This window comes from Paenibacillus curdlanolyticus YK9, assembly GCF_000179615.1.
In the GTDB taxonomy this organism is placed as follows: domain Bacteria; phylum Bacillota; class Bacilli; order Paenibacillales; family Paenibacillaceae; genus Paenibacillus_T; species Paenibacillus_T curdlanolyticus.
Genome location: NZ_AEDD01000001.1, coordinates 226824 through 284268 on the forward strand (window position 1 = coordinate 226824; position 57445 = coordinate 284268).

Genomic DNA, 57445 nt, shown 5'->3' on the forward strand with positions numbered 1-57445 from the left:
TTTTTGATATTAATAAGCAGAAGGTACAGGCAGGAGGGAGCGGCTGCGGCTGCTCGGCGGTCGTAACGTATGGCCATTTGCTGAACAAGCTGAAGAAAGGCGAGCTAAAGCGCATTTTGGTGGCGGCTACTGGCGCGCTGCTCTCTCCGCTATCCTTTCAGCAGGGCGAATCGATTCCATGCATTGCGCATGCGGTGGCAATTGCCGCGAAAGGGGTGTAGGCGGGATGCAGTTTTTATGGGCATTCTTGGTGGGCGGCGCGATTTGCGTTATCGGTCAACTTATGTTTGACGTCATCAAACTAACGCCGGCGCATACGATGGCAACGTTAGTCGTGCTTGGCGCAGTATTTGACGGCATTGGGCTATATGACCCACTGGTCGACTTTGCTGGCGCCGGGGCGACCGTGCCGATTACAAGCTTCGGCAATGCGCTCGTGCATGGCGCATTAACCTCGCTTCATGAGGACGGATGGATAGGGGTTATTACGGGGATATTCAAGCTGACAAGCGCGGGCATCTCGGCCGCGATCATTTTCTCGTTTCTTGCTGCTGTTGCGATTCGCCCAAAAGGTTAACGTGAGAATTGGAGGGTTCCCTGTGGAATCCTCCAATTTTTTTTGGCACATCATCTTCTGTACGCTTCACCCTATATTTAGTAAAATAGAAGAAGATTACCGAAAATTCTACAAGATTCTCATCATACCGGGAGGGACTCATTCATGGAAACTCGTCAGGCAGACCTACAATTATGCACAGCAATTCGTACTAATTTAGAAAACTGTATCCTGGGCAAACAAGAGGAAATCGACCTGCTTTTAACGGCTGTGCTGGCCGGTGGACACGTGTTATTAGAAGATGTTCCGGGCACGGGCAAAACGCAACTTGTGAAAGCGCTTGCCCGTTCGATTGGCGGACAATTCCGTCGTATACAATGCAATCCGGATTTATTGCCGACCGATATTACAGGCGTTTCGATCTATCATCCAAAGCAGGAGGCGTTCTTGTTCCGAGCGGGACCCATTATGTGCCACCTGCTCCTTGCCGATGAGATCAACCGGGCTACGACGAAGACGCAATCCGCGCTGCTGGAGGCGATGGAAGAGGGCCATGTGACCGTTGACGGTGAGACGTATGAGCTGCCGCGCCCGTTTTTGCTGATTGCGACACAGAATCCGATCGAGTTCGAAGGGACCTATGTACTGCCTGAAGCGCAGTTAGACCGTTTCATGATGAAGCTGTCATTAGGCTATCCTGCCGAGGCGGATGAGCTTCGCATGATCGTCTCTCGCGATGGCGGCCATCCTTCTGATCGATTGGAGCAGGTTGCAAGCATTGAAGATCTGCTTCGGCTGCAGCAGCTTGTTACCGAAGTGCATGTCGATGATAGCGTAGCCGATTATGCCGTCAAAATCGTTCGTGCGACCCGTGAGCATCAAGCCTCGCTGCTAGGCGCAAGCCCTCGTGCAGCCGTTGCGCTTATGCGGGCTGCGAGAGCGTCTGCGCTGCTGCGAGAGCGTGCGTTTGTAACGCCGGATGATGTGAAGCGGCTGGCGCGCTCCGTGCTCCCACACCGGATTATCGTGCATGCGGAAGCTCGCATGAATGGGCTTCGAGCGGAGGATATCGTGGAAGCTGCCGTCCAGCAGACGAAGGTGCCGGTCCGGCTGGAGCGATAAGGATGCAGCGGGACAACCGTTCGTTCATCCGCTGGCGTTGGCATATCGTAGCATTGCTTTATTTCGCAAGCCTCTGTTATTTGTTGTTTCAAGGCGGCAGGACCGCGGTTATGCTGCTAGTCATTTTAACTGCACTTATTTCATATTTGGCGCTTGGCAAATGGTCCGGCATTCGCAATGTGCAAGGGGATCGCAGGATCTCGCATGCTGGCGGAGCAGATGGGCAAGCGGTCAGCGGGACGAGCACCGAAGTTTCGTTGACCGTTCATGTGCCAGGGTATTACCCCTTGCCTTATGTGCTGGTTCGCGACCGTTTGTTCCGACATGACGGGCAATCGATCCCGTTCGAAACCTCGTTCGTGCCCAACTGGAAACGGTCCGGCGAAGTCCGTTATACAACTCCGCCGCTGAGGCGGGGCGTCTACCGATTCGGACCGACCGAATGCTCGACGCGTGATGTATTCGGCTTGTTCGAGCATAGCGGCAGCTTTGAGGCAGGGATATCGTTTAGCGTTATCCCGCAGACGGTTCCGCTGCGCGGCTGGCAGCAGATCAGGCGCGGACTGCGCGGGCCGCATTCGCATGCTTCTGCGCCTCGGGCGGCTAAGGAGACGACGCAGATTAATGGCGTTCGCGAGTATTTGTACGGAGACAAGCTGTCGCGGGTACACTGGAATGCAACGGCAAAGACCGGCGAGTGGAAATCCAAAGCATTCGAGCGTGAATCGCTGCCCCGAACGATTGTTGTGCTCGATCGCAGCGCCGATGCGTACGGCATAAGACAAGAGCGCTTCGAATTAGCCGTGTCTGTGGCCGCTTCGCTCATTGAGCTGGGGATGCGCCGTGAAACGGCGATGGGGCTTGTGTCGGCAGGCGAGCACGCAACTGTTTTGCCGCCTCGTTCAGGCACGGAGCAGCGAACTGCGATGATGCGGCATTTGACTGTCGTCGAGCCGGATGCTGCCCAATCCTTGTATGCTTCGCTGCAGCGGCTGGAGTCCGTGTGGGAGCCGGGAACGCTTGTAGTCATCGTGTCTGGCGCTCATGGCGATTCGATAATGAAAGCGATGAGCTGGCTGTCGCGCAAAGGCGTGTCGTTATCCTATGTCGGCGTCGAGGAACTCGAGCTTAGGGGCGGCCGTCAAATCAAAACAGCGTGGCTGCAGGCGCTCAGGGCCAAAGGCTGGTCGGCCTATAGCGTGCGGCAGCTGCATGAGCTGCCTGCTGCGCTGGAAGGAGGCGCAGTTTGATGGCCGTGCAAACGTGGAGAAAAGCGGTAGCCGCAAGCCTGCAGGAGGGCTGGTACCGCCGAGTCGTATCGGTGCTTACTGCGCTGATGGCTTGGCAGCTTGCGCATATTTTTGAAGGCTACTGGTGGGAAGAGACGTTTCAATGCGTGAGCTGGGTGTTGTTTACATCGGTCGCTTTGGAGTGGGTTCTGCCTTGGAGACCGATTTATCGCGTTGTAACGCAAGGAGCTGTACTTGTCTTCATTTCGGCTAGAGTAGCGCAGTATACCTATATTAGCGGCAGTTTCAATTCGTTGGACGGCATCCAAGCGTGGATTTCTGATAATGCCTCGCAGCTGCATCCGATCGTAGGTTTGGCTGCCCTCGTATGGGGCGCAGCCGTTGCGCTTCAGTATTGCGCCATTACGCGCCGTCGGATTATGGCGGTATTGTCCATGACGCTGTTGACGCTTATGATTGCGGATTCGTTTACGCCGGTTTTCCTGTGGGATCAGACGGCATGGGCTGTATTCGCAGGCTTGGGATGGCTGATCGCTGAGCATTACAGCCGTTTTCAGCGTGAGCATCCGCGCAGCTGGTCGGAGCTGCTGGAATATCCAATCAGCTTTTTCTTGCCCATCGTTTCCATTCTTACGGCTATCATGCTGGTGGGCGTGCTCGCGCCTAACCTTGTGCCGAGCGTAGCGCCGATTTTGAAGGATCCTTATACGATTTGGGTTGAAGCCCACGGCGGCAAGGTGAGCGGCTCCTTTACCGAAACGCGAATGGATACGCCGGAAGGCAAGGAATCATCGGGAGACCACAGCTCTGGGTATAGCCGAAACGATTCGGAGCTGGGCGGCGGGTTTAAGTTTGACTATTCGCCTGTCATGTATGTGAGCACGACGCAACGAAGCTATTGGCGGGGAGAAACGCGCGCTTATTATACAGGTGCCGGTTGGATGGACGACGAGAATGACCCTTCAGCTGAAGTCACCCATATTCAAAGCGGGGAGCAGCTCCCCTTGGACCAGAATCGGGATCAAATAAAGACCGTTGAGGTCAAACAAGCGGTTACGATGATTCGAGAGGATCAATATCCGGTATTATTCGCGGCAGTGCCGGTCGAGTCTGTGCTGTGGATCAATGATGAGAACAGAAGCCAGGCGATCCCGTCGAGTTTACGGTGGGATCCGATGGACTGGGAGCTTCGCTGGGGGAGGCCTAACGCCGATCAAACGCCAGCATACCCGAGAACGTACGCCGTCGTTTCGGAGCTGCCGGTGCTCAATGAAACGTCGCTTCGCCAAGCCAAGGCCGGATGGTCCGGCGGAGAGTTTGCTCCTCAGCTCGAGCCATACGTTCAGCTTCCAGACACGACGCCGAAGCGCGTCAAACAGCTGGCGGAGGAAATTACGGCAGCCGCAGGCAATGACTATGACAAAGCGAAGCTTATCCAGACATTCCTGCAGGAAAATTACACGTATACGAACGAACCGAATATTTCGCTAAGGCAAAGTCAGGACTTTGTGGACTCCTTCTTGTTTGAAGTGAAGGAAGGATATTGCGACTATTTCTCGACGGCAATGGCTGTGCTCGGCCGCTCTGTGGGGCTGCCTGTCCGTTGGGTTAAAGGCTACGCGCCAGGCATCCTCCCGGTTGACCCAACCCTCTATATAAACCGCGGCGAGGGCTTTAATCCTGACGACATCAATCCAAACGGGGAAGGGACATACACCGTCCGCAACGCGGATGCCCATTCTTGGGTGGAAATTTATTTTGACGGGTATGGCTGGATTCCGTTCGAGCCAACGCCAGGATTCGATTTCCCGTATCCGATTGAGGAGCAGCAGGCGGTAGCGCTGCCGGACATCGATCTGACGGGTTCGGCTGGGACGAGTGCTGTCAGCAGTGGGGGCTGGGGCTTATCAGCTGGCACGATCGTTTGGTTAGCGGCAGCATTGGTTGCCATTGTCGCAGTTTATTTGATGACAATGCGCCGCCAACAGCTTGTGAAACTTTATCAGCAGCTGCGTTATCGGTCTGTCCTTCCTAATGACCGGATTGTCATCGAAGCGAACCGACTGCTTCGCCATGCCAGACGAAAAGGGTATGCTCGCGAGGAATGGGAGACGCTGCGCGAGTCGGCCGAACGATGGGGCGCCGAGCGGAATTATTTGCGAACGGACCTCAAGGAAGTGGCGAATCAATTCGAGCAGGTCAAGTATGGCGCAGCTGAATATGGTGCAGCAGATGCTGAACGATTTGCCAAGCTTGTCAAATCCATTCGAGATCGGATGTAATCGCGTGAAAAATTAGCCGTACGGCGCAAAATTGGCGCTGTACGGTATTTTTTTGCAACATTTTCGGCTATTATGGTATAGTTTCGTTGTAAAGCAGGTCACGTCAGGGGAGTCGAAATTATGTTTGAACGGCTATTGCCGAATTTGCGCCTTAATTCCGTATACGATCTCGATATCGAAGCGCTTGCTCGCCAGGGCATCAAGGGCATCATTACCGACCTGGATAACACATTGGTCGGCGCCAAGGAACCGCTGGCTACGCCAAGGCTGGTCGAGTGGCTGAACAAGCTGCGGGAACGCGGCTTTAAGGTCGTCATCGTTTCTAATAATAATGAGACGCGCGTGTCTCGGTTCGCTAATCCGCTTGGCATCCCGTATATCCATGCAGCGCGCAAGCCAGCCAATCGTGCGTTCCATCGTGCGTTCGAATTGCTGGCGCTCTCTCCTGAGCAAGTCGTCATTATGGGCGATCAAATGCTTACGGACGTACTGGGCGGCAATCGTTTGGGCGTATACACGATTCTTGTACCGCCGATTTCACCTCGCGATGAGGGGATCATGACGCGTGTCAATCGCTTCATTGAACGGATTGCGCTGACCCGCTTGCGCAAAAATGGTTTATGGCATGAGGAGGAAACGAAGTGACAGTAACAGAACAACCGGGCATCGACGCATCATGTGCGGGCTGCGGCGTGAAGCTGCAGACGACGGACAAGGAGCTTTCCGGCTACATTCCGGCGTCAGCGGCAGAGCGCGTGCCTGCGATTTGCCAACGCTGCTTCCGCATCAAAAATTATAACGACGCTTCCACAGTCACGATCGATCAGGACGACTTCCTGCGTTTGCTGGGCGGTATCGCTTCAACAGACAGCCTCGTCGTTCACATCGTCGATCTGTTTGATTTTGAGGGCAGCGTCATTTCGGGTTTGCAGCGATTTGTCGGCAGCAATCCCGTGCTGCTTGTCGTGAACAAAATCGATTTGCTGCCCAAAGCGGTCAATTACAACCGTATCCGCAACTGGGTGCAGCAGCAAGCGAAAGAGCAGGGGCTCAAAACCGTCGATGTCGTTCTTTGCAGCGCGAAGCGCAATATTGGCTTTGACCGGGTAGTCGAAGCGATCGAGCATTTCCGCGGACGTCGGGACGTCTATGTGGTCGGCGCAACGAATGTCGGCAAATCGACGCTCATTAATCGCATTATTCAAGATTACAGCGATTTGGATGCCGAGCTGACGACTTCGCGTTACCCGGGAACGACGCTCGATGCGGTTCATATCCCATTGGATGACGGCAAGTCGATCATTGATACGCCAGGCATTGTATACAGCCATCGGATGACGGAGCTCGTACCGCGCAGCGTGCTGCAGGCGATATTGCCGGACAAGCCGATTAAACCGCTCGTTTACCAGCTGAACGAAGGGCAAACGATGTTTGTTGGCGCCTTGGCTCGGTTTGATTTTGTATCAGGCGACCGCCAATCGTTCACCTTGTACATCTCCAATGGCCTTGAGGTGCATCGGACGAAGCTGGAACGTGCGGAAGAATTGTATGCCAACCATAAAGGCGTGCTGCTGTCGCCGCCATCCGTGGAGGAGCTGGATGAGCTGCCGGCATGGACGCGCCATTCGCTGCGTATTCCGCGTGGCGGAGACTACGATGTATTCGTCTCTGGCCTTGGCTGGATGCAGGTGAATGGAACGAGCGGAGCGCTTGTAGACGTTTATGTGCCCAAAGGGGTCAAGGTGCTCGTTCGCGACTCGTTAATGTAGCGCGAAGCGCGTCTGACGGACGCGAGCATGAAGGAGTGAATACAATGACATCTGCTGCAGACAGCAAGTCGGATACAAGCTATCGCATCGATAGCCATACGGTACTATTTGGTGTAATTGGCGATCCGATTCGGCATTCCAAATCGCCGGTTATGCTCAATCGGGCTTTCCGCGAAGCGGGCGTCAACGGCGTCTATACGGCATTTCATATTACGCCGGACAAGCTTGGCGATTTTATTGCCGGCGTTCGTGCTATGGGAATACGGGGCGTTAACGTCACGATTCCGCATAAGCTCGATGTGATGAAGCATCTGGACCGGATTGATGAATCGGCCTTGGCAATTGGCGCGGTCAACACGATTGTGAACGACAACGGCGTGCTTACAGGCTTTAATACGGATGGGATTGGCTATGTCCGATCACTGAAGGAAGAGGCGGAGCCGACGCTTGACGGCAAAAATATCGTCGTGCTCGGAGCTGGCGGCGCGGCAAGGGGAATTGTCTATGCCCTGACGAATGAGTCGCCTGCTGCCATCACGATTGTCAATCGTACGGAGCAGCGTGCGGTAGAGCTGGCAGCCTCCATGCGCGAGCGCGCGGATGTAAGAGGCGTGTCGACCGACAGCCTCCAGTCCGTCTGCGTCGATGCGGACATTATTATTAATACGACCTCGACGGGGATGTTCCCCCATGTGGAAGAATCGCCGGTCGAAGCTTCTTGGCTGCGCCCCGGCGCGGTCGCGAGCGATATTATTTATAACCCGATGAAAACGAAATTTCTCGCTGATGCAGAGCGGCAAGGCTGCCGAATTCATGGCGGACTAGGCATGTTCATTTATCAGGGCGCTTACGCGTTCGAATATTGGACGGGCCAGCCTGCGCCTGCAGCGGCGATGCGAGAAGCGGTACTGGACGCATTCCGGTAACTTAAGAAGCAGATAGCAGAAAGAAGGAACAGACACATGCTGACAGGCAAACAAAAGAGACACTTGCGCTCGCTGGCGCATCACTTGACCCCGATTTTTCAGGTTGGCAAGGGTGGCACGAACGAGCATATCATGAAGCATATTGAAGAGGCGATCGAGACGCGCGAGCTGATCAAGGTCTCGGTATTGAACAACTGCGGCGATGACCCGAAGGAAATCGGCCAGGAGCTGGCACAAGGCTCGGGCTGCGAACTCGTGCAAGTCATTGGCAAGACGATCGTTTTGTACAAAGAGTCGCGTGACCATAAAACGATCGAGCTGCCGAAGTCCAAATAATGCCTAGCGGATACAATCAAGCATCGCAAGGCGGCGGGCGCAAGCAGCAAATCGGGATAATGGGCGGAACGTTTGATCCGGTTCATGTCGGCCATTTGCTGGCAGCTGAGACAGCGCTGGACCAATGCGGGCTTGATCAGGTATGGTTCATTCCGACGAATGTGCCGCCTCTGAAGGCTGGCGATCAAGGCACGGATGCAGAAACGCGATTGCGCCTTGTTCGGCTTGCCATTAAGAGTCAGCCAAGGTTTCAAGCGCTGCCGATTGAGCTGGAGCGCGGTGGCGTCAGCTACTCCATCGATACGGTCGAAGCTTTGCATGCGGCATATCCTGAGCATGATTTTCATTACATCATTGGCTCTGATCGCATCCATGACCTGCCGCAATGGCATCGCATCGATGAATTGACCGCTTTGGTCCGGTTTATCGGCGTTGAACGGCCGAATGAACCCGTTGATTTGGCTGTGCTGCCGGAAGCGATTCGCACACGGGTCACGATGGCAGCGATGCCGCCGATGGGCATCTCGTCTACCGATATCAGGCAACGGCTATTGACGGGACAATCGGCCCGATATCTAGTACCCGATACGGTTTATCATGAGATTATAGTGGAGGGATTGTATGGATCGCGAAGCCATTATTGAATCGGTAAAAGCGCAGATGCCAGAACGGAGATGGCTGCATGTTCAGGGCGTTATGGCCACGTCGATCATTCTAGCCGAGCGGTTCGGCGCCGATCCGGTGCGGGCGGAGCTTGCTGCCATTTTGCATGATGTAGCCAAATATTGGCCGACGGAGCGAATGCAGCGTATTATCGTAGACGAGCAGCTTCCGCAAGAACTGCTGGCTTACGATAAGGAGTTGTGGCATGCACCGGTTGGCGCGTTCATAGCGGAGCGGGATTACGGCATTACCGATGCCGAAGTGCTGGAAGCAATTCGTTACCATACATCGGGCCGCGAGGAGATGTCGCTGCTTGAGAAAATCGTCTGCCTCGCCGATTATATGGAGCCGGGCCGAGACTTTCCGGGCGTGAATCGAATTCGCGAAGAAGCAGAGCATAGCGTAGAGAAGGCGCTTCTCGCGGGCTTTGATTCGACCATTTCCTTCTTGCTGGAAAAAGAAAAACGGATTTTCCCGCTGACAGTTGCAGCGCGAAATGCGATCATAAAACAATTACGGGAGGCTGAAGAATGACAGTTAATTCAGATCAATTGCTAGAAGCTACAGTAGCAGCCGCAGAGGAAAAGAAAGCGGGACGCATCGTTGCGCTTAACTTGAAAGAAATTTCATTAGTTGCCGACTATTTTGTTATCTGCCAAGGTAACTCGGATGTGCAAGTACAAGCGATCGCGACGGAAATCCGCAAGCAAGCGGAATTGATCGGCGTTCGCGTACGCGGCATCGAAGGCATGGACTCCGCGCGTTGGGTACTGATCGACCTCGGCGACATCGTCGTCCATGTATTCCATCGCGATGAGCGTGATTACTATAATCTTGAGCGGCTTTGGTCGGATGCGAAAGTCGTGGAGTTCGCATGAGCCATATCGCAGGCACGATTGTAAATCTAAGGGTGGCACGCGAAGTGTCGCCCTATGGTTTTTTTGTGACGGATGGCGAGCAAGACGTCCTTCTGCACTATAGCGAGATCATCGGGAAGAAGCCTAACCCGGGCGATGATGTAGAAGTATTCCTTTATTTCGATACGGATGACCGCTTGTCAGCGACGATGCGCAAGCCTCTTATTACATTGGGCCAAATGGCGCGCCTGCGCGTAGCGGATATCCACTCTAAGCTAGGCTGCTTCCTGGAAATCGGACTCGGCCGGCAGCTGCTGCTGCCATTGTCAGAGCTGCCGGAAAATCGCGATTTCCGCCCGCTCGTCGGCGACGAGGTGCATGTTGTGCTTCGGCATGATAAGCAGGGTCGCTTGATTGCCAAGCTGGCAGGCGAAGAGGACCTCATCGCGCAAGTGTTCCGCGCGCCAGACGACTGGCGCAACCGCTGGATCGAGGGCTGGGTAACAAAGACGCTGCAGATGGGCTCATTTGTCGTGCTTGACGGCGGGGTGCTTGGCTTCGGCGCGTTCGGCATGATTCCGGCTGCGGAGCGGATTCGTCCCCTGCGTCTTGGCGAGCGTGTTCGCGCGCGCGTAACGTTCGTCCGCGAGGATGGGCGCGTTAATTTGTCCCTCGTGGAGCGTAAAGAGGTGGGGCGCGTCGAGGATGCGGATCGTATTCTAGCGTTCCTGCGCGAGCGTCCAGGCGGCGCAATGCCTTATTCGGATGAAACGCCTGCAGAGCTGGTGAAGCAGAAGTTCGGCATTAGCAAATCCGCATTCAAGCGTGCGCTGGGCAAGCTGATGCGAGAAGGCATTGTGCTTCAAGAGGGCAACTGGACGAAGCTGAAGGAAGCCCAAAGCACATCGGAAGAGGGGAAATAAGAGCCTATGACCGCTTACCGGCAATTTGCGTCTGTCTATGATCGTCTCATGGAGCATATGCCCTATGCGGATTGGCTGCGCTTCGCGAGAACGATATGGGAGCAGCAGGATTTGATGCCACGTACCGTCGTTGATCTTGGTTGCGGCACAGGCAATCTGTCGATTCCGCTTGCAAAGTCTGGTTTTGACGTATTTGCGATTGACCTGTCGGCGGACATGCTCTCGATCGGCCGGGGCAAATGGGAGGAGTCGCCGCGCCGCGCTGCGCGTTCGGACGGCGGCTCGATTCGATGGCTTCAGCAGGATATGCGGGAATGGGAGCTGCCCGAGCCCGTTGATACGATCATTTCGTTCTGCGATTGCTTGAACTACTTGACGGAGCCCGCCGATGTGGAAGATGCGTTCCGTGCATCCTTCCAAGGGCTTCGCACGGGCGGGAAATTTTTATTTGACGTGCTTCCCGCTGCGCAGCTCCGCCGATATGCGGCGGCGCAGCCGTTTACGCTGGATGAGCGGGATGTTGCTTACATCTGGACGTGCGAATATGACGAAGCCATTCAAGAGATCGAGCATTCGCTCACGATTTTCGCGCGGGACGGAAGCGACAAGGCAGGCCGTTTTGTTCGCATCGAGGAAACGCATGTTGAACGTGCGTACGACGATCAGTGGCTTATACGCGCACTGGGTCGAGCTGGGTTCTCCAAGGTGGAGCGTTATGCGGATTTTGAAGCGCGGCCGTTGATTGGTGAAGCGCCGCAGACAGCAGAGCGACTGTTCTATGTTGCAACCAAGTGACCAAAGCGAGCATCCAGGTCTTATTCTCCTAGTCTAACGTAACGAAAAAAAGCCCAGACATCCGGTCGGCACGCCTTCTAACGAAGATTGCCGCCCGAATGCTTGGGCTTTTTTTGGTGCGCTTGCCGCTGCTTACAAAATTTGTTCCAGAAGTTCTGGATAATTGTCGATTTTCGATTTGAATTGCTCTTCGAGTCTCGGCAAATGACGTTTCATGCAGCTGCAATAATAATCTTTGCGACATACGGGGCACGGAATGTTCAGCAGGCGAGCAACATCGATCAGCTGCCATTCTGGGTCCTTCTTAAGGAAGAAGCGAGTAATCGATTTATCATCGAGCGTAACGATCAGCTGATAAATCTTCTCTTTTTTGTTGTAATCCCCGGAGTCCTTGATATCGACAATGACCGGATTAAATGACATTTCACATACCACCTGTCTATATTGTTGTACAAGGTCTACACGCTAGAATAGCTTGATATACGTACCTCTGTCAATGATTCAGGAGCAAATGAAGGATTTTTTTTCGTTTTCGTATTAGTTTGCCGCGAAATCCGCATCTTTATTCCTAGGGTCAGCAATAAGTTGCTGTAGGAGGTTCATTCTTGACATCTGAGGGGGCTTCTCCTATAATCGTTCTATAAAAGGCAAGGAAGAGGAGCAGTAATCACGAACGGACGCTTCAGAGAGCCGGCGGTAGGTGCAAGCCGGTGCGCACGCGTGACGAATCTCGCCTTGGAGCCGCATGATTATGCCGTTTCGCCCGCGTTAAGGGTACAGAGTGAGCGAGGACGAAGAACGTCCGCGCTAACTAGGGTGGTACCACGGGAATAACAACCTCTCGTCCCTAGCGATAATACGCTGGGGCGGGAGGTTTTTTGATTTTTTGCATGGACAGTTATGAGGGGAGCACGTGTACATGAGCCAAGATATTCAAACGAACAACCAACAAGGATATAACCCGCTCGTTATCGAGCCGAAGTGGCAGCGCTATTGGGATGCCAACAAAACGTTTGCTACGACGGAAGAGGCAGGGAAGCCAAAGTTTTATGCGCTGGATATGTTCCCTTATCCGTCTGGAGCGGGGCTGCATGTCGGCCATCCAGAAGGCTATACGGCTACAGATATCGTGTCCCGCTACAAGCGAATGCGCGGCTTTAACGTCCTCCACCCGATGGGCTGGGACGCATTCGGCCTTCCGGCTGAGCAGCATGCGCTCGACACTGGCGAGCATCCTCGCGAGATTACGGTGAAGAACATTAACAACTTCCGCCGTCAAATCAAATCGCTTGGCTTCTCCTATGACTGGGATCGCGAGTTCAGCACGACAGATCCGGATTACTACAAATGGACGCAGTGGATTTTCATCCAGCTGTATAATAAAGGGCTTGCTTATGTTGCAGAAGTGCCAGTTAACTGGTGCGAAGCGCTCGGCACGGTGCTTGCCAATGAAGAAGTGATCGACGGCAAGAGCGAGCGCGGCGGCCATCCGGTCGTTCGCAAGCCGATGCGTCAATGGGTATTGAAAATTACGGAATACGCGGAGCGTTTGCTCGAGGATTTGGAAGAGCTCGATTGGACGGAAAGCATTAAAGAAATGCAGCGCAACTGGATTGGCAAGTCCAAAGGAGCAGAGGTTACATTCGCGATTGATGGACACGAAGAGGAACTCGTCGTGTTCACGACGCGTCCTGACACGCTCTTCGGGGCAACGTACTGCGTGTTGGCGCCTGAGCATGAATTCGTAGCGCGCATTACGACAGCAGAGCAGCAAGACGCGGTCAAAGCTTATCAGGAAGCTGCGGGACGCAAGAGCGATCTGGAGCGTACGGATTTGGCCAAAGAAAAAACGGGCGTATTTACAGGCGCTTACGCAATCAATCCGGTAAGCGGCGCTAAAGTGCCGGTGTGGATCGCTGATTATGTATTGGCGGGTTACGGTACAGGCGCGATTATGGCCGTACCGGGCCATGACAGCCGTGACTGGGAGTTCGCAAAGCAGTTCGAGCTGCCTATCGTGGAAGTTATTACGGGCGGAGACGTGCAAGCGGAAGCTTATACGGGAGACGGCGTTCACGTGAATTCGAGCTTCCTCGATGGATTGACGAATGAGCCCGCTATCGCGGCAATGATTGAGCATTTGGAGTCGAAGGGCAAAGGGAAAGGTAAAACGACTTACCGCCTGCGCGATTGGCTGTTCAGCCGTCAACGTTATTGGGGCGAGCCGATTCCGATTCTTCATCTCGAAGATGGCACGATGAAGCCGGTACCGGAATCCGAGCTGCCGCTGCTGCTGCCTGATGTGGATGCCATTAAGCCATCCGGCACGGGCGAGTCGCCGCTAGCGAATGTTACGGAGTGGGTCAATACAATCGATCCGGAGACAGGCATGAAAGCGCGCCGTGAAACGAACACGATGCCGCAATGGGCAGGCAGCTGCTGGTATTACCTGCGGTTCATCGATCCGCACAACGACCAAGAAATCTGCTCCAAAGAAAAGCAGAAAGAATGGCTGCCGGTTGATCTGTACATCGGTGGTGCGGAGCATGCGGTGCTTCACTTGCTATACGCTCGCTTCTGGCATAAAGTGCTCTACGATATCGGCGTGGTCGATACGAAAGAGCCGTTCCACAAGCTCGTCAACCAAGGCATGATTCTTGGCACGAATAATGAGAAAATGTCCAAATCACGCGGCAATGTTATTAATCCGGACGAGATTGTGAACGAGTTTGGCGGAGACACGCTTCGGATGTACGAAATGTTCATGGGGCCGCTCGAGGCAACGAAGCCTTGGAACGCGAATGGCGTGGAAGGCACCTACCGGTTCTTGAGCCGTGTATGGCGCTTGTTCATCGGAGATGATGGCGCGCTTAATGCGAAGGTGACAGACGGGGATGGCAGCGAAGCATTCAAACGGACGTGGCACCGGACGATTAAGAAAGTAACCGACGATTTCGAAAATCTGCGGTTTAATACGGCAATCAGCCAACTGATGATTTTCGTTAATGACGCTTATAAGGCTGAAGAGCTTCCGCGCAAGGCGATGGAAAACTTCGTACAGATGCTGTCGCCGCTCGCGCCGCATATCGCGGAAGAGCTGTGGGAGAAGCTGGGGCATGACACTTCGGTCACGTACGTGCCATGGCCTGCATTCGACGAAGCGTGGACGGTCGATCAAGAGGTTGAGATCGTCGTACAGGTAAACGGCAAAATCGCGGATCGCGTATCCATTGCTGCTGATATGGAAGTGGCGGAGATGGAAGCACTCGCGAAAGGACTGGAGAAAGTGAAACAAGCGATCGAAGGAAAAACGGTTCGCAAAGTTATCGCTGTCAAAGGCAAACTCGTCAATATCGTTGCGAACTAATCCGACCGCCCGTCGGTTGATTGTTCCAATACCAGTAATAGAATAAGCCCAACTCAGAAGAGGTGAGCGGACAGTCGCGCTAAAGCATAGCGCGTTACTGACCGTTCACCTCTTCGCCGTAAAAAGAGGTTTGAACTTTATCGACATCTTCTCGATATTTCTCATGCGTCGTGCGAATTAAGCGATTGAACATGCCGTCGCAGTCAAGCTCAAGCAATTCGAGTGCACGGGCTGTAATGCCGCCTGGCACCGCTACGCGTGCTTGAATGTGCTCGGGGGTCATGCCGCCTTCTGTAAGCAGCTTGCCGGTGCCGAGGATCATGGCGCTGGCGATGGCAATCGCTTCTGCGCGATTAATGCCGGTTTCCTCGACTGCGGCATCGACGAAGCGTTGAACGAAGAATGCGAAGAAGGCCGGCCCGCAGCTGGAGAGATCAGATACAATGCGCGTATAACGCTCGTCGATCCGAATCGGCTCGCTAATGTGGCGGAGCAGATGCTCCAGCCGCTGGCGGTCAGCGGCAGTTGCGCGATCGCCGTACATGCATAACGCTGCTCCGCCGCCAACATGATTCGTGATGCTTGGAATGACCTTCGCGGCTTTGCAAGGCAGCCAATCTTCCAGCTGGCAGAGCATGACCGGGCTAGTAATCGACACCACAAGCTGTTCGGGACGCAGGCTGCCTCGAATGTCGTCGAGTACGGCGCGGAATTCATGAGGCTTAATGCATAGGAAGACGATGTCCTTCCCTTTGGCCGCATCGGCATTGTTCGTCTCGGCGCGCAGACCCGGGTGCTGTTCCGCCAGGCACTCGACTTTGGCGAAGGTGCGGTTGCTTGCGGCAATCTGAGATGGCTCTAGCGCGCCTGAAGCGATGAATGCGCCGATGAGCAGGCTGCCCATGCTGCCAGTACCGATAAACCCGACATTCATCGGAAACCCTCCCCAATGTAAGATGAGATATGAAGGTAAATCTGATTTGTAATAGCAAGCTATACTCGATCGCGGGAATGCTCTTACTACCGTATGCGTAGGAGCGCGGCCATCATGCACATTATTTTTCATAGGGGGAACGCGATGTTCACGCGAAGGCGAAAACTTCTTGTACTGTTTATTGCAAGCGCTGGTCTTGTGCTTGTCGGACTAGGGCTGTGGAAGATGGATGCCGGACAAGCCAATTCTTTGCTGCCTATTGATGAAGGCTTGTATGCAGCAATTCAAGATGCACAGGAAGGAAAGACAGTCGTGGGCGAACCAAGTTCTCGCCCTCCCTTGGCTGCTGATGCAAATGCAGATGCAAGAAGCCCGAGTGACGAACCGGCGCTAAGCAAAGTTGAAAAACCAATCAAGTCCGAAGTCCCGCCAGCGAACGACGGACGAATCGATATTAACCGAGCGAATGCCGAGGAGTTGGATGCCCTGCCGGGCATTGGGCCTGCCAAAGCGGCAGCTATCGTAGCTGATCGGGAACGCAATGGCGCATTCCGTTCGGTCGAGGAACTGGACCGCGTCAAAGGAATCGGGCTGAAGATGGTTGAGAAGCTGCGCGAGCATGTTGTCGTACTCCCTTAAATATGCGACAATATTCGGTAGTTACAGGGAAAGGGAGAATCGACGATGACGACCGAAACTAACGATGTTTCCCGCAAAGACTGGGACACTTATTTCATGGATATCGCCTATATGGTAGCAACGCGTTCGCGCTGTAATAGAAGACATGTTGGAGCGGTTCTTGTCCAAGGGAAAAAGTTGCTGGGCACAGCCTATAATGGCGCTCCAATGGGCGTAGAGGACTGCCTGGAGGCGGGTTGCATGATCGTAGAAGAATACGAGCTGTCCGCTGTAGAGGGGACGGAGCGGATGATCAAGAAGGAACGGTGCATTCGAACGATCCATGCCGAACAAAACCTGCTGCTGTTCACTGACCGCATTGATCGTGAAGGCTCCACCGTCTATGTGACCGATCAGCCTTGCTGGACATGCGCGAATATGCTCGCGAATAGCGGCGTGAGAGAGATCGTGTTTCATCGCCCGTATCCGAAGGATAGCGACAAGGTAGCTTTGCTCATGCAGCGCAAAGGCATTGTGTTCCGCCGGATCGATCCGTATGAAGCGCCGGCCCAAACGTCGCGCGCTGTCGTTTTGTAACCGAGTTCTTAAGAAATGAAAATGGATGAACGATGAGGAAGAACCTCTTATTCACACGTCAGAGCAGGCGTGTATAAGAGGTTCTTTTTTTGTATGCATAAAGGGGGCTGTATTGTTGCTGATGTTAACGAACAGGCCGATCATATGGATCGCGGTTTGCTGGATCGCAGGAATTGCATGTATCGGCCAGCCTGAAGGATATGCCGCCGTTGGCATTGGGCTAATGTTGCTGTTTGCTGCTGCGCGGTTATCCGAGCGAACGACAACGAAGCTCGTTCTCATCTGTCTTGCAGCTTATTTAATTGGCGGCGCTTGGACGTACGTTACGGAGAGGAGGCACGAGACAGAGCTTCTTGACCTTGCCGCAGCCGCAGATGGGACGTATCCTCCTGTTACATACGAAGTGTTGGCAAGAGGTGTAGTAGCATCACCAGTGGAAATCGATGGGGATAGCGTGCGTTTCCGACTGTTGGCAACCAGCATTGAAGTAACTGGCGAAGCAGCTTCGCGCGAAATCAAGGAGCAGCTGCTCGTTCAGCTGAAGCTTCTGGAGCCGTCGGAGCTTTCTCAGATACAACGATGGCGAAGGGGCGATGATGCTGAGGTGCAAGGTCAATTGGAGCTGCCTGCGGGACCAGCCAATGAAGGTGGTTTTGACTACCGGCGTTATTTGAACGGCATCCATCATATCTCTTGGATGTTACGGACCAAAGGAAGCGAACAAATCGCGGTTGAACCAAGCATGCGAGTGACCGTGCTCTCTCTTCTCGGAAGAATGGATGTGACGCGGGAGTGGTTAGGTGGCTTGATGGATGCGCTGTACGAGAACAAGCAATCGGGGTATATGAAAGGATTAGTGCTTGGCATTAACGATGATTTGGACCCGGACATGTTCAGGCAATACTCGGAGCTGGGCTTGACGCATGTGCTTGCGATTTCGGGTATGCATGTCGCGGTGTTTTTGGCGATCGTCCATGGTTTTTTGCGGTTGCTTCGGCTTACGCGCGAAAGGTCGCTGCTCATTCTAGCGTGGGTAACGCCAATGTACGTACTGCTATCCGGAGCATCGCCCTCGATTGTTCGCGCGGGCATTATGGCTATTATCGGACTTCTGGCTGCGCGAGCCAATCGCCTCAAGGATGGCCTGCACCTGCTGGCAGTCTCTGCGATTATTATGCTTGCTTGGAACCCCGCCTACATAAAGGATATCGGCTTCCAGTTGTCTTTTATTGTGACGGCTGGACTGATCGTCGGCGTTGCGCCAGTTCGAGCATTGATGCCTAAGTGGCGGCGGGGCAAAATGCTGCTAGATGCGATCGCCGTAACGATAGTCGCGCAAATCGTATCGTTTCCTGTGTCGATTTACTACTTTAATCAATGGAATCCGTTGTCGCTGCCTGCTAATTTTGTACTTGTGCCGTTTATCAGCTTCATTGTTATGCCGCTTGGCGCAGCTTCGCTAACAGCGCTATCCATTTGGCCCGTCGCTGGGCATTGGCTAGCGAATGTTGCTGAGGCGTTGAACGCATTGACCTTTTCATTAGTGGAATATACTGCAGCGCAGCGCGAATGGCAGACGATATGGGCGAAGCCGCCGATCTGGTGGGTCGCGTTATGGTACGCAATGTTTGCTATTGGTATAGCAGCGGCGAGAAGCCTATCGATTAGCCGATGGAGAACCGAACCCGAGGAAGCTGGTGATGCATTCGGCGTTGCCTATCAAGCAACTGTACCACTTGCTGCTGGGCTAGATTCCGCAGTGCGAGCGCTGCGAAGGCGGTATAGGCTATTGATTTTGAGCGCATTGATTGGGACCGTGCTGCTGCTATCGTTCGCATGGCTGCCCGATCGGTTTCAACGTATGGCTTCTATAAGCGTGTTGGACGTAGGACAGGGTGACGCAATTCTGATCCGAACGGGCGAAGGGAAGCATATTCTTATCGATGGAGGCGGCACAGTTGATCTGCGCAAACCGGAAGAGCAATGGCGAGCGCGCAATGATCCGTTCGAGGTTGGTCGCAAAATACTTGTGCCGCTGCTTAAGCAGCGCGGCATCGATTCGCTGGATGTGGTCATTATGACGCATTTGGATAAAGATCATATCGGAGGGCTTCAAGCGGTTTTTGATTCGATACCGGTGAAGGCTATCATTTGGAACGGGACATCTAACGCAACGCCGGATGCGAAAAAGCTGCTGCAGACCGCACTAGCGTTGCATATTCCGATGTATCCGGCTAATGCGAACATGAGTTGGAGAATGGAAGAGGGAGCTCGTCTTGACGTATTATGGCCAGAGCCGCCTCTGGTCCTATCCGATGTTGGGAACGCAGCCGCAAAGAGCCTGCAGGCGATGCCCAATCGAATGGTTCCAGTTGAAACGCTAGCCGAGCTCCCGAATGTCGAGGATCAGAATGAACGCAGCGTAACGCTGCTGCTGACCTTATACGGCAGGACGTTTCTATTGCCGGGTGATGCAGGGAGGACATCCGAACTCGCCATGCTGGAGCATCTGCGTACATCCTGCGAATCCATTATTCCTGGTGGTAGTGAGCGTGTATATCCGCCCACAAGTACGACTACGGGCGATGATAGCTTTAACCACTGCATAGATGTATTAAAGGTAGGCCATCATGGGAGCAAGAACTCTTCCGCTTCTGAATGGCTCGCGTATTGGCGTCCGGCGTTCGCTGTTGTATCGGCTGGCAAGGATAATCTGTATGGCCATCCGCATTCGGACACGCTTGCGCGTCTAGCCGTTGCGTCCACGGGCGTGTGGCGAACCGATCGCGATGGCGAGCTTCGATTTGCTGTAACCCCACAAGGAGAGATGTTCGTAAGCTGGAGCCGCAAGAAGTGGAAGAAATACTTGTAAGATGCTGTAAGGGCGCCTATGTACGGCGTCTTTTTTTTCTGCTATCCTATAGGTTGGGTTAGTAGAAGAAGTATGTTTGTTTCGTTCATGCAATAGTTATTAATCGAATGAGAATCGTTGGTATACATTACCGTAAAATAAATCAGAACATCTGCAACCTTTGTACTGGCAAATCCGTCAGAGAGGTTGCATGAGAGGGGGAAACTCCATTGGTGGAGCCTAGTCTCATACGAGCGGCTCAATCGGGCGATCGCGAAGCGCTGATCACGCTGCTGCGCGAGATTGAAACTCATGTGTACCGGACAGCCTATTATATATTGAATAATGAGCAGGATGCGATGGATGCTGCCCAGGAAGCACTCATTCGCATTTATACCAAAATTCAATCCTATGAAGAGAAAGCGCAATTCAAAACGTGGATTCAGCGCATAGTGACCAACATTTGTATAGATAAGTTTCGTCGCAATAAGCCGACGGTTTCCATCGAGGAGCATGATCTCGTGTTCCGAGAGAAGGGCAGCGTAGAGGACGATGTATTGTCCACCTACGTGGCGCAGGATATTCGAGAAGCGATCGAGAAGCTTCCCGAGCATCATCGGGCCGTCGTCGTACTGCGCTACTTGCAAGATTTTTCGTATAACGAAATTGCAGACTCGCTCGATTTGCCGTTGAATACGGTCAAATCTTATCTTTTCCGGGCAAGGCAGCAGCTTCAAACGCTACTTCATGATTATCAGAAAGGAGGTGTCCGAGGATGACTTGTCAAGAGGTGATGGATTTCATGCAGCGGCAGCTAGATGGTGACCTGAATGAAAATGAAGCGGAAATACTCACTGCCCACACACGGCATTGCTCGGATTGCGCCGACATGTTCGATCGTTTGAAGCGGCTGTCTACCGAGCTGGAAAGCTTGCCGAAGGTAGTGCCTGCTTTTAGTATCGTCGATTCGATTATGCCGCAGCTTGATCAGATCGAGATTGCGTCAGCTGAACCTAAGCAGCCAGAAGCAGAAGGCGACACGGAGGTTTCTCAGCCTGCATCCCGAAGAGCGCCTCGCCGTCGCGAGGGCGGCTGGTTTAAACGCGTTTCGTGGCCTGCGGTTAGCGGAGTTGTTGCCGCTGGTATCGTAGCTGGCTTATTCCTTGTTATGTATAATCCGATTCAGCCGAATATGGAGTCGAAGAGCGATACGGCTAGTACGGAATCGACTGCTGCGTCGGATGTAGCCCCTAAGACGGCAGTGGATGAAACCTTGACGATTTCACAAGATGATGTGCAGAAAACAACAAATGATACGGAAGTTCGAACGGAATCTCCAAGCAGCTTCGGAGGCAGCGGCGATGCTACTGGAGATCGTCCTCTCGTCGGAGCGCCTAAAGTTTCCGAATCCGAGCAACGGATAGGAACTGCTGGCACCAGCGGGCAGAACAAGATCGAGAAAGTAACGCCGTATGCGGATGATCCCGCTGATCAGGATGAATATACGCCAAGCTACAAAGAGATTGCACCGCTTGCACCGGCCGATGAAAGCACGAGCGACTCGAAGAGCGTTTCTGCCATTGTCAAAAACCAATACGGTCAGGCGATGAGCATTATGAGCGACGGCGCTGCTTCGACATCAGCTGTGTCCAACGTAACGAATTCGCCAGATGGCTTGTATTCCGCTGCAATTATGGAGGGCGCGATATACATTTATACCATCCAAGAGGGTACGGTCATGTATGAAGGCGTCAAGCACGCAGGTGAAACGAGCAACGTTTCATGGTCCGATGACAGCAAGGTTCTCTTCTTCGAAGTTAAGGATGCAGATGGCCAAACGACGCACTATAAAGTGGATACGGCGACATGGTCGGCATCAAAAGTCTAAACAATCGGCACACATGCTGATGGTCTTGCGTATAGTATATGGAAGGCGTCAGCGACGAGACCTTGACGTCGTATGACCATCTCCGCGGCGGGTACCATGGACCCGCACGGAGGATGTTTATATAGATGTTCAGGGACAGAGGGATGGAGACTCGTACTCCATCCCTTTGTTGATGAACGAATGCAGGGGGAAGCGGCAGATGGAAGCGAAGGAAGCGATTAAGCAAATAAATAGCGGCAGCGTGCGTCCGGTCTACGTTGCTTACGGCAGCGACCGTTATCGAATTGAGCAATTCGCGAATTTGATGGCGGACAAGCTGTTCAAGCCAGATGAGCGAGAGCTGGGAATTGTGAAGTTCGACACGTCGGAAACCGCAATCGAGGAAGCGGCGGCTGAAGCCGAAACGATGCCGTTCTTCGTTGAACGCAAGCTCATCATGATTCGGGATGCTTCGGTGTTGGCGGCAGCAGGGGCGAATGCGAAGGAAGGCAAGATCGAGCATCGCGTCGAACGGATGCTGGAGTATATCGACAGTCCGTCTGATACGACGGTCATCTTGTTTCTTGTGTATGCCGAGAAGCTTGATGAGCGACGGAAGCTGGTGAAGAAGCTCAAGGACCAGAATGCATTGATTGCGTTTAATGAGCTGGATGGGCCCGAACTGCGGCGATGGGTCGTTCGAAGGGCATCGGAGCAGAACCGTGTCATGACGGAGGATGCAGCCGATTTATTAATTGCTCGCACGGGCAATCGCCTGCAACAGCTATCCCAGGAGACGGACAAGCTATGCTTGCATGCAGGGGTGGACGGCACGATTGATACGCAGAGCGTAGAGCTGCTGACCGCCTCGACGGTTGAAGAGGACGTGTTTGCGCTCATCGATGCAATCGCCAGCGTGCAGACGAGCAAGGCGCTCAAGCTGTATCGCGACCTGCTTCAACGCCGGGAGGAGCCGATTAAGATTGCTGCGCTTTTAGCGGTTCAACTAAGGCTTATGCTGCAGGTGAAGGAGTTGTCAGGCCAGCAGTATTCCCCGCAACAGATGGCCTCTCAGCTAGGCGTGCATCCTTTTCGGGTGAAGCTGGCTTCGGAGAAGGCCTCCAAGTTTTCGATCGCGGGGCTGAGCAAGCAGCTAGGAGAGTTGGCAGAGCTGGATTATCGGATGAAGACGGGTCAAATTGATAAAACGCTCGGGGTAGAGCTTTTCTTACTTTCGTTCGGCAACGTTCAGCAGCTGCAGCAGCCCAGCCGATAAGGGTTAAACTCTCCTATTCGTACAACGTACAAAAGCCATCGATTTATGCCCTTGTAAGAAGGTGTAATCGATGGCTTTTTTAGATTGCGCCATGAAAAAACGGCTCCCTGTTCCGAAGAACAGTGAGCCGTCATTCATTAAGCTTGTGCCGAAAGGGCATTCAGCTTTTTAGCGAGACGGGATTTTTTGCGGGCAGCCGCATTTTTATGGATCAGGCCTTTCGTAGCCGCTTTGTCAAGCTTCTTCGAAGCAGCGACGAGAGCTACTTTAGCAACTTCTACGTCCGTGCCGGCGATCGCTTGATCTGCGGATTTAACGGCCGTGCGAAGAGCGGATTTTTGCGAAGCGTTTAAAGCGCGACGTTTCTCGCTTGTTTTCACGCGTTTAATAGCAGATTTAATGTTTGGCATCACATTCACCTCCTGTAAAAAGGGAAAAAACCCAATACTGCAACACAACTTAAAATATCTTACCACGGGCAGGTCCAAAAAGCAATAGTTCAAGGATCTGTTATCCTGATAACATCTAATGAATTGTATCACAAGTCGTAACTGTAATCGAGTGAAATTAGTAATTTCGCATAGAAAACACCTGCACTTCGCACACTATAGTCAAATAAGGAAGGGGCAGGTACGACATATGGATCATCTCGATTTGCGGCAATATGCCGTTCACACCGATCTGGCGTTGGAGGCAAAGGAGCTTGCCGAGACTGCGAATGGCGGGCCGATACCCGGCGTATTGTCTGAGTTGTTGGATGAGGATGGCATTAAGGTGTCTCGTGTTCATGTCCAGACGGAACAAGGCTCGCGAGCGATTGGCAAAATGCCAGGGCGGTACGTGACGCTTGAGATACCCGGTCTTCGCAATCAAGATACGGGACTGCAGGATAAGGTGGCAACGCGGTTTGCGCAGGAATTTGAGTCGTTCCTGGAACGCGCGGGTGTCGGCAAATCGGCTCGCATCTTGATCGCAGGATTGGGCAACTGGAACGTAACGCCCGATGCGCTTGGCCCGCTAGTCGTTGAGAACGTGATGGTTACCCGCCACTTTTTTGAGCTGATGCCTGATCAAGTGGCGCCCGGCTATCGCGCAGTCAGCGCAGTAGCGCCCGGCGTGCTGGGCATTACGGGTATCGAATCGAGTGAAATTATACAGGGCATTGTAGAGAAAACGCGTCCGGATGCAGTCATCGCGATTGATGCATTGGCCTCGAAAGCGCTGGAGCGGGTCAATACGACGATCCAGATCGCGGACACCGGCATTCATCCGGGTTCAGGCATTGGGAATAAGCGCAAGGGGCTGACCAAAGAGATTCTAGGCGTTCCCGTTATCGCAATCGGCGTACCGACGGTCGTGTTTGCTTCTAATATCGTGAATGATTGTATGCGATTGCTAGAGGATCATCTCGCTGCTCACGCGGCGAACAGCGGAACGCAGATTATGGGCCTGATGCATAAAATGGATGAGAACGAGCGTCTCCAGCTGGTTCGCGAGGTGCTGCAGCCGCTTGGCCACGATCTCATCGTGACGCCGAAGGAGATCGATCAGTTTATTGAAGACATCGCAAACATCATTGCCAGCGGGCTGAATGCTTCGCTGCATGATGCGGTGGATACGTCGAACGTAGCGGCGTATACGCACTAAAGTTGATAAATTTGTACGAATGAATTCGTTGTGAAGAAGAGGCGCGACTCGGTCGCGTCTCTTCAGGCTGTCGAGAAAGTCTCGGCAGCCTTTCTTATGTGCATGTAATTTAACACGACACCGCGTTAATATAGTATAATAGTGGTAATAACTATGAACGGATGGTGTCGCATGCTGCGTTCTAATCGAGATAAACAACAAAACTATGAGTTAGTCTCCATTGAAGATTTAGTTCCCGCTGATCATATGCTCCGCAAGATCGATAAGTATATCGACTTTTCTTTCATCGATGAGAAAGTACGCCACCTTTACTGCCAAGATAACGGGCGTCCAGCCATCGACCCCCTCGTGCTGTTCAAGATGATTTTTCTGGGTTACTTCTATGGCATTCGTTCGGAACGTCAATTGGAACGCGAAGTTCAAACCAACCTCGCCTACCGTTGGTTTCTTGGGCTTGGACTAACTGATCGAGTCCCTGATCACACGACGATTAGCTGGAACCGGCGAACCCGGTTCAAAGATACGTCTGTGTTCCAAGATATTTTTGATGAGATTGTACTTCAGGCTGTGTCACATCGAATGATTGGCGGACGTGTCCTGATCTCCGATTCAACTCATGTAAAGGCTAATGCGAATAAACATAAATACACGAAAGAGCAAGTGCAACAGAACACGCGGGATTACGTGGATGAACTGAATGCGGCGGTAGAAGCAGACCGTAAATCGCAAGGAAAAAAGCACTAAAACCACGGGAGGAGGTGACGGAAGACAAGGAAGTGAAGGTTAGCACGACTGATCCGGACAGCGGATATATGTACCGAGAAGGTAAGCCGGAAGGCTTCTTCTACTTGGATCATCGCACAGTTGATGTGAAGTACAACCTAGTTACCGATGTTTTCGTCACCGCCGGCAATGTCCATGATTCCGTACCGTATCTTTCTCGTTTAGACCGTCAACGTCAGCGTTTTGGGTTTACAGTAGAGGCAGTTGCATTGGATTCCGGCTATTTGACGACTCCGATTTGCAAAGGATTAGAGAAACGTAAAATCTTTGGTGTCATTGCACATCGACGATTCCATCCCACACAAGGCTTACATCCAAAATGGAAGTTTATCTATGATGCAGAACGTAATTTGTATGTTTGTCCGCAGCAGCAAGAACTGTCATACCGAACAACCGATCGACATGGCTACCGGCATTATGCGTCGGATCCAAAACAATGTGAAACATGTCCGATGCTGGAGCAGTGTACACGTTCCGCTACCAAACGCAAAGTGATCACCAGACATATTTGGGAAGACAGTAAAGAACAAGTGCGATTAAACCGCCTCAGTAAGTCGGGCAAAAGGCTCTACAAAAAGAGAAAAGAAACGATTGAGCGAAGCTTCGCGGATGCTAAACAGCTCCACGGGTTTCGCTATTGCCGTTTGCGGGGGTTAAAAAACGTGATGGAACAAGCGTTGATGACCGCTGCGGTGCAGAACATGAAAAAGATTGCCCTCCACCTCGAAAGGAGGGCGTAAGGCGTTAAACCACCCTTTTTGCCTTTAAATACAGCCTCGATAAAACAAAGAGAAACCCAGCGTTTTGAAAAAACGTGGGTTTCTCTACAATCTGAAGAGGCGCGACTCGGTCGCGTCTCTTCTTTTTGCTTACTCCTAGTTCTAGCATGTCTCTTATTCTCATAAGTTAGTAACAGACTAAGAGCGGTTGATAGGGAGGATGGGCAACGATGAAACGAATGATCGTAACGTTCAATTGGAGTAGGGGAAGCCGGAAATGGAGGCAACTGCTCGTGACGGGCCGCACATTCGCGCTGCTGTCGATCAGTTCAATGGCGTTTTTTTTGGCTATCGGGATTGGCGACATGCTGCATCAACGGACGGCTGCGTCGCCTGTGTCGACGATGAAAGGGTTCGCTGCGAATGTTTCCGGAACGTTTTTCTCGGACATGCTAGAGATGGAAGTGCCTGCTTACTCGTCGGATCGCCAAGGAGATCGGGCATTGTCAGGAAAGCAGGTTAGCGCGTTTTTGATGAGACTGGTAACGGACGTCAATCCGAATGATCCGAAAAGCTTGCTGGCTCGCGAATTTCCGGGCATGGCGACGGACGAGCCTTATTTGATACGAGGGTCGGGCGATGCCGCGGCCGTTCAGCCTGATGATCAGGCTCCGATTGTTGGCGACCCTGATGCGAATGCTTCGCAGGGCAGCGGACATGCTGGTGAAGGGGATAACGTCAATGGCGGCTCTGGTGTTGGCAGCGGAGAGCTGGGGACGCCGCCAGAACATGGTTCTGGAGCGGGAGCTGGCGCTGGCGGAGATACGGGAACAGGCAATGGAGGAACGAAGGAAGAGCCAGCGAAACCAACGGCAACAGGTGATCCGCTTGTGTTCATTTATCATTCACATAGCCGGGAGTCATGGTTCCCAGTCGTAGGCGGCGGAGGCAATGATCCGACCTCAACGAAGCAGAATGTTTCTTTGCTGGGCAAGCGATTAGCGGAGAAGCTGGAGGGGCTCGGCATTGGCGCGGAAACCTCGAAGGTCGATTACCCGACAGCCATCAAAAATTATAAATGGGTGCTCTCCTACAAATATTCGCGTAAAACGGTGCAGGATGCGCTGGCATCCAATGACCATTTGAAATTTATATTCGATATTCATCGCGACTCGCAAAAACGGAAGTATACGACGACTACGATAAACGGAAAAGACTACGCTCAAGTGTTCTTCATCATTGGTCAGGAAAATCCAAATTGGCGCAAAAATGAAAAGCTGGCATCTGAAATCCATGAAGCGCTGGATGCGCAATATCCGGGCATTTCGCGTGGCGTGTGGGGCAAGACGTCCAAGGATGGCAACGGGGAATACAATCAATCGTTATCGCCGGGCAGCGTGCTGATTGAAATTGGCGGCGTTGACAACACGCTGGAGGAGTCATACCGAACGGCGGATGCGCTGGCCAAGGTAATTGCGCAAATCTATTGGGGCGATGCGAAGAAAGCGAGCGCGCCTAAGGAAAGCTAATTTAAAAGCGAATGAGGCGCGTCGCCGCTCACAGGAAGAGCGCGGCAGCGGCGGCGGATACGATAGAGAGGCAGGGAACGAGCATGAAACGGGATGGCTGGAAATGGGCGTTGGTAGGCGGAGCAATCGCATTGTTAATCGTGTATGGGCTCGATTCGGCGGACCGCGGCATCACTAACGTTTACGGACCGGTGGGCGATAAGGCGGAGCCGCCTGCCGTGAACGGAACGACGCAGTCGTTTTCACCGGTGAACACTAGCGAGAGCAACACGTCCACTAACGTCGTTGAGGCCAATCCGAATCATCAGCTCGATGGCGGACAGCGTCAACCGGATCAGCAGCAGCAACAGCAAGCTGGTACTGGACGAAATGACGCGGTTGATCGGCAATCCGGCTCATCAGAGCGCCTGCCGGGCGTGACCTACGATTCAGATGAACCGGCCGTAAACAAGCTGGCTGACGGGGCAGCGGGCGTGCTGCAGTCGGTTTCAAGCGGCGGGATACGGTTGTTCGTCTCGGTTTTCGACGGCATTATTGATTAGAAGAAAATAGGAGAAGCGGATTGATGAAGCGGCTGCGGAGCACATCCGTTGCCGCTTCGTCCCATTACTGCTATAATTGAAAGGATAGTTAGCACTTAGACAGTGTGGGGGTTACGCATGGCGGACGTTCGCGAAAGACAGAAGAAAATTAGGAATTTTTCCATTATCGCACATATCGACCACGGGAAATCGACGTTGGCGGACCGTATATTGGAATTTACGGGAGCGCTCTCCTCGCGTGAAATGCAGGAGCAGGTGCTCGACCAGATGGATTTGGAAAGAGAGCGCGGCATTACAATAAAGCTGCAGGCTGTTCGTTTGGGCTACAAGGCCGATGATGGCGAAGAGTACATTTTGAACCTGATCGATACGCCAGGGCATGTCGACTTCACGTATGAGGTATCGCGAAGCATGGCAGCCTGCGAGGGCGCGCTGCTTGTCGTCGATGCCGCACAGGGCATTGAAGCGCAGACGCTTGCCAACGTTTATTTGGCGCTTGACAGCAATTTGGAAATATTGCCGGTCATCAATAAGATCGACTTGCCGAGCGCGGAGCCTGAGCGGGTGAAGCAAGAAATCGAGGATGTTATCGGCCTCGACGCCAGCGATGCGGTTTTGGCTTCAGCCAAGGCGGGCATCGGCATCAAGGAGATTTTGGAGCAAGTGGTGCAGAAGGTGCCGGCGCCTACTGGCAATCCAGATGATCCGCTGAAGGCGCTGATCTTCGATTCCCATTATGACCCATACAAGGGCGTAATCGTTTACGTTCGCGTCATTGACGGCAGCATCAAGGCGGGCAAGAAAATTCGCTTCATGGCGACCGGTGCCGAATTCGAAGTTATCGAGGTTGGCGCGTTCAAGCCGCGCATGTCCATCGTGGACGAGCTGGCTGTTGGAGACGTAGGCTTCGTCGTAGCGGGCATCAAGAACGTGAAGGATACGCGTGTCGGCGATACAGTCACGGAAGCGAAGCGTCCAGCACCAGAGGCGTTGCCGGGTTACCGGAAGATTAACCCGATGGTATTCTGCGGCTTGTATCCGATCGAGACGCAGGATTACAACGATCTGCGCGAAGCGCTAGAGAAGCTGGAGCTTAACGATGCTTCCTTGCGTTACGAGCCAGAGACATCAACAGCGCTTGGCTTTGGCTTCCGCTGCGGCTTCCTCGGACTGCTGCATATGGAGATCATTCAAGAACGCATTGAGCGCGAATTCAATATTCCGCTCATTACGACAGCGCCAAGCGTAGTTTATCATGTCACGCAAACGAACGGAGAAGTGCTCCAAATCGACAACCCATCGAACTACCCGGAAGTCGGGAAGATCGATTTTGTTGAGGAGCCGTATGTAAAGGCATCCGTCATCGTGCCTAACGATTATGTTGGCGCTATTATGGAGCTTTGCCAGGGCAAGCGCGGCGAGTATGTGAACATGGAATACTTGGACACGAACCGCGTAACGCTGACGTACGAAATTCCGCTTTCAGAGATTGTCTACGACTTCTTTGACCAGTTGAAATCGCGTACGAAAGGCTACGCTTCGTTCGATTACGAGCTGGCAGGCTATCGCCAGTCAAACCTCGTGAAGATGGATATTATGCTGAACAACGAGCAAGTTGACGCATTGTCCATCATCGTTCACCGCGATCGTGCTTACCACCGCGGCCGGGCGATTTGCGAGAAGATGAAAGAGCTGATCCCTCGCCAAATGTTCGAGGTACCGATCCAGGCGTCGATCGGAACGAAGGTCATTGCACGTGAAACGGTAAAAGCGATGCGCAAGAACGTATTGGCAAAATGCTACGGCGGCGACATCAGCCGGAAACGGAAGCTGCTGGAGAAGCAAAAAGAAGGCAAAAAGCGGATGAAGCAGGTCGGCAGCGTCGAGGTGCCGCAGGAAGCATTCATGGCGGTCCTGAAAATCGACGAGGGTTGATCCGCCGTCATTCGAGCTGACAGGGAGAGCGTAGCTCTTCCTGTTTTTCATATCTTATCGACTGAATCGGCTGCGCGCAGTCGGTGCAGTCAAGCAAGGAGGGCGTACTGCCCATGCTTACACACGCGCCAAGAGCGCTTTACATTCATATCCCGTTTTGTACAAATAAGTGCCACTACTGCGACTTCAATTCCTTCGTCCTCAAAGGGCAGCCGGTAGACGCTTATCTAGACGCGCTTGAGCATGAAATGCGTCTAACGGTAGAGGCGATGCCTCCTGTAGTGATTGACACCGTATTCGTCGGCGGCGGTACGCCGACCGTGCTGACGCCTCCTCAGATGGAGCGGTTTCTTGCGTCGGTTCGCCGCCATTTTCCGCTTGCTGCTGATGTGGAATTTACGATGGAAGCCAATCCTGGCACGACGGATTCGGACAAGCTTGCTGCGATGTACGCTGGCGGCGTTAACCGCATCAGCTTTGGCGTGCAATCGTTCAATAACGATTTGCTGGCCGGCATCGGCCGCATTCATAATATCGACGACGTCTATCGGAGCATCGATAATGCGAAGAAGGCTGGATTCACGAACCTGTCGATCGACCTCATGTTCGGATTGCCGAAGCAGACGGTTGAGCTGCTGACAGATAGCGTGGACAAGGCATTGCAGCTGGGCTTGACCCACTACTCGCTCTATAGCTTGAAGGTAGAAGAGAATACGCTGTTCCATAAGCTGTATGAGCGAAACGAGCTGCCGCTTCCAACCGAGGAAGAGGAACTCGCAATGTTCATGGTCGTCATGAATAAGCTGAAGGAAGCGGGCTACCGGCACTACGAGATCAGCAATTTTGCGATTCCAGGCCTGGAGAGCCGCCACAACTCGACGTATTGGCGCAATGAGCCTTACTACGGTTTAGGCGCAGGTGCGCATGGCTATGCGCGAGGCGAGCGGCATCTGAACATAAAAGGCGTTCAGCCTTTCATTGATGCAGCGCTTGCTCGATTGCCGCGTCTGGAGACGACTCCGATCTCTGAAGCGGAAGCGATGGAAGACTTCATGATGGTTGGCTTGCGTCTGCTTGAAGGCGTACGCGGAGCAGCGTTCGAAGCCCAATTCCCTTCGCATACGATGGAAGGCGTGTTCGGCGGCATTCTTGAGCGGCTTGTTCGGGAAGGCTTGCTGGAAACGACGCCGGAACGAGGGTATCGTCTGACCGAGCGAGGCATTCCGCTTGGCAACGAGGTGTTCGGCGCGTTCGTTGGCGTACTTCCGGCGACTGCGGAATAGCGATTTATGATCTTGAAAACACCCGTTTCGCATATTGCGACGCGGGTGTTTTGCTTATTGAATTGTTCGATTGGCGTATATAAAATTGGCTATTGAGCAATCATTCGTTTTGATGTATATTTATACATATTCTTTTAAAATCGGCGTTTTGCTTAAGGACGGCAGCCTTGGCGACGAGTGGAGGGGACGAGCGTAATGATGCAAGCAATATGTACCTGCAGACCAGCAACGGAAGACGATGTCGAGGTTTTGTTTCATTTAATAAGCGGTTACGCAGAGAAAGGAATTATGCTCCCTCGAAGCAGAGAAGCGCTCAAGCGGCTGATCGGAACTTTCGTTGTAGCAGAGGTGGAAGGCGTCATTGTTGGCTGCGGCTCTTTGTGCCAGTTAGGCAAGGATCTCGTTGAAATTCGTTCCTTGGGCATCACGGATGGCTACAAGGGATTCGGTATAGGAAGCAAGCTTGTAGATAAGCTGATCGAGCAAGCGCGGGAGCAGAACCTGACGAAGGTCATGGCGCTAACCTACGAGGATCGTTTTTTTGTGAAGAACGGATTTAATGTGGTCGACAAAGAGATTTTCCCGGAAAAAGTATGGACCGACTGCGTAAATTGCCCGAAGCAAAAAAATTGCGATGAAATAGCTGTGCTTAAAGTACTGAACTGACTTGACAATCGTCAAGTTGGTTTGGTATTTTTGTATTGACGATTAGCACTCAACGACAATGAGTGCTAACGGTCGAAGGGACAGCCGATATGCAGCATGAGCAGGAGATCAAGAGGAGGGGTTCGGATGTTAACGGATCGACAACGTATGATATTAAACGCCATTGTAGACGATTATATTCGTTCGGCCGAGCCCGTCGGTTCTCGCAGCATTTCGAAGCGGGGAGACGTCGGCTTCAGCCCGGCAACGATTCGTAATGAGATGTCTGACCTTGAGGAACTTGGTTTTCTAGAGCAGCCGCACACGTCGGCGGGGCGTATCCCTTCGATCAAAGGGTACAGATATTATGTGGATCACCTCGTTAGGCTAGGCGAGTCGAACGTGAAGGAAATTACGAATTTCCGTTCGTTTTTCGCTGAGCGCATGACGGAGATAGAGCAGGTCACGCAGCAAGCGGCGAACATTCTTGCGAATATGACGAATTACACGTCGATCGCGCTTGGGCCTGAGTCCCTTAATCATTCATTAAAGCATTTTCAACTCGTTCCACTGAACGCCGATACAGCCGTCGCGATTGTCGTGACGAATACGGGCCATGTAGAGAACAAGATGGTATCTCTGCCGGAAGGCATCAGCATGTCGGATCTCGAGAAGACGGTCCATATCTTGAACGCGAAGCTGGCAGGCGTGCCAATGGTGCGACTGACCTCCAAGCTGTATACCGAGGTAGGGCAAGAGCTGAGCCGTTACGTTGACCATTACGAGAGCGTGCTGAATATGCTGGAGCGGGCGTTGCCTGCTGGCGAAGAAGCAGAACAGCGCGTGTATTTGGGCGGAACGACGAATATGCTGACACAGCCGGAATTCAAGGACGTCGATAAAGTAAAGACGCTGCTTGACCTGCTGGATGAGACGCCGACGCTGTCGCGCATGCTGTCCTCCGCGCCTTCAGGCATACAAGTGCGGATTGGTACGGAGAACGAGCACGAGGCGATTAACGATTGCAGCGTTATAACGGCAACCTATGCGATTGACGGACAATCGCTTGGCACGATTGGCATTCTTGGTCCAACAAGGATGGATTATGCCAAAGTGATCGGTCTGCTCGATATTGTTTCCAAAGACATGGCGATGCTGCTGTCTCGTTGGTACCGTTGACGAAACAGCTCCCGAGCGCGCCGTGATCGTGCATATCGCCTTGCTTTTAGCGGGCACGTTAAGGAGGTGAGCAAAGATGAGTGCGAAAGATCATATAACGGAGGATCAACCAACCGTGACGAATGTAGAAGAACAAGAGCAGCAAGCACATAACGAAGAGCAGAATGCTGCGGATCAGCCGCAAGAGGAAACGACGCCGCAATCCGCAAGCGAAGCGCGCATCGCCGAGCTCGAGCAGCAGATTGAGGAACAACAACAGCGATACTTACGTGCACAGGCGGATTTCGACAACTTCCGCCGCCGTACTATAAAGGAAAGAGAAGAGCTCGCACAATATGCGACGTCGAAGCTGCTGACGGAACTGCTTCCGGTCGTAGACAATTTTGACCGAGCTATTAACGCCGCGAAGCAAAACAACGATTTTGATGCGTTGTCCAAAGGCGTTGATATGATTTCCAGACAGTTCAATCAGGTGCTTGAACAGGAAGGGTTGCAGCCGATGAACGTCATTGGCGAGCCATTCAATCCGGAGTTCCACCAGGCTGTTATGCAAGAATCTTCGGCCGAGCATGAGGAAGGCACGATTTTGGAAGAACTGCAAAAAGGCTACATGCTGAAAGAAAAAGTGCTGCGTCCAGCAATGGTGAAAGTAAGCAGCTAATTCGTCAAGCTTATACAGAATGACCAAATAAATTAGTTTGTATCTATAGAGGAGGCTATTACGATGAGTAAAGTAATCGGTATTGACCTTGGAACAACAAACTCTTGCGTAGCAGTAATGGAGGGTGGCGAAGCTGTCGTTATCCCTAACCCGGAAGGCAACCGCACAACCCCTTCGGTTGTAGGCTTCAAGAAAGACGGCGAGCGTATCGTCGGCGAAACGGCTAAACGCCAAGCGATCACGAACCCTGATCGTACGATCATGTCGATCAAACGCCACATGGGCACAAACCACAAAGAAGTAATCGAAGGCAAAGAATATACGGCACAAGAAATTTCGGCGATCATCCTGCAGAAGCTGAAATCCGATGCGGAAGCATACCTGGGCCAATCCGTTACACAAGCGGTCATTACGGTTCCAGCTTACTTCAATGACAGCCAGCGTCAAGCAACGAAGGATGCGGGCAAAATCGCAGGTCTCGAAGTACTGCGTATCGTCAACGAACCAACGGCTGCAGCGCTTGCTTACGGTTTGGAGAAGAAAGAAGATCAAACAATCCTCGTCTATGACCTTGGCGGCGGTACGTTCGACGTATCGATCCTTGAGCTCGGCGACGGCTTCTTCGAAGTAAAAGCAACGAGCGGCGACAACCGTCTCGGCGGCGATGACTTCGACCAAGTGATTATCGATTACCTCGTGAGCGAGTTCCGCAAAGAACACGGCACGGATCTGTCGAAAGACAAAGCAGCTATCCAACGTCTGAAAGATGCTGCTGAAAAAGCGAAAAAAGAGCTGTCGGGCGTTCTGACGTCCACGATTTCCCTGCCGTTCATCACGATGGTAGACGGCGTTCCTCAGCACTTGGAGCTCAGCCTGACGCGCGCGAAGTTCGAAGAACTCGCTGCACAGCTGGTTGAGCGTACGTTGGCTCCTACGCGCCAAGCGCTTAGCGATTCCGGTCTGTCCGCTTCGGATATCGATAAAGTTGTACTCGTGGGCGGTTCCACGCGTATTCCAGCTGTACAAGAAGCGGTTAAGAAGCTGATCGGCAAAGAGCCTCACAAAGGCGTTAACCCGGATGAGGTTGTTGCACTTGGTGCAGCGGTTCAAGCGGGCGTCTTGACGGGCGATGTAACAGACGTTGTCCTGCTCGACGTAACGCCATTGTCGCTCGGTATCGAGACAGCAGGCGGCGTATTCACGAAAATGATCGATCGCAATACGACGATTCCTACGAGCAAATCGCAAGTATACTCGACATATGCAGACAATCAGCCTAGCGTTGAGATTCACGTACTGCAAGGTGAGCGTCAAATGGCTGCTGGCAACAAAACGCTCGGCCGCTTCAACCTGAACGATATCCCGCTTGCGCCGCGCGGCGTGCCGCAAATCGAAGTTACGTTCGACATCGATGCCAACGGTATCGTAAACGTGTCGGCTCTGGATAAAGGTACAGGCAAAAGCCAAAAAATTACGATCACTTCGTCGAGCGGTTTGAGCGATGAAGAAGTTGAACGCATGATGAAAGATGCTGAGCTTCATGCGGAGGAAGACCAAAAACGCCGCGATCTCGTCGAAGCGAAAAACAACGCTGACCAGCTCGTGTACCAAGTTGACAAGACGCTGAAAGAGCTTGGCGACAAAGTCGACGCTGGCGAAATCGCAAAAGCGGAAGAAGCAAAAGAAAAAGTGAAAGCAGCGCTTGAAGGCGAAAACCTCGAAGAAATTACGGCTGCTACAGAAGCGTTGACGGAAATCGTTCAACAGCTGTCGGTTAAGCTGTATGAGCAAGCTGCACAAGAAGGCCAAGGCGGCGCGCCGCAGGAAGAGGCGGGCGACGCAGGCTCGGCTAGAAAAGATAACGTCGTTGATGCGGACTATGAAGTCGTAGACGACAAAAAATAAGCTTCGACCAGCGATACCGGTGATAGGTCAAAGTCAGGCATGACCTGGCTTTGGCCTATCCTTATGTTCATGCGCGCATGACGCGTGCGGGGCACAACATGGGGGTGAGAGAAATTGGCTGAAAAACGCGATTATTATGAGGTGCTGGGCGTAGACAAAGGCGCCTCCGGCGAAGATATTAAGAAGGCGTACCGCAAGATGGCTCGCCAATACCATCCGGACGTCAATAAGGCGGCTGATGCCGAAACGAAGTTTAAAGAAGTAAAAGAAGCGTATGACGTTCTCAGCGATGACGGCAAACGTGATACGTACGACCGTCACGGACACGTTGACCCGAACCAGTTTGGCGGTATGGGCGGCGGTGATTTCGGCGGCGGCTTCGGCGATATTTTCGACATGTTCTTCGGCGGTGGCGGCGGCAGACGCGATCCGAACGCTCCGCAGCGCGGGAACGATTTGCAATATTCGATGACCATCGAGTTCAAGGAAGCGGTATTCGGCAAAGAAACCGAAATTACGATTCCTCGCACGGAATCTTGCGATACATGCCATGGTTCGGGAGCCAAAGCCGGCACGAAGCCGGAAAGCTGTTCCGTATGCCGCGGCACCGGTCAACAAGAGGTTGTGCAGAACACGCCGTTTGGTCGTATGGTCAATCGCCGTGCGTGCTCCAACTGCAGCGGCTCGGGCAAAGTGATCAAAGAAAAATGCACCACCTGCCATGGCGCAGGAAAAGTGAAAAAACAGCGTCGGATCAACGTTCGCATTCCAGCTGGCGTAGACGACGGCGCTCAAATCAGGCTGACGGGCGAAGGCGAAGGCGGATTGCGCGGCGGCCCATCGGGCGATCTATACATTGTCATTCGCGTGAAGCGCCATGAGTTCTTCGATCGTGAGAACGATGATATTTATTGCGAGGTGCCGTTGTCGTTCGCGCAAGCAGCGCTTGGCGACGAGATCGAAGTGCCGACCTTGTCGGAGAAGGTGAAGCTTAAAATTCCGGCAGGCACGCAGACAGGCACATATTTCCGATTGAAGGGCAAAGGGGTGCCTAAGCTTCGCGGACACGGCACAGGCGACCAGCATGTTAAGGTGACGGTTGTTACACCGACCAAGCTTAGCGACGAGCAGAAGGAATTGCTGCGTCAGTTGGGCGGCTTGGCTGGCGGCGCTGCTGTGCAAGAGCAGGAGCATCACGAGTCGATTTTTGAGCGGATGAAAAAGGCGTTCCGAGGCGAGTAGCCTCAGCTTTGCTTATAAAGACGCTTCACAGGCTAATTAGCTTGCTGAAGCGTCTTTTTTGTTGCACATCATGTAGAAGATTGTCAATGGTTGGTTATTAACCTGTGTATAGTTCATATGCTGGTAGCTTATCCTATTAGCGTTCGCAACGAACCGAACCAACCAATAGGAGGCAATAACAATGGCTAACACGAACAAGAATCAGCAGCTGAACGAACAAAACGAGTTTGAAAAAGTAAACTTCGGCAACCTGCCGATCGCAGAGAATGAAGATGTCGAGTTTTCCGAGGAATTCGCCGACGAGGCCGATCATGTTGCACAGCAGCGTGCAGCAGCGGCGGACAAGAGAGCCAAACAGCAGTGATCAAGGAACCATGCGGTGACGCAGCAGGCGTTCGCATTCGCGCTGCATACGCGAAGGAAGCGGGCGCAAGGGAAGCAGCGATGAAGCTGCACTTATTGCGCGCACAGGAAATTAGCGAGGATCACAACGGCAGGCTGTCAGCTACGGTCAACGCCGATGTTGTGGAGCGTGCGTTCTATCTCATCCAGCAGACAGGCGGCGTACTGGAGCCTGACACGGTGTAGTAGTTCTCGCCTAACGTTTAGGCCTGAATGTGCCATCAGTCAAATAGCTTTGCATCCAAAGGCGGTACCCATTCGAGTGGGGCCGTCTTTTTTCGTCTTGTCGGGTTGATTGCATCGGGTATAATAAGAACCACATATTTGAGTAGGCTAATCTGACGAATGGGGAAATCGGAAATGAACAACAATAGGCTTTGCAAAATCATTATCGTGGATGATGAAATTTTAATAAGGCAAGGGATCAAGCATTATTTGAACTGGGAGCAGGAAGGGTTTCAAATCGTCGGCGAAGCCTCCAACGGCAAAGAGGCGCTTGAGCTGATCGAACAGCAGCAGCCCCATATCGTCATGACGGACATCGTAATGCCGGTTATGGACGGCGAAGCGCTAACGCGGACAATCAAACAAAAATACCCTGAAATCGAAGTCATCGTCTTGAGCAGCTTCGGCGAATTTCATTATGTGCGATCGACCTTTCAGAGCGGAGTAGCGGATTACATTCTAAAGCCGAAGCTCAATGCGCAGGAGCTGCTGCAGGTTTTGAAGCATACCGCCGCCAAAATCACATCGCTGCAGCTAAAGCCGCCAGCCGAGCCCGTCGAGCTTTCTATCGAGCTCCTGATGGAACGGTTAATCGCGGGCTATGACATCGACATGGATGCAACGCTAATGGATAATGTGTTCCCTCATTCGCAATTTGTACTGCTTGGGACGGATCTCAAGCACCGGCAGAATGAAGCTGACGAGCTTAAGGGAACGCAGTTGGCTAATGCCGTTGATAGCTGGTGGCGCTCTGCCCCAATACATAGCCCATTCCGCAGGGTCGTTACGAATCAGCAGCAGCTCGTTTATTTGCTGAACGGGGAGCCGGATGTTCTACAGCAGGCGAAGCTGCTCGCAGCATCGATGGCCGAGGAGACAGCCGCGTCCTTGTCTATTCCGGGATGGGTATGGAGCGACCCGTTCCATTCGTTTGCCGAATTGGGCCAGACGTATCGCGAGAGCTTTATGAAGCTGCTAAGCTATCGTTTTTATTTTCCGAATCATCGATTGCTCACGCTTGATAAGCTGCCGGAGCCGACAACCGAGGGCAACAAATTTTATTTGAACCAATTTACGGAGCAGCTGAAACGCAAGCAATTTGATCTCGCTTTTCAATACCTGGAGGAGCATGTCCACAGCATGACGCTCGATTATACGACGGACGTATTCGAGTTTAAGTCGTTCCTCAGCAACATTATTTTTAACGTAACGGTGCTGCTCGGCAATATGGGGTATGAGGTGAAGGAGCTGGAGGAGCGCAAGTATGCGTACTTTAAGTCGATCGACGACGCGCGTCAGGCGGACCATGCGGCGAATCAGCTATATGCGTTTATGACGGAGGCGGATCAGTGCATCGCGGCGCGCCAGCAGCCGAGCAATGTCAATATGGGGCTCATTTTGGCTTATATCGATGAGCATTATGCTGACCCGATTACGTTGACGGAGGTCGCGAAGCATTTTCATTTTAACCCCTCTTATCTGTCCAGCTACTTTGCATCCCATAATGCGCATGGCTTCAGCGAATATTTAAACAAGGTGCGCGTCGACAAAGCGGCAGAGCTGTTAAACGACGACGTCGCATCGATATCTGAAATAAGCGGAATGGTGGGCTACTCCGACCATAGCTATTTCACTAAAGTGTTTAAAAAGTGGACAGGCTTATCGCCGAGTCAATATCGAAGGCAGCAGCCGAACCAGAAGAGGGATTAAGCGATGAGACGAGTATGGGACCGCATGCAGTATAATGGGTTGTTTGTCAAAATGTTTGTCGTCATGGTTGTCAGCTTGATTACGGTAACGCTTCTCACGTCTTGGATTACGATTCGCATGTCCGAGCGGCTGTTTATGAACACGTTCAGCATTACGAATTCGAAGATCATCAATCAGATCAAAACCAACTTCGAGTCGTTTAACTACGGCATTATTACAGTGTCCAACAATGTTCTGCAGAGCGGCTCGGTCAGAGGGTTTCTAACGAAAGAAGATAAAGACACGATCACGACGACGAGAACCTATTACAGCGCAACGCAAAAAATGAAGCAGATTTCGTCCAATCTCGATCCGTACGAGGTGGGCATAACGATTCTGGGCGTCAACGGCAATATGTATACGACCGATAGCACCAAATGGCCGATGAGCGTGAAGCAGCTTCGCGCACATCCGATTACGATTCAAATGAATGCGGATCCTAAGCGGCTCATCTACCAGTTTAGCAGCGGGACGACAAGTGCCCATCAGCCTGTCATCGTAGCGACCAAAGCGCTGTATGACCGCGTCAACAGCACGCTGTACGGTAATTTGTATATTGCGATTCGGGAGAGCGCGTTTAAGCAGTTTTATACGAACTTCACGAGCGAAGGCAATGATGTGGTCATTATGAACAAGTCCGGCGTTATCGTATCAAGCAATCTGGAAAGGCTAATTGGCAATCACAATTCGGACATGCTTGCGGATGCGTCAGAGATCGTCAAGCAGGGGTTGTCGTACAAGGATACGAGAGTGATGGGGAAGGATTATATTATCCTGTCTGAATATTTGCCGACTTATGACTTTTACGTCATCAATTTGATCGACAAAAAAACGGCATTGAACCATCTCGTAAACACGCGAGCGATCACTTTGATCTGTGCGGGAATCGTACTGGTTGCGCTGCTGATCATTTTTATTATTACACGGCGCATCACACGATCATTGTCGCTCCTCGTTCGGCAGATGTCCAAAGTCACGAAAAAAAACTTCCACAATTACATTACGGTCAACGGCAGCTATGAAGTGAGGGAGCTCGGGCAAGCCTATAACTATATGCTCGATGAGCTGAACGATTACGTGAAGCAGCTGATCGAAACGCAGAAGGAGCAGCATAATGCAGAGCTGGCTGCGCTGCAAATGCAGATTAACCCGCATTTTCTATATAACACGCTGGCATCCATCAAAATGCTCGTCCAGCAGGGCGATAAGGAAAAGGTGTCGGATACGATAAATGCGCTTATTTCGCTGCTGCAAAATACGCTAGGCAATGTCAGCGAGACGATTACGGTCGGGCAAGAGCTCGATAATTTGCGCAATTACGTGCTGATCAACCATATGCGGTATGGGGAAGGCGTGAAGGTCAATTATTTTATTGCGCCTGATTGCATGCAATATCGCATTCCGAAGCTGATCATCCAGCCGTTTATCGAAAATGCTTTTTTCCACGCCTTCAACGAGCGGAATGAAGGTTATATTTACGTGCTCATTTCTGTTGATTCTGGGGTATTAATCTGCGAGGTCGTTGATAATGGCGCGGGAATTAGCGGGCTGACCGGCACGGGCATGCTGCCGAATCCAACAAAAACGAGACAGCTGTTCTCGGGCATAGGGGTGCGCAATGTGCATGACCGAATCGTGCTCCTATACGGTGAGCCGTATGGCGTATCGATAACAAGCCAGCCTGGCCAAGGCACTCGCGTGAGAATCAAGCTGCCTGTTTTGAACAGCTGATTAGAGGCGACAGCCATAAAAAATACTATTTTCTAAAGCGTTTACAATTCGACTGGCCTATCCAACTTAAGGGACAATAATAAGACCAATCGTCGCAAATATATTCCTAACGAACGGATTTCGAGCAGTGCTATGATTGATTTTGTTAGCCGGCAAACGCTTACATCAAGAAGCACCGCAATCGTACACAAGTATCGGAATAAGAAAAGGGGTTGGACGCGAATGAAAAAAGTACTGGCTATTTTGTTGGCAAGCTCTCTCGTGTTGGCAGCATGCTCCAGCAAATCGGACAACGGTACAGAAGGCAGCAACGGCAACGACACAGCATCCAAAGAGACCAAAGAAGTAACGGTATGGGCGTGGGATCCAAACTTCAACATTGCAGCACTTAATCTGGCGAAGGAAGCATACGCAGCCAAAAACCCGGACGTCAAAATTAACATCGAAGAAAATGCGCAAGCCGATATCGTGCAGAAGCTGAATACAGGACTTAACTCCGGAACGACAAAAGGGCTGCCGAACATCGTACTGATCGAGGATTATCGCGCACAAAGCTTCTTGCAAGCGTATCCAGACGCATTCTATGACCTGTCGAGCATCATCAAAGCATCGGATTTCGCCGATTACAAAATCGGGCCAACGAGCTTCGATGGCAAACAATACGGCGTGCCATTCGACTCCGGCGTAACGGGCTTGTATGTGCGTACGGATTACTTGGAGCAAGCGGGCTATAAGGCAGCTGATCTGCAAAATATCGATTGGAACAAGCTGATCGACATCGGCAAAGCGATCAAAGAAAAAACTGGCAAGGACCTGTTGACGCAAGATCCTAACGACTTGGGCCTCATCCGCATGATGATTCAATCGGCGGGCTCGTGGTACACGAAGGAAGACGGCACGACGCCAAATCTTGCGAACAATGCAGAGCTGAAAGCAGCGGCTGAGACGTACAAAACGCTGATGGAAGCCAATATCGTAAAAGTAACGTCCGACTGGAGCCAATTCGTTGGCGCCTTCAACAGCGGCGATGTAGCGGCGGTTCCGACGGGCAACTGGATCACAGCTTCCGTTAAAGCAGAGGCTACGCAATCGGGCAAATGGGCAATCGTACCGTTCCCATCGCTTCCGGGCGCAGCCAAAGCAACGCATGCATCGAACCTTGGCGGCAGCTCGTGGTACGTATTGAATACGGACGGCAAAGAAGCCGCAGCTGATTTCCTGAAGCAAACCTTTGCTTCCGACGTTGATCTGTACCAGAAGCTGAACAAGCAAATCGGCGCAATCGGCACGTTGAAAGCAGCAGCGACAGGCGATGCTTATCAAGCGGCGGATGACTACTTCAACGGCCAAAAAATTGCGACGGACTTTGCAGCTTGGACCGAGCAAATTCCTCGCGTTAACTACGGCATGCATACCTATGCAATTGAAGATCTGCTCGCTGTAGAGATGCAAAATTACCTGGGCGGCAAAGCGCTGGATAAAGCATTGGCTGACGCTGAATCGCAGGCAGAAACGCAAATCAAGTAACAGAGGGAACAGCATCATACGAAACCGGAACAATGATAAAACCTTGGCCGTTCGGGTAGGATGACCAAGGTTTTATTTTCTCCGCAGAGAAAGGGGTTTGGCTGACGTGAAAGTGGCGAAGCCTGGCATAAGCATTCCGCACAGAGGCTCTAGAACAAAGCTGACCGGCTGGTGGTTCGTAATCATCGCCGTGGTCATGATTGCGGCCTTTTACTTTTATCCGATGATTCAAGCGCTGCTGCTGTCGTTCAAAACAGGGAAGGGCGCGAATTTGCACTATACGGGACTCGATAATTATAAGCGCCTGTTCAGCGACAAAACGTTTTTGACCGCAGTGAAGAATACATTCATTTATTTGATTATCCAAGTGCCGATTATGATCATTCTGGGCATGTTCATATCCGTTCTGCTTAATGACCGTAACTTGAAGTTCAAAGGATTTTTCCGTACAGCCATTTTCCTTCCATGCGTCACTTCGCTCGTTGCGTACTCGATTATTTTCAAATACTTGTTCGGCACGGATGGCCTCGTCAATCTCGGATTAACGAAGCTGCATATCATTGCTGAACCGATCAACTGGATCACCGACCCGTTCTGGGCGAAGGTAACGATCATTATCGCAATTACGTGGCGTTGGACGGGTTACAACATGATTTTCTATCTGTCCTCCCTTCAAAATATCGATAATTCGATTTACGAGGCAGCACGTATCGACGGCGCATCCGCCTTTCGGCAATTTTTCACCATTACGATTCCATTGCTGAAGCCAATCATTCTGTTCACGTCGATCACCTCGACGATCGGTACGCTCCAGCTATTCGATGAGATCGTAAATATTACGAAGGGTGGGCCGGGCCAATCGACGATGTCCATCTCGCAATATATCTATAACCTGTCCTTCAAATATTCACCGGACTTCGGCTATGCGGCGACGGTATCGTATTCCATCGTCATCATGATCATCATCCTGTCGTTCGTCCAGTTCAAAGTAGCAGGTGATAAATAATGGCTAAACTCAAACGCACGTTCACCTATGGATTTCTTAGTGTCGTATCGCTCGCATCGATCTTCCCGTTTCTATGGATGATTGTAAGCGCAACGAACAAATCGGTCGATGTAACGAAAGGCAAGCTGCTGCCAGGCGGTTATCTGGTTGAAAACTTCCGGAAACTCGTGGACAGCATCGATTTATGGCATGCCATGTGGAATTCGGCCAAAATCTCGATCATCACGACCGTGCTTGCTCTGCTGGTAGGCTCGCTTGCTGGCTACGGCTTTGAAATATACCGCACGAAAGCGAAGGATGCCGTCTTTACGATCCTGCTCATGTCGATGATGATCCCGTTTGCCGCTTTGATGGTTCCGTTGTATCAAATGTTCGCCACTATTTCGCGCAATTTCTCGGTCATTGGCGTTAACACGCTGCCAGCTGTAATTTTGCCAACGTTTACGACTGCGTTCCTCATCTTCTTCTTCCGGCAGAGCGCGAAGATGTTTCCGAAGGACCTGCTTGAAGCAGGCCGAATCGATGGCTTGAGCGAAATTGGCTTGTTTTTCCGGGTCTTCATGCCGACGATGAAAACGACGTACTCGGCTGCCGGCATCATCACGTTCATGTCGAGCTGGAACAGCTATTTATGGCCGCTCATCGTATTGCAGTCGCCTGAGAAGAAGACGATCCCGCTGCTCATCTCTAACTTAGGCTCGAGCTACTCGCCGGATTACGGCATTATCATGCTGGCCGTCGTCATTTCCACGATTCCTACGGCGCTTGTGTTCTTCTTCATGCAAAAGCATTTCGTTGCCGGAATGACAGGCTCGGTCAAATAAATCTATTTCGCAGGAGCGTATCGATATGAAAACACATGAACCAAGCTTGAGCTGGCTTGCTGATCCAAGCGTGTTTGCCGTGAATCGGCTGCCCGCACACTCCGATCATCGTTATTATGCTACGATGCAGGAGGCCGAGGCGTTCGCGCCAATGGCGATGCGGCATTCGTTGAACGGCAGCTGGAAATTCAGCTATGCCGCTCATCCTGCCGGCAGGGCAGAGTCGTTTTATCGATTGGATTATAAATGTGCAGGCTGGAGCACGATCGAAGTGCCCGGCCACATCCAATTGCAGGGTTACGGGAAGCCGCAATACGTGAATACGATGTATCCTTGGGATGGCCATCATGATATTCGACCGCCTGCCATTCCGGAAGACGACAATCCAGTAGGCAGCTATGTCAAACACTTTACAGTGCCGGAAGCAATGAAGGGCAAGCCCGTTTATATCTCGTTCCAGGGCGTAGAGTCGGCATTCTATGTATGGCTTAACGGCAAATTCGTCGGCTATAGCGAGGATAGCTTTACGCCTTCGGAGTTCGACCTTAGCCCATACATTGTTGAAGGCGATAATAAGCTTGCGGTCGAGGTTTACCAACGCAGCACGGGCGCATGGCTGGAGGATCAGGATTTTTGGCGGTTTTCGGGCATTTTCCGCGATGTGTATTTGTATACGGCGCCGCAGACGCATGTTCGCGATTTATTTGTGCATGCCGAGCTGGACGATTCGTTCAAGCAGGGCACGATTCGCGCGGAGATCAAGCTGGAAGGGCAGGCTGCAGGGCGAGTAGCATTCGAGCTGCGAGATGCGGCGGGCTTGACGGTGGCTAGAGCGGAAGCGCAGGCGAATGGCACAAATGTGGAATTGAAGGCAGCAGCTGGAGAAGTGTCGCTTTGGAGCGCGGAGGCGCCATATCTCTATACGCTTTTCGTTCAGGTATATAATGAAGCGGGGCAATTGGTGACGGCTGTTCCGCAGAAGGTCGGCTTCCGCCGGTTCGAGCTGGTGAACAATATCATGTGCTTGAACGGGCAGCGAATCGTCTTCAAAGGCGTGAATCGGCATGAATTCAATAGCCGCAGAGGGCGAGCGATTACACGAGAGGACATGCTTTGGGATATCCGAACGATTAAACAGAACAATATGAACGCCGTGCGGACCTCGCATTACCCGAACCAAACGCTTTGGTACGAGCTGTGTGACGAATACGGCATTTATGTGATCGATGAAATGAATCTAGAAACGCACGGCTCCTGGATGAAAATGGGGGTTGTCGAGCCTTCGTGGAGCATCCCAAGCAACAAGCCGGAATGGCAGGATATCGTGATGGATCGCGCGATCTCGATGGTTGAACGCGACAAAAACCATCCTTCGATTCTGATTTGGTCATGCGGTAATGAATCCTACGCAGGCGAAGTCATTCTGAACGTGTCGAATTATTTCCGCGAAGCCGATCCAAGTCGCCTTGTTCATTATGAGGGCGTGTTCCATAACCGCGAGTATGATGCCACCAGCGACATGGAAAGCCGGATGTATGCGAAGCCAGCAGACATTATTGCTTATTTGGAGCAAAATCCGCAGAAGCCATACATTAGCTGCGAATATATGCACGCGATGGGCAACTCGGTCGGCGGCATGCATAAATATACCGATTTGGAGCGCCAATATCCGATGTACCAAGGCGGGTTTATTTGGGATTATATCGACCAAGTTATCGCCAAGAAAAATCGCTATGGCGTCGAGTTCCTCGCCTATGGCGGAGATTTTGATGATCGTCCGACGGACTACAATTTCTGCACGGATGGCATCGTGTACGCGGACCGCCGCGTCTCGCCGAAAATGCAGGAGGTCAAATATTTGTATCAGAACGTGAAGCTTGCGCCGGATGCGCACGGCGTCACGATAACGAACGAAAACTTGTTCATCGGAACGGATGGCTATGCGCTTGTTTATACGCTGCATCGGGAAGGCGAGATCGTATCTCGCGGAACGATGAAAGTCAATGTTGCCGCCGGGAGCGAGGCGTACGTGCCGCTCGAGCTGCCTGATGTGTCGCAAGCAGCAGGGGAATATGCTTTGCATGTGTCACTCGTGCTGGATCATGAGGAGCAATGGGCAGCGAAGGGGTACGAGATTGCTTTCGGGCAGTACGTCTATCAGGTGGAAACGAAGGAGGAGCCAGCTTTACCGGCCGGGTCGCTGCGTGTCGTGCATGGCGACGTGAATGTCGGCGTGCATGGGCCAGACTTCAGCATGATGTTCTCGAAGCAAGCGGGTACGCTCGTTTCGATTCGTTACGCGGAGCGTGAAATGATTGCATTTCCGCCAGCGCCGCTTTTCTGGCGGGCAACGACGGACAACGATAAGGGCTTTTCGCTTGGCTTCGATTCGGCCGCGTGGTTCGCTGCCAGCTTGACGCGCAAGTGCATCGGCATGGACGTATCCGAGCAGTCTGGCCAAGTGACGATCGCCTATCGTTATGCGCTAACGATCAGCAAGGACGTGGCGGTTACGATCCGTTACACCGTATTTGCCGATGGCAGTCTGAAGGTTAATGCGCAGTATGTTGGCGCGGAAGGACTGCCGGATTTGCCGACCTTCGCGGTTTCGTTCAAAGTGCCAGCCGATTATCATCATCTGGAATGGTATGCGATGGGGCCGGAAGAAAACTACGCAGACCGCGTGCATGGCGCTCGCTTGGGCGTTTTCCGCAATGCAGCGGCTGATAATGTTGCAGGTTATGTTGTCCCGCAGGAATCGGGCAACCGTACCGGCGTACGGCGCGTGAATCTGACAGATGATGATGCTCGAGGCATTCAAATTACAGCGCCGGCTGCGCAGCCGGTGGAATGCAATATTTCGCCGTATACGGCGTTCGAGCTGGAGAGCGCATACCATCATTATGAGCTGCCGAACGTACATTACACCGTCGTAACGGTCGCAGGCCGCCAGATGGGCATCGGCGGCGATGACAGCTGGGGCGCTCCCGTTCATGAGGAATATCGGATCAAGGCGAATCAATCGCTGTCGTTTGAATTTACGATTCGTCGTTTGTAAGTACTGTTGGATAATTGGGAGAGCCGTCATCCAGCCATTGTGGCTGTTGAGCGGCTCTTTTCGTTGCACGAACCATCGATTCGAAGGCGAGATGCTGCATGGCTGTTGTTGGTTAGCGCCTCTGGCGGGTGCTAAGCAGCCTTGCTGAAGCAAGGTGCAAGCAATTGCGCGTGCAGCACTTTTAATTATTGGCGCTTTATTCCAACTGTATCGTTCGCGGGTGTGGCTTCCAGCGGCTGATTGGAGCTGAATCATTGCAGTTAGTGCAATGAAATGAAAAGATAACTCGCAGCTTCTGATTGTCGCTGCAATCTCTGCAATGACAAACCGGCTACACTTGCACCCGTAACTTCATCACGCACCATATCCGCACCTCGCACCTGCATCAACTCTGCTCTATTCAACAGTGGTTTCCAGATCTCAACAACAAAACAGGGCCGTCCCTTAAGCCTTGGTGGCTTGAGGACAACCCCATCAATTGATCACTTTACTTGTGTAAAAAAACCTCATCCCGCATTGTAACGTGATTGCCGGATTGATTACCCTACGCCGTCGCCCGGCGAATAAACCAATAAGCTAATCCGCCGAGCAGTACCGTAATCGGCAGCGTGTACAGAGCCAGCTCCGCCATCGTCTGGTCTCCGAACCAGTCGAATAGATTCGCCCAGTATCCATTGGTGACGAGAAGGAAGGATGCGAGCGTGCCGAGTACGATAAACGCTATGGCAATGACAAGCATGCCAATTTTACCGAAGCGCCGATAGAAGCCGCCAATAGCGAATCCGAGAACAAATTGATTCAGCAGCAAAAGCAACGGAATCCAGAATCGGTTGATGCTGCTGCCGTCGCTCCAATAGGGCAGCTCGAAGAAATGCAGGTTCACGCCCCAATAATTCGTCCATTCGCTCTCAGCGATCGAGAATAGGAACAATAGCAGCGCAGTAATGGCGAATGCGCCGACAGCAGACGCGATCGTCCCCCAATAATAGTCCTTGCGCCGGACGCTCAAGCCAAGCGCGAAGGGGAAGGTTTGAACGAATGAAAGAATGCCGATGACGAACGTATAGATAAAAATGGAAACGAGTCCGCCGGTATAGGTTCCTTCACCCGCAGGATTAATCGCGCCAATAATCAGGTTGACAACGAAGCTAGACATGAGAATGATCCACGGAACGTAAAACCACTGCTGTTTATTGCGGCTGTGCATGCGGATAATCGCTTGCGTTCGATTCATTAGCGATTCGCCTCCTTCTTGTTGCTCGCTTGCTGGCGAGTGCAATATACGATCAACTGCTGGAGCGAAACTGGCGTAACGGCTAGCCCAAGCGATTCCGCTTCGTCCTGTCCGGTATGCCCATAGCGCGCATCATCCAGAATCGATAGCTGCACCAAACCGCCTAGCGCCTGCCGATCGATGACCGTGCGTCCGGATGCGAACACTTCAACGGCAGCAGAGGGACCGGAGACGCTGTAGGCGCGGCCGCGAAGCGATTCGGCATCCTCATCAAGCAGCAGCATGCCGCGGTCGATCAGCAGGACATGCTCCAGCAGCATGCTGACCTCGTCGATCAAGTGCGTCGAGAGTATGATTGTGCGCGGATGCTCTGCGTAGTCTGCAAGCAGCTGATCATAGAACAATTGGCGCGCCACGGCATCAAGTCCGAGATACGGCTCATCGAATATGGTAAGCGGGGCGCGGCTGGCTAGCCCAATAATAATGCCGACAGCGGACAGCATGCCGCGCGATAGCTTCTTCATATTCCGTTTGTAGGGCAGGCCGAATGCTTCGACGAGCGATGCCGCGAACGCTTCATCCCAGTTGGGATAGAGAGAGGCCGCCGTTCGCAGCACATCTCGTACGCTGAAGAAATCAGGATATTTCTGGCTTTCTTTAATGAAGCAAACGCGGCTTAGCACATTGTCGTTTTCGAACGGATGCTCGCCGAACAAGCGAAGCTCTCCTTCTGTTGCGAACTGTTGGGCAGTGAGAATGTGCATAATGGTCGTCTTGCCTGCGCCGTTGCGTCCCAGCAAGCCGTATATTTTATTCTCCTCCATGTCGAAGCTAACGTTATCAATCGCGTTTACCTCGCCGTAGCTTTTACGCAATCCCTTCACATGAACAACGGTATTCATCGATTGTCCGCTCCCTTCCGAATCAGCTCTTCCAGCTGCGCTGACGTGATGCCAAGCCGCTGCGCTTCCCGCAGCATCGTGACCACATATTGTTCATAAAACTGCGTTTTACGTTTATTGACTGCGATGTCTCTGGCACCCGTTGCGACGAACATGCCGATTCCCCTTTTCTTATACAAAATGCCTTCATCGACGAGCAAATTAACGCCTTTGGCCGCAGTGGCGGGATTAATGCGGTAAAACGCTGCGATCTGTGTCGTAGAAGGGGCCTGCGATTCTTCTAAAATTGTGCCTTCGATAATGTCGTCCTCTATCCGTTCAGCGATCTGCATGAAAATTGGACGGCTGTCGTCCATGCTTGTTGGACCCATTGACATGTGCTCACCACCGTGTTGGTTAATTACTCATGTAACTAACTATATAGCTAACCAACTTACTCGTCAATAGGCGCATGCTGAAAACGATCATAACGTTCGAAGCGCTACGCTCCTCGCGGCAGGAAGATTTTATGCCTCCGATTGTGCTACAATAAACGTTATGAGCTTGGTTAAAGGCAACGAGGGGGATATAACAATGAAATATCATGAACTTACGATCGCAACGCGCGAAGAGGTCGTCGAGGCGATATCGGATTTTTTGCATGAGGCAGGAGCAGGCGGAGTAGCGATCGAGGAATCAGGCTCTCTGAATCGGAAGCGGGACACCTCGTTCGGGCAATGGTACGAGCACGCGCTGAATGATATCGCAGAAGGCGACTGCATCATTCAAGGCTATTTTGCAGAAGAGACGGACATGGAGCCGCTGGTGGAAGCGATTAAGCCGTTTATCGAGCAGCTGCGCGAGTATGATTTGGATCCCGGCGACTTCACCGTATCCCATCAGCTTGTGGATGAAGATTCCTGGGCAGAGGCGTGGAAGCAATACTTCAAGCCGATCCGCGTTTCCGAGCGTCTGACGATTAAGCCGACTTGGGAAGACTATGAAGCAAGCGAAGGCGAGAACATCATTGAGCTGGACCCAGGCATGGCGTTCGGCACGGGCACGCACCCAACGACGGCGCTTTGCTTGCGCACGCTAGAATCGGTTATTCATGGCGGCGAAGAAGTAATCGATGTCGGAACAGGCTCTGGCATTTTGGCCATCGGCGCAATTAAGCTTGGCGCACGCGCCGTGCTTGCGGTAGATTTGGATCCCGTTGCGGTGTCGAGCGCGAAGGAGAACGCCCATCTGAACGGATTGTCTGAACAGATCGACGTTCGCTTGAGCGACCTGCTCGGCGTATTGAAGGGCGAGACGAAGGATGAAAGCGGCGCAGAAGCAGGCCCGCTGAACGTCACAGTCCCGGTTGATGTCGTCGTAGCGAACATTCTCGCCGAGATCATACTCATGTTCTTGGATGATGTGTACGCAGCGCTGAAGCCAGGCGGCTATTATATTGCTTCGGGGATTTGGAAAAACAAAGAAGAGGTTGTAGAGCAAGGCTTGCTGCAAGCAGGCTTCGAAATCGTCGATCGCCGGCGCGAGGAAGATTGGATTGCCTTTGTCGCAGCTAACCCGAAAGCGGGTGAATAGGCATTCATGCAAAATTTCGTGTGGTTTCCGCTTGAGGATTTTCCGTTTATCATCCTGACGCTTGTCATTGCATTTACGGTACACGAATTCGCACATGCCTACACGGCTTATAAATTCGGGGATATGACTGCCTATAACGAAGGACGCGTAACGCTTAACCCGCGCGTCCATCTTGATTTTCTTGGCACGCTGCTGATCATTATCGCCGGCTTTGGCTGGGCCAAGCCGGTGCCGGTCAATCCGAATCGGTTCAAGCATCCGAAAGTGATGAGCATTATCGTGACTGCTGCCGGGCCGATTAGCAATTTATTGATCGCCGCTATTGGCGTTATTCTCGTCTATGGATTGAATGAAACGGGATTATTGCATGCAGGCTCCGAGGGCGTATATTCGGCACTTGTCCATTTCTTCTTTTATTTAATTACGATGAACATCCTGTTGTTTATTTTTAATTTGATCCCTCTGCCTCCATTGGATGGCTATCGCATCATTACGAACCTAGTGCCTTATCAGCTGCGTTATAAAATGGAGCAAAACGTGCAATGGGGAATGTTCGTTTTTCTGCTGCTGGTATTTATTCCACCGTTGCGTGCTGTAACGCTCGATCCGGTGTTAGGTTTCCAATGGGATATTTTTAGTTTTATTATTTCAATGTGCGATCGTGTGTTCTCAAAGGAATTGGACTGGAACCAGATCGTCATAGATTTTTTAAGATAAATCATGATAAGATGATGGTTGGAATTTTCGTAAAGAAGTAGGTATGAGCGATGCAGAGATATTTTGTGCCGACTAGCCAATTCGATGAGACGACCGTTACGCTGCTGGGCGACGATGCCCATCATGCGTCACGTGTCATGCGAATGCGCAGCGGCGATTCATTCATAGTAAGCGATGGCGCCGGACGCGAGGCAATTGCAAAGGCGACATCCATTGCTGCCGATCGTATTGAAGCGGACATTGTTGAGAAGCTGGCAGGAGATCGAGAGCCTGCTTGGCAGATTACAATTGCGCAAAGCTTGCCCAAAGGCGACAAGATGGAACTGATTATTCAAAAAGGGACGGAAATCGGCGCATATGCGTTCGTGCCGTTCGAGTCCGAGCGAATGATCGTCCAGTATGACGCGAAGAAGGAAGCCAAGCGATTGGAGCGGTGGGAAAAAATTGCTAAGGAAGCGGCAGAACAAGCGCATCGCAGTCGAATCCCTGCTATTGCGAAGCCGGCCAGCTGGAAGCAGCTTGTCGGCAGCATCGGCGAGTACGACTTGGTGCTCTTTTGCTATGAGGAAGAAGGACGCTCGGGTTCGGGCTCTGGCTTGCGAGATGCGGTGCGTCCTATAGCCGACCGGTCCAACGCCCGAGTGCTTGTCGTAGTAGGGCCGGAGGGCGGCTTCACGGAGAGTGAAGCGGCAGATGCAAGCGGGGCTGGCGCTGTTGTTGTCGGTTTGGGCAAGCGCATACTGCGCACGGAGACAGCCGGCTTGGTCGCGTTGACTGCGCTGCTGTACGAATCCGGAGAAATGGGAGGAAAATAAACGATGCCATCAGTCGCATTTTACACCTTGGGCTGCAAAGTTAACTTTTACGATACGGAAGCGATGTGGCAGCTGTTCAAGAACGACGGTTATGAACAAGTCGATTTTGAAGAACGGACGGCTGACGTATATGTCATAAACACATGCACGGTTACGAATACAGGCGATAAGAAGAGCCGCCAAATTATTCGCCGTGCGATTCGCCGCAATCCGGATGCTGTAATCGCGGTGACGGGCTGCTACGCGCAGACCTCGCCTGCGGAGATTATGGAGATACCGGGCGTCGATCTGGTTATCGGCACGCAGGATCGCGACAAGCTGCTTGGCTATGTCGGCCAGATCCAGCAAGACCGCCAGCCAGTCAATGCGGTGCGCAATATTATGAAAACACGCGAGTTCGAAGAGCTGGATGTCCCTGATTTTGCTGAGCGCACGCGTGCGTTTCTCAAAATTCAGGAAGGCTGCAACAACTTCTGCACCTTCTGCATTATTCCTTGGTCGCGCGGGCTGTCGCGCAGCCGCGATCCGAAGAGCGTAATCGCGCAAGCGGAGCAGCTCGTTGAAGCTGGCTACAAAGAAATCGTCCTGACGGGTATTCATACTGGCGGATATGGCGATGATTTGGAAAACTACCGCTTATCCGACCTGCTGTGGGATTTGGATAAGGTTGAAGGCTTGGAGCGCATTCGGATCAGTTCCATCGAAGCGAGCCAAATCGATGATAAAATGATTGACGTCCTTAACCGCTCCTCCAAAATGTGCCGTCATCTTCACATTCCGCTGCAAGCGGGCGAAGATGCTGTATTGAAACGGATGCGCCGCAAGTATACGACGGCAGAGTTTGCCGAGAAGGTGAAAATGCTGCACCGTGCAATGCCTGGCGTAGCCATTACGACGGACGTTATCGTCGGATTCCCTGGCGAAACGGATGAGATGTTCGAGGAAGGGTATCGGTTCATGCAGGAAATCGGCTTCTCCGAGATGCATGTATTCCCTTACTCCAAGCGGACAGGCACGCCTGCTGCGCGGATGGAGGATCAGGTGGACGAGGAAGTGAAAAACGATCGCGTGCATAAGCTGATCGACCTTTCCGAAAAGATGCAGCTTGACTACGCGAAGCAATGGGTTGGCGAAGTGGTTGACGTCATCCCGGAGCGCGACTACAAAGGGGCGCCAGGCACAGGGCTCGTCATGGGCTATTCCGGCAACTATTTGCAGGTCGTATTCGAAGGCTCGGAAGCGCTCATCGGTCAGCTTTGCCGAGTCAAAATTACGGAAGCCGGCGTGAACGAATGCCGTGGACAGCTAGTCCGCGTGCTGGAGTCGGACACGGCTGAAGCGCGTCATGGCGCTGCTTCGAACGCTTTGCAAGCCGATGCTGTAGCGAAGGCACAATAACGCGATTGCATGCAGCCCATCGGGCTCTGCGACATGAATACTACTCGATAAACCTGAGAGGAGTGCCGAGCATGAAAGAAATATCGGCCGGAGGCGTCGTCTATCGCCGCACCGAGGAAAATGTGCTTCAAATTCAACTTATTCAGGATCGCTATGGCAAAGTGTCGCTGCCAAAAGGGAAGATGGAGTCAGGCGAAACCGTGGAGCAAACTGCATTGAGAGAAATTGTCGAGGAGACAGGAATGATCGGCACGATCATCTCTCCGATTGATCAGATTAAATATCAGTATCGCCATGAAGCCAAAGGCGTGGTGGACAAGGAAGTTCACTATTATTTGGTTGAAGCGGTCGGCGGATCATTGCAGCCTCAGGTAGAAGAAATTCGAGGCGTCGATTGGTTTTCACCGGAGGAAGCTTGGCGCAAGCAGCGCACTTCCGGCTACGATAACAACGATCGGATTGTCGCGGGGGCATTGAAGCTGTTAGGCATTGAGGTTGAAGGGCATGCCTGAGCTATGGACGCCGGATAAGAGCATTGCCCAGTTTATTGACCATACGCTGCTTAAACCTGGCGCGGTTAGCGCCGACATTGCGAAGCTCTGTCAGGAAGCTGTGCAGCATCAGTTTTACAGCGTATGCGTGAATGGATCATGGGTGTCCTATTGCAAGGAACAGCTGGCTGGCTCTAATGTGGCTGTCAGTGCTGTTGTCGGCTTCCCGCTCGGCGCAATGTCGACGAAGATAAAAGCGGCAGAAGCAGACGCTGCAGTCGAGGATGGCGCCGCCGAAATCGATATGGTGCTGCCGATCGGAGCGCTGCTGGAAGGCCGTTACGGCGTAGTGGCTTACGATATTGGAGCTGTCGTCCGTGCTGTAGAAGGGCATGCGATTGTCAAAGTCATTATGGAGACAGGCATGTTGAGCGATGAACAGAAATCCGAAGCCTGCCGCGTAGCGGAGGCAGCAGGCGCCCATTACGTGAAGACGTCAACCGGCTTCGGAATTGGCGGAGCGACGGAAGCGGATATCAAGCTGATGCGCGCTTCCGTCACGCCTGGCATCGGTGTCAAGGCATCCGGCGGCATCCGCGATCGGGACACGGCTATTATTATGCTGAATGCTGGAGCTAACCGGCTTGGCACAAGTGCAGGCATTGCGATCGTTACAGCTGCTCCAGCGTCGGTCTTCGGGCAATCGGGAGATAACACAGGGGCAGGGCCAGCAGCGAGCACGCTATATTAAAGATCGTCTGGGCATGCGCAATTTGAGCCGATGGCTCGGAGGTCATGCTGGACGTTATGGTGGCGAGCAGCGGAATAAGGGGCAAAAACAACAGCGCCCCTGCAACGTTTAAGACGATGTGTGAGAGCGCGACATATCGTCCCGCCTGCGTGGCGCTGATTGCGGCGAGAATGGCGGTGAAGCAAGTGCCGACATTTGCGCCGAGTATGATAGCTATACTTATCTCGATCGGCATGGCGCCGATGGAAGCGAGTCCCATGACGATGCCAATGACGGCGGCGCTGCTATGTATAGCAGCCGTCAGCAGCGTCCCTGCAACGATGCCCCAAAGCATGCTGGTGCGAGCACGATCGAGGAACCATTCGAACATGCCGCTTGCTTGCAAGGACGGGCCGATCGATTGCATCGTCGTTATGCCGATCAGAATAAGCGCGAAGCCGATGGCGACGACAGACAGCAGCCGAAGAGGCAGCAGCAGCGGCTCAGCCCTTCGCCAGGCGAGGATGCGCATCTCGCCAAGCAGCGCTGTCAACAGCCATGCTGCAGATGCGCCGAGCAGCAGCGGCATGCCCATTCTGCCGAGCTGCAAGCCGATGAGCTCGGTTGTCAGGCAAGTGCCGATGTTCGTGCCAAGCACGATGCCAAGGGTACGAGGGAACGTAAGCAGGCCGGCATTTACGAGGCCGATGGATAGAACGGTAACGGCGGTGCTGCTCTGCAGCACCGCCGTTGTTGCGGTACCTGTAAGCAGCCCATGCAGCGGCGTGGCCGTAAAGCGGCGGAGAATGGCGGCAAGATAAGGCCCGGCCCAGCGGCTTAACGCCAGCTCCATCAGCTTCATGCCCGCCATGAAGATGGCAAACCCGTAAATGACGGGTCCGATTATGGAATGGAACATAAGACGGCTCCTTTCGATTCGATCACCCTCACCCGGAGCGCCGCAAACGAAGCCGGATTGCACCGGTGCATTTTGGCTCTAACGGACCGAGGGGACGTTATTTTGGTTAAAACAACCCATACGGGAATGTAACGGACCCAGGGGCTGTTATTTGGTCTAAACCGGCCACAAATCTGCTGTTTTTCGGGGAATAGCGGCGCACAGGTCCGTTAGAATTGCGTAAGGCCGCGAATTCCCCATTTAGCGGCTTTACGGTCCGTTAGCAGGGGGTTCATGCGCATGCGCTACTTGGCCGTACGCGCTGCATGTGTCGTGCGCGCTGCATGCGTCGCATGAGCCACATGTTCGTACGCACTGCATGTGTCGTACGCGCAGCGCACAACCCACATGCACACCACATGCGCGCCGCATATGCTCTGCACGCAGCATGCGCATGCAGAACCGTGTAGCGGCGGCTTACGATTCGGATGATCGCATCCGAACGCATCTATCCGGCATCTTCATCCATATGCGGGTGAGCGGACAAGAATGACGGGCTCATGATGGCCCCTAGTGAAACAATCTCGAGTAATCAAGCTGAATTGAAAGTGGAAAGGGACGAATGAAAATGAAGCGCGCAACGGTTATTTTGCAGCGGAATCGAAAGAAACGACTGGAGGACGGGCATCCGTGGGTGTATGCAAGCGAGATTGATCGGCTCGATGGCGAGGCTCAGCCTGGCGATATGGTGGACGTGGCGAATCATCAAGGCAAATATTTAGCGAGCGGATTCTGGAATCCGGCATCGCAAATTACAGTTCGTATCGTTGGCTATGAGCCAAACGTTACGATGGACGAGGCGTTCTTCATCGAACGGTTCCGCCGCTGCGAAGCGCATCGCAGCCGATTTGTTGACGACCGTGACTGCAGGCTGGTATATGGGGAAGCAGACTTCCTTTCCGGGCTAGTCGTCGACCGATTCGGGGGCGTTCTGGTGATCCAGATTTTGTCGCTCGGGATGGACGTTAGGCGTGACCTTATCGTCCGCGCGCTTGCAGAGGTGTTTCAGCCGATCGGCATTTACGAGCGCAGCGATGTCGGCGTTCG

54 protein-coding genes and 1 other annotated feature (2 of these 55 only partly in view) are annotated in these 57445 nt (G+C 52.6%); of the genes, 47 read left to right on the plus strand and 7 right to left on the minus strand.

The window, feature by feature from the left end:
* The 14 genes from spoVAD to PAECUDRAFT_RS01100 form a co-directional block, all read left to right on the plus strand.
* Positions 1 to 221: the 3' end of a stage V sporulation protein AD gene (gene spoVAD, locus PAECUDRAFT_RS01035; RefSeq protein WP_006036227.1), read on the plus strand. Its footprint begins 793 nt before the window's first position; 221 of the gene's 1014 nt are visible here — the last part of the coding sequence; its start codon lies beyond the left edge, outside the window; its stop codon occupies positions 219 to 221.
* Positions 222 to 226: 5 nt separating this feature from the next.
* A complete protein-coding gene (gene spoVAE / locus PAECUDRAFT_RS01040; protein WP_006036228.1) occupies positions 227 to 577 on the plus strand; it encodes a stage V sporulation protein AE in 351 nt (116 codons plus the stop codon).
* A gap of 144 nt (positions 578 to 721) precedes the next feature.
* Entirely contained in the window at positions 722 to 1678 is a 957-nt protein-coding gene (locus PAECUDRAFT_RS01045) for an AAA family ATPase (RefSeq protein ID WP_006036230.1), read from the plus strand.
* Positions 1679 to 1680: 2 nt separating this feature from the next.
* Entirely contained in the window at positions 1681 to 2928 is a 1248-nt protein-coding gene (locus PAECUDRAFT_RS01050; protein WP_006036231.1) for a DUF58 domain-containing protein, read from the plus strand.
* The gene (locus PAECUDRAFT_RS01055) at positions 2928 to 5210 is read left to right on the plus strand and encodes a transglutaminase domain-containing protein (protein WP_006036232.1); all 2283 of its coding nucleotides are present in this window, start codon (positions 2928 to 2930) and stop codon (positions 5208 to 5210) included. The genes PAECUDRAFT_RS01050 and PAECUDRAFT_RS01055 overlap by 1 nt, the downstream gene beginning before the upstream one ends.
* A gap of 120 nt (positions 5211 to 5330) precedes the next feature.
* Positions 5331 to 5855 carry a YqeG family HAD IIIA-type phosphatase gene (locus tag PAECUDRAFT_RS01060; RefSeq protein ID WP_006036233.1) on the plus strand — a complete coding sequence of 175 codons (525 nt, stop codon included), beginning with the start codon at positions 5331 to 5333 and terminating at the stop codon, positions 5853 to 5855.
* A complete protein-coding gene (gene yqeH / locus PAECUDRAFT_RS01065; RefSeq protein WP_006036234.1) occupies positions 5852 to 6979 on the plus strand; it encodes a ribosome biogenesis GTPase YqeH in 1128 nt (375 codons plus the stop codon). The genes PAECUDRAFT_RS01060 and yqeH overlap by 4 nt, the downstream gene beginning before the upstream one ends.
* Before the next feature lie 44 nt (positions 6980 to 7023).
* Positions 7024 to 7905, plus strand: a complete 882-nt coding sequence (locus PAECUDRAFT_RS01070; protein WP_006036235.1) for a shikimate dehydrogenase — start codon at positions 7024 to 7026, stop codon at positions 7903 to 7905.
* Positions 7906 to 7941: 36 nt separating this feature from the next.
* Positions 7942 to 8241, plus strand: coding sequence for a ribosome assembly RNA-binding protein YhbY (gene yhbY, locus PAECUDRAFT_RS01075; RefSeq protein WP_006036236.1), 300 nt, complete (start codon positions 7942 to 7944; stop codon positions 8239 to 8241).
* Positions 8241 to 8885: a nicotinate-nucleotide adenylyltransferase gene (locus PAECUDRAFT_RS01080; RefSeq protein ID WP_006036237.1), complete on the plus strand. Its 645-nt coding sequence runs from the start codon at positions 8241 to 8243 to the stop codon at positions 8883 to 8885. Before yhbY ends, PAECUDRAFT_RS01080 begins: the two co-directional genes overlap by 1 nt.
* Entirely contained in the window at positions 8863 to 9438 is a 576-nt protein-coding gene (gene yqeK / locus PAECUDRAFT_RS01085; protein ID WP_006036238.1) for a bis(5'-nucleosyl)-tetraphosphatase (symmetrical) YqeK, read from the plus strand. The genes PAECUDRAFT_RS01080 and yqeK overlap by 23 nt, the downstream gene beginning before the upstream one ends.
* Positions 9435 to 9782, plus strand: a complete 348-nt coding sequence (rsfS, locus tag PAECUDRAFT_RS01090) for a ribosome silencing factor (protein WP_006036239.1) — start codon at positions 9435 to 9437, stop codon at positions 9780 to 9782. Before yqeK ends, rsfS begins: the two co-directional genes overlap by 4 nt.
* Positions 9779 to 10684 (plus strand): CvfB family protein, encoded by a 906-nt coding sequence (locus tag PAECUDRAFT_RS01095; protein WP_006036240.1) that lies wholly within the window; start codon positions 9779 to 9781, stop codon positions 10682 to 10684. The genes rsfS and PAECUDRAFT_RS01095 overlap by 4 nt, the downstream gene beginning before the upstream one ends.
* A 6-nt stretch (positions 10685 to 10690) precedes the next feature.
* Positions 10691 to 11479, plus strand: coding sequence for a class I SAM-dependent DNA methyltransferase (locus PAECUDRAFT_RS01100; RefSeq protein WP_006036241.1), 789 nt, complete (start codon positions 10691 to 10693; stop codon positions 11477 to 11479).
* Between the two features lie 132 nt (positions 11480 to 11611).
* Here the strand turns inward: PAECUDRAFT_RS01100 and PAECUDRAFT_RS01105 are convergent, their stop codons facing one another.
* Positions 11612 to 11902 carry a hypothetical protein gene (locus tag PAECUDRAFT_RS01105; protein WP_006036242.1) on the minus strand — a complete coding sequence of 97 codons (291 nt, stop codon included), beginning with the start codon at positions 11900 to 11902 and terminating at the stop codon, positions 11612 to 11614.
* 218 nt (positions 11903 to 12120) lie between these two features.
* Positions 12121 to 12331, plus strand: a binding site (T-box leader).
* A gap of 67 nt (positions 12332 to 12398) precedes the next feature.
* Between PAECUDRAFT_RS01105 and leuS the strand changes: the two genes are divergently transcribed.
* Positions 12399 to 14846 carry a leucine--tRNA ligase gene (gene leuS / locus PAECUDRAFT_RS01110; protein ID WP_006036243.1) on the plus strand — a complete coding sequence of 816 codons (2448 nt, stop codon included), beginning with the start codon at positions 12399 to 12401 and terminating at the stop codon, positions 14844 to 14846.
* A 94-nt stretch (positions 14847 to 14940) separates the two neighbouring features.
* On the opposite strand, the gene comER is transcribed toward leuS, so the two are convergent.
* A complete protein-coding gene (comER, locus tag PAECUDRAFT_RS01115) occupies positions 14941 to 15780 on the minus strand; it encodes a late competence protein ComER (protein ID WP_006036244.1) in 840 nt (279 codons plus the stop codon).
* A gap of 114 nt (positions 15781 to 15894) precedes the next feature.
* On the opposite strand from comER, the gene PAECUDRAFT_RS24385 reads away from it, so the two are divergent.
* The 6 genes from PAECUDRAFT_RS24385 to holA all read left to right on the plus strand — a co-directional run bounded on the left by PAECUDRAFT_RS24385 (position 15895) and on the right by holA (position 22989).
* A complete protein-coding gene (locus tag PAECUDRAFT_RS24385) occupies positions 15895 to 16419 on the plus strand; it encodes a ComEA family DNA-binding protein (protein ID WP_006036245.1) in 525 nt (174 codons plus the stop codon).
* 45 nt (positions 16420 to 16464) lie between these two features.
* Entirely contained in the window at positions 16465 to 16995 is a 531-nt protein-coding gene (locus PAECUDRAFT_RS01125; protein ID WP_006036246.1) for a deoxycytidylate deaminase, read from the plus strand.
* 121 nt (positions 16996 to 17116) lie between these two features.
* Positions 17117 to 19867: a ComEC/Rec2 family competence protein gene (locus PAECUDRAFT_RS01130; RefSeq protein ID WP_233516713.1), complete on the plus strand. Its 2751-nt coding sequence runs from the start codon at positions 17117 to 17119 to the stop codon at positions 19865 to 19867.
* 209 nt (positions 19868 to 20076) lie between these two features.
* Positions 20077 to 20625, plus strand: a complete 549-nt coding sequence (locus PAECUDRAFT_RS01135; RefSeq protein ID WP_040710614.1) for an RNA polymerase sigma factor — start codon at positions 20077 to 20079, stop codon at positions 20623 to 20625.
* Complete coding sequence (locus tag PAECUDRAFT_RS01140) at positions 20622 to 21734, plus strand: anti-sigma factor family protein (protein ID WP_006036249.1); 1113 nt, start codon at positions 20622 to 20624, stop codon at positions 21732 to 21734. Before PAECUDRAFT_RS01135 ends, PAECUDRAFT_RS01140 begins: the two co-directional genes overlap by 4 nt.
* A gap of 199 nt (positions 21735 to 21933) precedes the next feature.
* Complete coding sequence (holA, locus tag PAECUDRAFT_RS01145; protein ID WP_006036250.1) at positions 21934 to 22989, plus strand: DNA polymerase III subunit delta; 1056 nt, start codon at positions 21934 to 21936, stop codon at positions 22987 to 22989.
* A 137-nt stretch (positions 22990 to 23126) separates the two neighbouring features.
* On the opposite strand, the gene rpsT is transcribed toward holA, so the two are convergent.
* Entirely contained in the window at positions 23127 to 23399 is a 273-nt protein-coding gene (gene rpsT / locus PAECUDRAFT_RS01150) for a 30S ribosomal protein S20 (RefSeq protein WP_006036251.1), read from the minus strand.
* Positions 23400 to 23628: 229 nt separating this feature from the next.
* Here rpsT and gpr point away from each other — a divergent pair, with 229 nt between their 5' ends.
* From gpr to PAECUDRAFT_RS01250, 19 genes are all read left to right on the plus strand, one after another.
* A complete protein-coding gene (gene gpr, locus PAECUDRAFT_RS01155; RefSeq protein WP_006036252.1) occupies positions 23629 to 24636 on the plus strand; it encodes a GPR endopeptidase in 1008 nt (335 codons plus the stop codon).
* A 171-nt stretch (positions 24637 to 24807) separates the two neighbouring features.
* A protein-coding gene (locus PAECUDRAFT_RS25130; RefSeq protein WP_085979454.1) for an IS1182 family transposase occupies positions 24808 to 26159 on the plus strand; the annotation gives its coding sequence in 2 pieces (ribosomal slippage) (positions 24808 to 25375 and positions 25375 to 26159; 1353 coding nt in all).
* A gap of 209 nt (positions 26160 to 26368) precedes the next feature.
* Positions 26369 to 27667, plus strand: coding sequence for a stage II sporulation protein P (spoIIP, locus tag PAECUDRAFT_RS01170; protein ID WP_006036255.1), 1299 nt, complete (start codon positions 26369 to 26371; stop codon positions 27665 to 27667).
* Between the two features lie 83 nt (positions 27668 to 27750).
* Positions 27751 to 28209 (plus strand): hypothetical protein, encoded by a 459-nt coding sequence (locus PAECUDRAFT_RS01175; RefSeq protein WP_006036256.1) that lies wholly within the window; start codon positions 27751 to 27753, stop codon positions 28207 to 28209.
* 117 nt (positions 28210 to 28326) lie between these two features.
* Positions 28327 to 30144: a translation elongation factor 4 gene (gene lepA / locus PAECUDRAFT_RS01180; protein ID WP_006036257.1), complete on the plus strand. Its 1818-nt coding sequence runs from the start codon at positions 28327 to 28329 to the stop codon at positions 30142 to 30144.
* A 113-nt stretch (positions 30145 to 30257) separates the two neighbouring features.
* Complete coding sequence (gene hemW, locus PAECUDRAFT_RS01185) at positions 30258 to 31427, plus strand: radical SAM family heme chaperone HemW (protein WP_006036258.1); 1170 nt, start codon at positions 30258 to 30260, stop codon at positions 31425 to 31427.
* Between the two features lie 195 nt (positions 31428 to 31622).
* Complete coding sequence (locus PAECUDRAFT_RS01190; RefSeq protein ID WP_006036259.1) at positions 31623 to 32093, plus strand: N-acetyltransferase; 471 nt, start codon at positions 31623 to 31625, stop codon at positions 32091 to 32093.
* Positions 32094 to 32219: 126 nt separating this feature from the next.
* Positions 32220 to 33251, plus strand: a complete 1032-nt coding sequence (gene hrcA / locus PAECUDRAFT_RS01195) for a heat-inducible transcriptional repressor HrcA (protein ID WP_006036260.1) — start codon at positions 32220 to 32222, stop codon at positions 33249 to 33251.
* A gap of 76 nt (positions 33252 to 33327) precedes the next feature.
* Entirely contained in the window at positions 33328 to 33912 is a 585-nt protein-coding gene (gene grpE / locus PAECUDRAFT_RS01200; protein WP_006036261.1) for a nucleotide exchange factor GrpE, read from the plus strand.
* A 63-nt stretch (positions 33913 to 33975) separates the two neighbouring features.
* Positions 33976 to 35817: a molecular chaperone DnaK gene (gene dnaK, locus PAECUDRAFT_RS01205; RefSeq protein WP_006036262.1), complete on the plus strand. Its 1842-nt coding sequence runs from the start codon at positions 33976 to 33978 to the stop codon at positions 35815 to 35817.
* A 114-nt stretch (positions 35818 to 35931) separates the two neighbouring features.
* The gene (dnaJ, locus tag PAECUDRAFT_RS01210) at positions 35932 to 37059 is read left to right on the plus strand and encodes a molecular chaperone DnaJ (protein ID WP_006036263.1); all 1128 of its coding nucleotides are present in this window, start codon (positions 35932 to 35934) and stop codon (positions 37057 to 37059) included.
* Between the two features lie 181 nt (positions 37060 to 37240).
* Positions 37241 to 37423: a YfhD family protein gene (locus tag PAECUDRAFT_RS01215; protein WP_006036264.1), complete on the plus strand. Its 183-nt coding sequence runs from the start codon at positions 37241 to 37243 to the stop codon at positions 37421 to 37423.
* Positions 37420 to 37647: a hypothetical protein gene (locus tag PAECUDRAFT_RS01220; RefSeq protein WP_006036265.1), complete on the plus strand. Its 228-nt coding sequence runs from the start codon at positions 37420 to 37422 to the stop codon at positions 37645 to 37647. The genes PAECUDRAFT_RS01215 and PAECUDRAFT_RS01220 overlap by 4 nt, the downstream gene beginning before the upstream one ends.
* Before the next feature lie 174 nt (positions 37648 to 37821).
* Positions 37822 to 39396 (plus strand): response regulator transcription factor, encoded by a 1575-nt coding sequence (locus PAECUDRAFT_RS01225; RefSeq protein WP_040710726.1) that lies wholly within the window; start codon positions 37822 to 37824, stop codon positions 39394 to 39396.
* A 3-nt stretch (positions 39397 to 39399) separates the two neighbouring features.
* A complete protein-coding gene (locus tag PAECUDRAFT_RS01230) occupies positions 39400 to 41166 on the plus strand; it encodes a cache domain-containing sensor histidine kinase (RefSeq protein WP_006036267.1) in 1767 nt (588 codons plus the stop codon).
* 222 nt (positions 41167 to 41388) lie between these two features.
* Positions 41389 to 42693, plus strand: coding sequence for an ABC transporter substrate-binding protein (locus PAECUDRAFT_RS01235; RefSeq protein WP_040710732.1), 1305 nt, complete (start codon positions 41389 to 41391; stop codon positions 42691 to 42693).
* A 196-nt stretch (positions 42694 to 42889) separates the two neighbouring features.
* Positions 42890 to 43699, plus strand: a complete 810-nt coding sequence (locus tag PAECUDRAFT_RS01240) for a carbohydrate ABC transporter permease (protein ID WP_083814058.1) — start codon at positions 42890 to 42892, stop codon at positions 43697 to 43699.
* Positions 43699 to 44523, plus strand: coding sequence for a carbohydrate ABC transporter permease (locus PAECUDRAFT_RS01245; protein ID WP_006036270.1), 825 nt, complete (start codon positions 43699 to 43701; stop codon positions 44521 to 44523). Before PAECUDRAFT_RS01240 ends, PAECUDRAFT_RS01245 begins: the two co-directional genes overlap by 1 nt.
* Before the next feature lie 25 nt (positions 44524 to 44548).
* Positions 44549 to 47581 carry a glycoside hydrolase family 2 TIM barrel-domain containing protein gene (locus tag PAECUDRAFT_RS01250; protein WP_006036271.1) on the plus strand — a complete coding sequence of 1011 codons (3033 nt, stop codon included), beginning with the start codon at positions 44549 to 44551 and terminating at the stop codon, positions 47579 to 47581.
* A gap of 544 nt (positions 47582 to 48125) precedes the next feature.
* Here the strand turns inward: PAECUDRAFT_RS01250 and PAECUDRAFT_RS01255 are convergent.
* Genes PAECUDRAFT_RS01255 through PAECUDRAFT_RS01265 form a run of 3 tightly spaced genes read right to left on the minus strand, consistent with a single transcriptional unit; the run spans position 48126 to position 50094 of the window.
* Positions 48126 to 48815: a hypothetical protein gene (locus PAECUDRAFT_RS01255; protein WP_006036272.1), complete on the minus strand. Its 690-nt coding sequence runs from the start codon at positions 48813 to 48815 to the stop codon at positions 48126 to 48128.
* On the minus strand, positions 48815 to 49717 hold the full coding sequence (locus PAECUDRAFT_RS01260; protein WP_006036273.1) for an ABC transporter ATP-binding protein: 903 nt from the start codon (positions 49715 to 49717) through the stop codon (positions 48815 to 48817). Before PAECUDRAFT_RS01260 ends, PAECUDRAFT_RS01255 begins: the two co-directional genes overlap by 1 nt.
* Positions 49714 to 50094 (minus strand): GntR family transcriptional regulator, encoded by a 381-nt coding sequence (locus PAECUDRAFT_RS01265; RefSeq protein ID WP_006036274.1) that lies wholly within the window; start codon positions 50092 to 50094, stop codon positions 49714 to 49716. Before PAECUDRAFT_RS01265 ends, PAECUDRAFT_RS01260 begins: the two co-directional genes overlap by 4 nt.
* A 196-nt stretch (positions 50095 to 50290) precedes the next feature.
* Between PAECUDRAFT_RS01265 and prmA the strand changes: the two genes are divergently transcribed.
* The 6 genes from prmA to deoC all read left to right on the plus strand — a co-directional run bounded on the left by prmA (position 50291) and on the right by deoC (position 55461).
* Positions 50291 to 51289 carry a 50S ribosomal protein L11 methyltransferase gene (gene prmA / locus PAECUDRAFT_RS01270; RefSeq protein WP_006036275.1) on the plus strand — a complete coding sequence of 333 codons (999 nt, stop codon included), beginning with the start codon at positions 50291 to 50293 and terminating at the stop codon, positions 51287 to 51289.
* A 6-nt stretch (positions 51290 to 51295) separates the two neighbouring features.
* Positions 51296 to 52006: a site-2 protease family protein gene (locus tag PAECUDRAFT_RS01275; protein ID WP_006036276.1), complete on the plus strand. Its 711-nt coding sequence runs from the start codon at positions 51296 to 51298 to the stop codon at positions 52004 to 52006.
* 50 nt (positions 52007 to 52056) lie between these two features.
* Positions 52057 to 52821 carry a 16S rRNA (uracil(1498)-N(3))-methyltransferase gene (locus PAECUDRAFT_RS01280; RefSeq protein WP_006036277.1) on the plus strand — a complete coding sequence of 255 codons (765 nt, stop codon included), beginning with the start codon at positions 52057 to 52059 and terminating at the stop codon, positions 52819 to 52821.
* Between the two features lie 3 nt (positions 52822 to 52824).
* Positions 52825 to 54219 carry a tRNA (N(6)-L-threonylcarbamoyladenosine(37)-C(2))-methylthiotransferase MtaB gene (mtaB, locus tag PAECUDRAFT_RS01285; protein ID WP_006036278.1) on the plus strand — a complete coding sequence of 465 codons (1395 nt, stop codon included), beginning with the start codon at positions 52825 to 52827 and terminating at the stop codon, positions 54217 to 54219.
* A 71-nt stretch (positions 54220 to 54290) separates the two neighbouring features.
* Positions 54291 to 54731, plus strand: a complete 441-nt coding sequence (locus PAECUDRAFT_RS01290) for an NUDIX hydrolase (protein WP_006036279.1) — start codon at positions 54291 to 54293, stop codon at positions 54729 to 54731.
* Positions 54724 to 55461, plus strand: a complete 738-nt coding sequence (deoC, locus tag PAECUDRAFT_RS01295; protein ID WP_006036280.1) for a deoxyribose-phosphate aldolase — start codon at positions 54724 to 54726, stop codon at positions 55459 to 55461. Before PAECUDRAFT_RS01290 ends, deoC begins: the two co-directional genes overlap by 8 nt.
* Here the strand turns inward: deoC and PAECUDRAFT_RS01300 are convergent.
* A complete protein-coding gene (locus tag PAECUDRAFT_RS01300; protein WP_006036281.1) occupies positions 55382 to 56359 on the minus strand; it encodes a Na/Pi cotransporter family protein in 978 nt (325 codons plus the stop codon). The two genes, deoC and PAECUDRAFT_RS01300, sit on opposite strands and share 80 nt — an antisense overlap.
* A 601-nt stretch (positions 56360 to 56960) precedes the next feature.
* Between PAECUDRAFT_RS01300 and PAECUDRAFT_RS01305 the strand changes: the two genes are divergently transcribed.
* Positions 56961 to 57445, plus strand: the 5' portion of a protein-coding gene (locus PAECUDRAFT_RS01305; RefSeq protein WP_006036282.1) for a class I SAM-dependent rRNA methyltransferase. The gene runs 910 nt beyond the window's last position; the window shows 485 of its 1395 coding nt (coding positions 1-485); the start codon lies at positions 56961 to 56963; its stop codon lies beyond the right edge, outside the window.

What these genes read in the sequence shown, in the direction of transcription:
- PAECUDRAFT_RS01255 (WP_006036272.1), bottom strand. Translation starts at nt 48,815, where the DNA reads ATGAATCGAACGCAAGCGATTATCCGCATGCACAGCCGCAATAAACAG.
- PAECUDRAFT_RS01235 (WP_040710732.1), top strand. Translation starts at nt 41,389, where the DNA reads ATGAAAAAAGTACTGGCTATTTTGTTGGCAAGCTCTCTCGTGTTGGCA.
- PAECUDRAFT_RS01240 (WP_083814058.1), top strand. Translation starts at nt 42,890, where the DNA reads ATGATTGCGGCCTTTTACTTTTATCCGATGATTCAAGCGCTGCTGCTG.
- PAECUDRAFT_RS01095 (WP_006036240.1), top strand. Translation starts at nt 9,779, where the DNA reads ATGAGCCATATCGCAGGCACGATTGTAAATCTAAGGGTGGCACGCGAA.
- PAECUDRAFT_RS01130 (WP_233516713.1), top strand. Translation starts at nt 17,117, where the DNA reads ATGTTAACGAACAGGCCGATCATATGGATCGCGGTTTGCTGGATCGCA.
- PAECUDRAFT_RS01055 (WP_006036232.1), top strand. Translation starts at nt 2,928, where the DNA reads ATGGCCGTGCAAACGTGGAGAAAAGCGGTAGCCGCAAGCCTGCAGGAG.
- deoC (WP_006036280.1), top strand. Translation starts at nt 54,724, where the DNA reads ATGCCTGAGCTATGGACGCCGGATAAGAGCATTGCCCAGTTTATTGAC.
- rpsT (WP_006036251.1), bottom strand. Translation starts at nt 23,399, where the DNA reads ATGCCAAACATTAAATCTGCTATTAAACGCGTGAAAACAAGCGAGAAA.
- PAECUDRAFT_RS01275 (WP_006036276.1), top strand. Translation starts at nt 51,296, where the DNA reads ATGCAAAATTTCGTGTGGTTTCCGCTTGAGGATTTTCCGTTTATCATC.
- PAECUDRAFT_RS01105 (WP_006036242.1), bottom strand. Translation starts at nt 11,902, where the DNA reads ATGTCATTTAATCCGGTCATTGTCGATATCAAGGACTCCGGGGATTAC.
- mtaB (WP_006036278.1), top strand. Translation starts at nt 52,825, where the DNA reads ATGCCATCAGTCGCATTTTACACCTTGGGCTGCAAAGTTAACTTTTAC.
- PAECUDRAFT_RS01290 (WP_006036279.1), top strand. Translation starts at nt 54,291, where the DNA reads ATGAAAGAAATATCGGCCGGAGGCGTCGTCTATCGCCGCACCGAGGAA.
- grpE (WP_006036261.1), top strand. Translation starts at nt 33,328, where the DNA reads ATGAGTGCGAAAGATCATATAACGGAGGATCAACCAACCGTGACGAAT.
- PAECUDRAFT_RS01300 (WP_006036281.1), bottom strand. Translation starts at nt 56,359, where the DNA reads ATGTTCCATTCCATAATCGGACCCGTCATTTACGGGTTTGCCATCTTC.
- lepA (WP_006036257.1), top strand. Translation starts at nt 28,327, where the DNA reads ATGGCGGACGTTCGCGAAAGACAGAAGAAAATTAGGAATTTTTCCATT.
- holA (WP_006036250.1), top strand. Translation starts at nt 21,934, where the DNA reads ATGGAAGCGAAGGAAGCGATTAAGCAAATAAATAGCGGCAGCGTGCGT.
- PAECUDRAFT_RS01260 (WP_006036273.1), bottom strand. Translation starts at nt 49,717, where the DNA reads ATGAATACCGTTGTTCATGTGAAGGGATTGCGTAAAAGCTACGGCGAG.
- spoIIP (WP_006036255.1), top strand. Translation starts at nt 26,369, where the DNA reads ATGAAACGAATGATCGTAACGTTCAATTGGAGTAGGGGAAGCCGGAAA.
- PAECUDRAFT_RS01125 (WP_006036246.1), top strand. Translation starts at nt 16,465, where the DNA reads ATGACGACCGAAACTAACGATGTTTCCCGCAAAGACTGGGACACTTAT.
- hrcA (WP_006036260.1), top strand. Translation starts at nt 32,220, where the DNA reads ATGTTAACGGATCGACAACGTATGATATTAAACGCCATTGTAGACGAT.
- spoVAE (WP_006036228.1), top strand. Translation starts at nt 227, where the DNA reads ATGCAGTTTTTATGGGCATTCTTGGTGGGCGGCGCGATTTGCGTTATC.
- PAECUDRAFT_RS01045 (WP_006036230.1), top strand. Translation starts at nt 722, where the DNA reads ATGGAAACTCGTCAGGCAGACCTACAATTATGCACAGCAATTCGTACT.
- prmA (WP_006036275.1), top strand. Translation starts at nt 50,291, where the DNA reads ATGAAATATCATGAACTTACGATCGCAACGCGCGAAGAGGTCGTCGAG.
- PAECUDRAFT_RS01280 (WP_006036277.1), top strand. Translation starts at nt 52,057, where the DNA reads ATGCAGAGATATTTTGTGCCGACTAGCCAATTCGATGAGACGACCGTT.
- yhbY (WP_006036236.1), top strand. Translation starts at nt 7,942, where the DNA reads ATGCTGACAGGCAAACAAAAGAGACACTTGCGCTCGCTGGCGCATCAC.
- dnaK (WP_006036262.1), top strand. Translation starts at nt 33,976, where the DNA reads ATGAGTAAAGTAATCGGTATTGACCTTGGAACAACAAACTCTTGCGTA.
- PAECUDRAFT_RS24385 (WP_006036245.1), top strand. Translation starts at nt 15,895, where the DNA reads ATGCACATTATTTTTCATAGGGGGAACGCGATGTTCACGCGAAGGCGA.
- PAECUDRAFT_RS01050 (WP_006036231.1), top strand. Translation starts at nt 1,681, where the DNA reads ATGCAGCGGGACAACCGTTCGTTCATCCGCTGGCGTTGGCATATCGTA.
- PAECUDRAFT_RS01140 (WP_006036249.1), top strand. Translation starts at nt 20,622, where the DNA reads ATGACTTGTCAAGAGGTGATGGATTTCATGCAGCGGCAGCTAGATGGT.
- PAECUDRAFT_RS01060 (WP_006036233.1), top strand. Translation starts at nt 5,331, where the DNA reads ATGTTTGAACGGCTATTGCCGAATTTGCGCCTTAATTCCGTATACGAT.
- leuS (WP_006036243.1), top strand. Translation starts at nt 12,399, where the DNA reads ATGAGCCAAGATATTCAAACGAACAACCAACAAGGATATAACCCGCTC.
- PAECUDRAFT_RS01250 (WP_006036271.1), top strand. Translation starts at nt 44,549, where the DNA reads ATGAAAACACATGAACCAAGCTTGAGCTGGCTTGCTGATCCAAGCGTG.
- yqeK (WP_006036238.1), top strand. Translation starts at nt 8,863, where the DNA reads ATGGATCGCGAAGCCATTATTGAATCGGTAAAAGCGCAGATGCCAGAA.
- PAECUDRAFT_RS01215 (WP_006036264.1), top strand. Translation starts at nt 37,241, where the DNA reads ATGGCTAACACGAACAAGAATCAGCAGCTGAACGAACAAAACGAGTTT.
- PAECUDRAFT_RS01230 (WP_006036267.1), top strand. Translation starts at nt 39,400, where the DNA reads ATGAGACGAGTATGGGACCGCATGCAGTATAATGGGTTGTTTGTCAAA.
- PAECUDRAFT_RS01245 (WP_006036270.1), top strand. Translation starts at nt 43,699, where the DNA reads ATGGCTAAACTCAAACGCACGTTCACCTATGGATTTCTTAGTGTCGTA.
- PAECUDRAFT_RS01080 (WP_006036237.1), top strand. Translation starts at nt 8,241, where the DNA reads ATGCCTAGCGGATACAATCAAGCATCGCAAGGCGGCGGGCGCAAGCAG.
- PAECUDRAFT_RS01100 (WP_006036241.1), top strand. Translation starts at nt 10,691, where the DNA reads ATGACCGCTTACCGGCAATTTGCGTCTGTCTATGATCGTCTCATGGAG.
- rsfS (WP_006036239.1), top strand. Translation starts at nt 9,435, where the DNA reads ATGACAGTTAATTCAGATCAATTGCTAGAAGCTACAGTAGCAGCCGCA.
- comER (WP_006036244.1), bottom strand. Translation starts at nt 15,780, where the DNA reads ATGAATGTCGGGTTTATCGGTACTGGCAGCATGGGCAGCCTGCTCATC.
- gpr (WP_006036252.1), top strand. Translation starts at nt 23,629, where the DNA reads ATGGATCATCTCGATTTGCGGCAATATGCCGTTCACACCGATCTGGCG.
- PAECUDRAFT_RS01265 (WP_006036274.1), bottom strand. Translation starts at nt 50,094, where the DNA reads ATGTCAATGGGTCCAACAAGCATGGACGACAGCCGTCCAATTTTCATG.
- PAECUDRAFT_RS01190 (WP_006036259.1), top strand. Translation starts at nt 31,623, where the DNA reads ATGATGCAAGCAATATGTACCTGCAGACCAGCAACGGAAGACGATGTC.
- hemW (WP_006036258.1), top strand. Translation starts at nt 30,258, where the DNA reads ATGCTTACACACGCGCCAAGAGCGCTTTACATTCATATCCCGTTTTGT.
- PAECUDRAFT_RS01225 (WP_040710726.1), top strand. Translation starts at nt 37,822, where the DNA reads ATGAACAACAATAGGCTTTGCAAAATCATTATCGTGGATGATGAAATT.
- PAECUDRAFT_RS01175 (WP_006036256.1), top strand. Translation starts at nt 27,751, where the DNA reads ATGAAACGGGATGGCTGGAAATGGGCGTTGGTAGGCGGAGCAATCGCA.
- PAECUDRAFT_RS01070 (WP_006036235.1), top strand. Translation starts at nt 7,024, where the DNA reads ATGACATCTGCTGCAGACAGCAAGTCGGATACAAGCTATCGCATCGAT.